Source organism: Coriobacteriia bacterium, from assembly GCA_016649875.1.
Classification (GTDB): Bacteria; Actinomycetota; Coriobacteriia; order WRKU01; family JAENWW01; genus JAENWW01.
In genome coordinates this window covers 1-57,671 of the sequence record JAENWW010000009.1, presented here as the reverse complement: position 1 = coordinate 57,671, position 57,671 = coordinate 1, and the positions used below count along the sequence as shown (strand labels likewise).

Sequence of the window (57,671 nt, the reverse complement as noted above, 5' to 3'; positions counted from 1 at the left end):
GTTCTTTCCCTTGCCGGGAGTGACGCACGAAGAACTCGCAGATGCGGCGCAGCTATCCTCGTTGGCGGACGAAACACCCGAGGGGCGCTCGATTGTCGTACTCGCGAAAGAGAAACACAACATCCGCGGTCGCGACTTAAGCGCGCTGAGCCCGGAGTTCATCGAATTTTCCGCCGCGACCCGTATGAGCGGCGTCGATTATACGGAAATCGGCGATGACGGCAAGGAAGAACGTATCGCCGTTCGCAAAGGCGCCGGAGATGCCGTCAAGCGTTATGTCGAAAATATGGGCGCCGTCTACCCGTCGGAAACGCAATCGATAATCGATGAGATTGCAAAGGCGGGAGGCACTCCTCTGACGGTGGTCAAGGGAGCGAAGGTGCTCGGGGCCATCTATCTCAAAGATATTCTCAAGGATGGAGTGAAAGCAAAGTTCGCCGACCTTCGCAAGATGGGTATCAAGACGATTATGATTACTGGGGACAACCCTTTGACCGCCGCTGCGATTGCCGCCGAGGCGGGTGTCGACGATTTTCTCGCAGAAGCCCAGCCGCAAATGAAGTTGGATCTGATAGCTCGCTATCAGAAGGAAGGCCACTTGGTGGCGATGACTGGAGACGGTACCAACGACGCTCCCGCGCTTGCGCAAGCAGACGTCGCCGTTGCGATGAATACGGGAACACAAGCTGCCAAAGAAGCGGGCAATATGGTCGATCTCGATTCAAGCCCGACGAAACTCATTGAAATCGTGCGCATTGGCAAGCAACTTCTGATGACGCGCGGAGCACTGACCACTTTCAGCGTCGCCAATGATATCGCGAAATATTTCGCCATCATTCCGATACTCTTTCTTTCCATTTATCCCAAACTCGGAGTGCTCAATATCATGCACCTGGCCACACCCACCTCCGCAATCTTATCCGCAATCATCTATAATGCGGTGATCATTTTGATTCTCATTCCGCTTGCGCTCAAGGGAGTTGCGTACAAAGAACTGCCCGCAGGTAAATTACTGCGACGTAACGCGCTGATTTACGGATTAGGCGGGGTCGTTGCACCGTTCATCGCCATCAAAGCTATCGACGTCGTGCTTGTTTTGCTCGGTGTCGCATAAGGGAGCGTATTCATGTTTCGTGTATTTTCTAAAGCTTGGCGTCCGGCAGCGGTGCTCTTGGTAGTGGTGACGTTGGTCTGCGGACTTGTCTATCCTCTCGCCTTGACCTGCGTGGGCCGTGTTTTTTTCAAGCAGAAGGCTCAAGGTCAGGTACTATATAATAAACAGGGCAAGGTCGTCGGGAGTCGTCTCATAGGACAAAGCACGACCGACCCGAAGTATTTGATCAGTAGACCTTCGGTCGGAGGTTCCGCCTCGAACCTTTCGGTGTTCGGCGGCGAACAAAAGGAATCGGTGGCGCAGCGTGTCGCTTATTTCAAGAGTATTGACCCGCAGAACAAGAAAGCCGTTCCGCAAGACCTGGTAACGGTTAGCGGCAGCGGAGTGGACCCGGATATATCCGTCGAGGCCGCTTATTATCAGGCGAGTAGAATTGCAAGACATCGCAATATATCATATGCAATGGTCAAGAAATTCATCGATGAGGCGACCACAACGCCTCTTATCGGCCCCAAGATTGTAAATGTGTTAGAGGTGAACATAAGCCTCGACAAACTGTAACGAAAGGCGATGCTGTGCTTCAAATAGTCGACTTCATTCTTCATATAGATGTTCATTTAGGTACGATGATGGCTGAATACGGCGTTTGGATTTACGCCATAATCTTCCTTTTGGTGGTCTTGGAGACCGGCTTGGTCGTTACTCCCTTTTTGCCGGGAGACTCCATGCTTTTTGCAGCGGGTTCTTTAGCGGCCATGGGGCATATGGATTTTTGGCTGCTGCTCCTTATCATGCCTCTCGCGGCTATCATCGGTGATGCGAGTAACTACATGATCGGGAAGTACTTCGGTTCAAAACTCATTGAACGCGATAATAATCGGTTCATTAAGAAGAAGCATATCGACGATACACAGAAGTTCTTTGTGAAGCATGGCGGTAAGACGATTATCATAGCGCGCTTCATGCCTTTCGTTCGAACGTTTGCACCTTTCATCGCCGGCGTAGGACACATGTCCTATAAAAGGTTCGCCAGTTTTAATATCATAGGCGGTTTTTCGTGGACGTGGTTGTTTTTGATTGTCGGGTATTATTTCGGGAATATTTCTTTCATAAAGAAAAATTTCTCTCTGACGATACTTGCTATGATACTAATTTCGCTTGTACCGATTTTTGTTATGACGGTAAGGAAGCGTTATGGAAAAAACGCAGGGCAAGCTTAAGATTTTCTTAGGATATGCGGCGGGTGTCGGTAAGACATACGCCATGCTCGATGCTGCCCATGAGCAGTATAAACGCGGTGTGGATGTGGTAATCGGATATGTCGAACCGCATGCACGCCCCGACACCGTGGCGCTTGTAAAAGATCTACCGAGTATCCCTACGAAAAAGATTCGATATCGCAATCTCAATCTCATAGAGTTCGATATAGATGCGGCGCTCAAGCTTCACCCGAGCTATATTCTGGTCGATGAGCTGGCTCATACCAATGCGCCCGGATCACGAAACATCAAGCGGTATCAAGATATTCAAGAACTGCTTGCGGCGGGAATAAACGTCTATACGACCATGAATGTGCAACATATCGAGTCCCTCAACGATATCGTGGGGCAAATCGTGGGAGTCGTCGTTTCGGAGACGGTTCCTGATAGCGTCGTCGATAAGGCTGAGGAAATCGATGTCGTCGATGTCGACCCGCAAGAATTGCTGATGCGCTTTAAAGAGGGCCGGATATATGCTCCTGAAAAGGCAAAACTTGCAAGCACCCAGTTTTTCACTTTGGAGAATCTGGCAAAGCTGCGCGAAATTGCTTTGCGAAAAGCTTCCGACCAAGTCAACGAGCAGGCGCCCGCACAAAAAAGCTGCGATGCCGTTCGATTGAAACTGCTTGTATTGGCCGGCCCCGAGAAACAGGCGGCGAAGGTCATTCGTGCGAGCTCTCGTATTGCGGATGCGTTACGTTGTAATTGGGTGGTGCTCTATGTCGAGACTCCCGATTCTGCGGATTTTCCTCCGGAACAAGAAAAAGTAATACGTGACAACCTCTCCTTGGCCGAGCGACTCGGTGCAGAGGTTGCGACGATACCGGGAGAAGACATCGCCGAGACTGCCGCCGAATATGTGCGCATCTCTGTCTTCACCGATGTGGTGGTCGGACACCGGGCCGACTCTTCGTTGCACGGTCCGTACCATCGGGGAATCGAATGTCGATTAATGGAATATCTTGATGATGTCGTCATACACATTATCCCCGAGGGCTCACACAAGGAACGATTGCCGCGAAAAAAACGTAATCTGTTGAAGCGCAAAAATATGTTCATGGCGGCTCGAACGCGACGCGCCGAACTGCTGTATGAAATCACCAAGATGCTTCTGACGACACGGGGAATGGGCAATATCATCGATTTGTCTAACGACTATCTCGTCAACATCTTCAATCGTTCTTCCATTATTTATGCCGGTGAGCCCGGTAATCCCGCATTGGGTCACCTGAAACTCGCCGCCGAGGGCACTGAAGACATGTATAGGAGTCAAGCCGAACGGGCAACCGCACGCTGGACGTATATTAATCAAAAGCGAGCCGGTGCAGGGACCGATACATTGGGCGGCGCGCACATGTTTTACACGCCGCTTCTCTCGCACGGTGAGATATTCGGAGTGGTGGGTCTGGCCGATGCGATGGCAGATCATGACGAGAGGCTGTTCGTCAAACTTGCTGCCGGTGTCATCGCTCTTGCCATCGAGCGCCAACGCCTTTCGGAGGCAGGAAGTACCAACAAGAAGCACCGCACCAAATAATTTCGGCGCGGTGCTTCATTTCAGTTTGATAGTCCTGTTCTCCGGAGCTTATCGGCCGAAGCTGCTAGTTCGCTCCCAGGGCTCCTTTTCGCACATAGTCGATAAAACTTGGGACCAAGAAGGGAATCAACTCCGGCAGATACGTCGGCATGAGCTGATCCATGGTTTTCGGCAGAAGTTCAGGTATGAGCTCATCCATGTCGTCAGGCATTATGCCGATGTAGTCTTTGACGGCCACAATCAAATCGGGCATTACTTTACCTAAAATCGACGGTGCCAACAGGGGGAACAGGGCCGGCATCATTTTCTCCATGAGGTCGAGGCCTCCGGGCACATGGCGCATTCCCATCATCATCGGCTTCATGCCGGCCGGCATGCTGTTAAGCATTTGCGGGTAGACGTCTTCCATCAACTTCGCCATATTCTCAGGTTTCATCAAGATGATGAACTTTTCGAAATAGCTCCACATATACTTTGAGTAGGCATCAGAGGTGGGAATATCGTAGCCGGCAGCTTCTGCGACCACGCGAGCGAGGTCGTCGATTACCAATCCCATATGGTTTTTGTCGTTGCTGTCGCGAAGTTGCACCTGGCAACAAGGGCAGAGCGCAATGACTTTGTCGGCCTTTTGGTCGACGGCTTCTTGGAGGCGTTGTCCGCCGAGAATCGGTGCAACCGAGATTTCTCCGATCAACGTTATGACGGAACCGCAGCACATGCCTTCTTCGCGGTTGTGCTCCATTTCCACATAGTCGATGCCGGGAATCGCCTTGAGCATATCACGAGGAGGCTCGTAGATTCCTTGTGCGCGACCTTGGTGGCATGAGTCGTGGAACGTGACGCGACCTTCGATGGGGCGCTTGAGCTCGATGGTACCGTCTGCGATGGCGGGTGCGATGAGCTCGGAATAATGCTTTACTTCGAAGTCGTATTCCTCACCGCGCTTTCGGGCGAGTTCGGCATACATTTCCTTCCATACCAATCCGCACGCCGGGCAAGAGGTCACGATTGTCTTTGCGCCTCGTTTGCGCGCTTCCGTGGTGTTGTGGACATAGATTTCTTCGAAGAGATCCCATTTTCCGGCCATCTTCATGGGGACGCCGCAGCACATTTCATCGGTGCCCATATAGCAGACATCGTGACCGGCGTCGGTGAGAAGTCTCAAAGTCGCCTCGGCGATGTCGGTTTCGACATGGCTTGCCGTGCATCCGGCGAAGTAGAGAACGTCGGCTGATTCTTTGAGTTTCGGCGCGACATCTTCAGGTACCCAATCGGCTCGATGCTCGTTTTTCGCAGCCCAGATATCTTTTTCATCGCGCAGCGAGGCGGCCATCATCTCGAAGGGAGGGAAGGTGCCGTTCTTATCTTCGTGGATGAGTTTGCCCCGCATGGTCGTCCAGTTGTGCTCGATGGGGATTTGAAGCTGGCAACGTTCATTGCACACCTCGCAGGTGGTGCACAAAAGCATGGTGTCGATCGCCTTGCGATCCCATTTCTCTTTGCCGGCCATGACCTCGCGAATATAGTGATACTTGCCTCGCGGCGATTGTGACTCCCAACCGCGACCCGAGTATTGCTCACAGGTCGGAACACAGTAGCCGCAGCTTGCGCATGAGTACGCCATAAGCGCGACATCTCCGGGAATCCCGTTGACTTCGCGTGTGATGTCGGTCATTTTCCGAGGAGGCTTCGCGGCGTTGGCGAAGGGGCGTATCACCCCTTCCAAGGCTTGGGCCGCGCCCATCATGACATTGACGAAGCCCTTATCGAGAACTTTTTCCGGATTCATCAAATGCTGCGGATCGACCTTCTCTTTATAGCGGGCGAGTTCGCGGACATGCTCTTTTCCGAGGACGCTTTCCGCCTCTCCGCGAAAATAGAGACCTGTGGAAAATGCCGAGCCGCCGTGCTGTTTGGCGATTTTGATGACGGTGAGCGCAAGGGCGAAGGCCAAGTTGAACTTGAAACTACGCTCGTCATGAGGAATGAATCCGAGCAAAATGACGCGGTCGCCTTCGAGATCCATGCCCTCGATGATGAGAGGTTGTTTAAGTTTTTTATCGATTTCGTTTATGACCGCTTCGAGCTGATCGAGCGGAACGATTACTTCGGTGGGGACGATTGAAGGTCCGAGACGCTTCAGGCGCATGGGGGAAAATCTTTGTTCCCATTCATGATCGGCGGCTTCGTTACCGAGATCGGTGCCGCCGTGAGCTTGCACGATTTTCTCAAGCGGTGCGGCCACGCTTTCCGTGCGTGATGTGGGATAGGCTACGACGGCGACATAGCTCACCGGGATGTTCGGCTCAAAGTGATGCTCATCTTGGTAGGCATGCCCATGGCGATGAGGAAGTTGCTTTTTGAGGCGAATCGAATCGGGGTTCAAGAAAGAGAAGGACCAAAGGGCGATTTTTTGATTTCGAATATCTTGCATCGTTTTTGCGAGGTCGCCGATGGTCTTGAAGGAAAAGAGGCGGTGCGTTTCTTCTTCGAGCTCGCGGACTTTGAGTTCTACCTCGGTGATGATGCCGGTGATGCCTTCGGCGTCGGCGATGTGGGCGGAAAGGCTATCGCCGGAGAACTCCTTGACCTCACCGGTCGGGAGTACGACGCGCGCGGAGATGACATTTTCTTTGAACTCACCATACTCATAACTGCCGAATCCGCATCCTCCTTGAGCGAGCCAACCCGCAACTGTGGAACTCCGGTAGGAAGAAGGATAGGTACGAAGTGTGATCCCCATCTTTTTGATGTCGCGATCCACTTGCTCCCAGATTGCGCCCGGCTGTACGCGAATACGCAAATTCGCCGCGTCGAGAGATAGGATCTTGTTCATCGAGCTCATGTCGACGACGACGCTCCCCTTCGTGGGGAGGGCTCCTCCGTAACCGCTTGTCGACATGCCGCGTGGAACGAGAGAAAGTCGTTCTTTCTTTGCAAGTTTAATGAGATCGATGACCTGTTGCTCATTTTGCGGGCGTACGACGGCGCCGGCTATGCCGTTGGGGATGAATGGAGCTACCAGACCGGGCATCGTACCGATGTCGGTGGAATACATTTTTCGTTCTCGCCGGTCGGTTCGTACGAAGTTTTCGCCGAGAAGTGCAACCAGTTTCGATGTAGTCGCAACGCCGATTTCGCTCATGATTATCCTTTCACGCAGCCGATATTTTAAACCTTAATACTTTTCTAATATTAAGGTTTTTCTAAACATTCAGATTAATAATATGGCACATGAATAGAAAATGCAAGTGGTAAAAATACACTTTGCAGCACACGAAAAATTTAATATCGCGGTCGCGGTCGCGGGACCGCGACCGGTCGATTCGATTGAGCCGCAGCGCGTCGGCTTGCCCGTGTCGACGGTCGACGAGAGCTCCTGTCGGTAAGCGTTTGATTGCTTTTGTGGTGGACCAACTTATCGATGTAGTAGGTCACCACGGTGAAAAGACTCATGAACAAACCGTACCAGAGGATGTCGATGATTCCGCTACTTTTATCCGATGCATACATGCCGGCCATTGTGCCCGAAAATATCTTTTGGGGAATGTCGAGAGTGTACGCACCGAAGGCTCCTCCGGCGACGAGTAACAAACAAAGAACAGAAGATACGGCCGTCGACAATTTAATGCGAATCGTCTTTTGAACGGTGGTCCAGCCCAGGCCGAGATGGATACCTGCGAGAATCAGCCCGATTATCGAGATCGGAACGTGCAGAGATCTCCAGATCGTCGATGAGCTGGTGATGTTTGTGAGTACCGTTATTGAGATGAAGACGCCACTCACGATGATGAAAATCATGAAGACGGCGAGTAATACGTCCACAACCCATTTGAGGACCGTCTTTTTCGGAAGACGACCCGAGGTTATTCTTTTACTGATTCCTGAGATCCAAGCTACGTTCACCATGCAGTGGATGATGAACATTCCGCCGAGCGCAAGTCCTCCGACTTCATGGAATGTCGGTGAAATGACTCGATAAGAATACAACAACGTAAGCAAGACGAGCATAATTCCATCAAGAAACACTTTTGCCGATGTTTTTGATTTCACGGGTTCTCTCCAATTTTCTTTATAATAGTTTAGACCATAAAGTATGGAGAAAACCCAGGGATGTTGCGTCATCCCATGAGACGATTGTCCTGTTGCGATGTACATCTTTGGGAGTAGTGAGATTTAGTTGTGGTGTCTATCAATCATGCGGTGGAACGCGTGAAGTATAATTGTACCGTGCGTCTATCGATGTCTTGGAGGAGTCATGGCTCAGTTTGATAAAGAAGGTTATATCGAGATTCCGCCTGTAGCAGGTGGCTTAAGCGAAACGTTGCGCGCGGCCGGCTATGAATTCGTCGATGCGATGGCAGACTTGGTCGATAACTCCATCGATGCCGGAGCAACTGAGATATATGTCAATATCGGCCTCGACTCGTATTTGGAGCCATCCATCTACATTGCCGATAACGGTTGCGGCATGAGTCGTGTCGAAATCGCTCAAGCTCTGACGTACGGGTCAATCGATTCGGCGAGTGAAGAACGCCTCGGAAAATTCGGTATCGGGCTCAAGACGGCTTCCACGGCGTTTTGCCGTAGGATTCTCATACTTACGCGTGATGAACTCCATACGTGTTGGCGCGGCGTACTCGACCTCGACGACATCAAGAACAACAGCATATGGCGCTGTCGTGTGACCGAGTTGGAAAATGCGAAAGAGCGTGCCTTTCTCGATAATTTCGTCGATAGAGAGACGGGAACACTCATCTGGTGGGATGAAATCGACCACCTCTTCGACAAAGATGCCGCACGCGAGGAATCGTCGCGTAAGCGTAAAATCAACGCCTATGCCAAAAAGTTCTCGCAACACGCCTCGATGACGTTTCATCGTTTTCTCGACAAGCATGATGAGCGCGCCCGAAACATCGACATTTACATAAACGACGAACCGCTCAAAGCGAGTAATCCTCTCTGTGAGTTCGAAAGGGCGACTGAGATTCTCAGTTCCACTTCATACAATGTATTGGATGAGCGCGACGAAACAATCGGGGGCTATAAGTTCACACTTGTTTTGTTGTCCGAGAAAGATGATTTTTCAAGTAGCGAGTCTTTCAAGCGCGCGAATATCACCATGGGTAATCAGGGTGTTTACATCTATCGCAATAATCGAATAATATCCCACCAAGGGTGGATGGGCTTGCGGGAGAAGCATCCTTCGGGGAACTACCTGCGTGCCGCGCTCGACATGGATTATCAGCTCGACGAAGTGTTGAAAATCGACTACAAGAAGGATTCGGTTACGGCGCGGGAAGGTTTCACCGACAGGTTTGCTAAAACCGTCGCGCTGGGCTTTGCCTCCGCACAGAGACGCTCTGAGATTGAGCTGAATAAAAAGAAGGAGCAAAACTTTTTCAGCAAGAGCGCTCCCGTTTCCGAAAGCCCCGAGAAGGTGCGGAAAGAGAAAGCCGAACCGAAGAAAGCATCGCGCGCGGATATCTGGGTTTCGCCGGCAAAGCCCGTCGGAGACGGTTCGTTGTGGAACGCATCGAAAGATAAAGGGAAGACCGAGCTGAGGTGCAATACCGAACATCCGTTCTATAAATTGGCGGATGATGGACGGGTGTCTGCTGCCGAGGCGATTGAGATAATGCTGTGGGAATTGGGCAAATTCGAGTCGGATTTGGTCGATGGCTCCACGGCGAAAAAGATGATGGGCGTCGCCCGTGATACTATTTCTTCGGAGTTGCGCCATATCGCCGAAACGTGGGATGAAACACCGGTCGAAGATTAGTCTCGTTTATCCACGAATGGCGAGCGTGATTATTGTATAATTATAAACCGTGCAAACAACAAGCCTCAGCTAATTGTGAGGCTCGTTGTTTGGAAGGCCGCCCATATTAATATATCAAGTCCGTGTGCCTGCGCGCAGGCACTATGAGGTTATGCATGCAGTGGAATTCCGCACCTGAATATATCGCTTGTGTTTTGTTGATGATATTGTTGTTCTATTCGCGACCCAGCGGGACGTTCCCCTCCGGGCGTATGTTTGTGTTTCGCATGAGTATCGTTCTCGGACTCGTCGCAACAGTTCTCGACATTGCCACGACATTCACCATAACGAACCCGACGCTTGCCCCGCAGTGGATGAACGCCTTGCTCAACTATGCGGGATATATGGCAATTCCTTTGGTCGGAGCGTCGATACTGCTCTATCTTTCTCTGCTCATACACGCATCGAGCGTCATTCAACAATCACAGCGGAGAATGCTCATGGCCATGGGGGCACTGTATGTTCTCTACCTCGGCCTGTTGTTTTCGACTTCGGCCACCCATCTGGTGTTTAGTTTCAACGGAAAGGGAGAATATATTCGCGGTCGGTACTACCAATCTCCCGGGATGCTTGTGGCGCTCTACTCCGGAATATTTTTCGCGTATGTGTTTCTCGAACGGAAAAGAATAAAACGGCCGGTGTTACTGGCGCTCGCCTTGATTTTCCCTATCGGCGTCGTCGGAATCGGCGTCCAGATTATTTTCCCTGAAATTCTTCTTTCGGGAACGGTCATGGCACTTGTGCTTCTCATTCTTTTCATCACATTTCAAAATCATCAAGTTTATGTCGATTCGCTCACGGGGCTGGGTGACAGAGATGCATTCCTCGATGCGCTCGTACATCACAGTGCGCATGCCGATTCTTTTCATGTGGTTATGATAGGGTTGCGAAAATTTCGTCGAATAAATCGTCGGTACGGACAGTATTTCGGTGATGAATTACTGAAAGAAATTGCACGGATAATCAGACTACTCGGTCGGGATTTGAATATGACCGCGTTTCGGACCGTGGGATCAGACTTTTCCGTCATCATTTTTGATGACGGTACCATGAAAGATTCTTATAACGAATATCTTGTGAGTATACTGGAGCGCTTCAAAGAGCCTTGGACGATTTCGGGGGTCCAATGCACCGTCATGGTGAGCCTCGCCGATATCGATTGTCCTTGTTCGGACGGTAACGGGAACGATATTTTGGCGGCACTGGAATATAAGCCTCTCATGGTCAGAGATGAAAAAACAGGAGAACCCGTCGACGCGATCGTGACGCCCGAGCTTGCGCACTTTTCCGATATCCGTGCTGCTTCCGCGCGACGGGATCACCTGATCGAACTGATGCAGAATGCGCTTGCCGAGGATTGTTTCACCGTTGTTTTTCAACCGCTGTATTCTTGCAGTGTGAATCGCTACGTTGTCGCCGAGCTCTTAATTCGCCTTAACGATACCGACGGTACGCCGGTATCTCCTGAGGAGTTCATCCCTGTCGCCGAGCAGAGTGATCTTATTGTGCAAATCGGATGGTACACGATAGAGAGGGCATGCCGCTTTTTTGCGGAAAATCCGAATTCTGTGCTTGAGTCTCTTTCCGTCAACCTTTCGATGCATCAACTCATCGAAGACAATATGACGCGCCGTGCCAAAGCACTCGTGGACGAGTACTCAATTGAACCGAGCCGTATTAAATTTGAAATTACCGAACGAACGTTTGCAAGTGAACCGGCTCGAGTTTATGAGCATATGAATGATTTGCATATGCTCGGTTTCGGATTCCATCTCGATGATTTCGGGACGGATTACTCCAATCTCACCCGCGTTATGCGTATGCCCTTCGAGACGATTAAAATCGATCGCAGCCTAATATGGGCAGCTAAAGAAAGCGAAGGCATGGGCCATCTTTTGAAATCCCTCACGAGCAGCTTTCAGCTTATCGGTATGGAAGTGGTGGCCGAAGGCGTCGAAAACGCAGGGCAGGACGAGTTGGTCAAGGAGTGCGGAGTCGACAAAATTCAGGGATTTTACTATGCACGCCCCATGAGTTCGCATGCGTTGGTCGAGTTCCTCGCAGCACAAACGGAATAAGCCGACTGCAGATCAGCTGATGAAGGCGATGGCGAGCACAACTGCGGAAAGTGCGATGACCAGCAGATATAGGCAGCAGCCGAGCGATTTTCGCGAACCGCTGATTCCTCCGAATGTTGTGCGCTTGTACCCGAAATTGTAGAGTGCTTTTTTGGGGTTACGGATAACGCCCATGCCTTTGCGACCGTAGAATGGGTTGACGGCTTCTTCCGCTCGGCACTTTTTCAAACCTGATTAATGATATTGTAGTTGAATTCAGGAGCAAAAGAGCACTATGCGTTAGAATATAGGCAAGACTTGTGGGCGGAGTGATGTTGCTTGCGCAAGGTGGACGATATGATCGGGAGGCGGCATATATGACGACGAATTATGGAGGCACCGCGGTGCGATCGACGGTAAAAGCTGGAATCTCTTTTGGAACGGCACTTGCAATGGTTATTTCCTACGCGGCATCTAATTCGATTTTTTGGACGATTTTTCACGGAATCTTCGGGTGGGTTTATGTAATCCTCTATGTTCTCAAGTACGGGTGGAGCTAAGCCGAATATGGCCAATAACGTTTTGTCCCAGTATTCGGCAGAACTTTTGGCTCGTTACATTAAAGAATTCATAACCAAGCTAATCATTATTTCTTTCTCTTTCGGCCGAGACTCAGCAATCATTATCGTGATAGCGACGAGAGTGTAGTCATCGATTAGTTTTTTGTCATTGATGAACAATATCTCGTTCTTATCCAAGAAATAGAGAAAGAGCGCGGCATTGCAGCCTTTTCTTCAACGGACGAATAGAGGTCGGCTCCCTTAAAACTCTGATAGACGGCCCCGATGCTCCCTTTGAGCGATTCATCTTTTTCGTGTCCGAACAAATCGCTTGTTTCGTGATTCTTCATTTTATTTATAAGCGTAACGCACTCTTCATATGAAAGTACATATATTGCAGGGGTGCCATCCGGCCTCGTGATTCTTTGGTGGTCATAGTCATCTAATATATTTAGGGCGCGTGAGTATTGCTCTACAACACCGAGAACTTGTTGCGCGTCGAGGCTATTGGCGGTGCGTTTCATGAGCTTGACAATTGTGCCAAGCTGCTCGAGTCGAGTGGCATTGAGCGCATAGCCTCGAGTAATATATTCCTTTAAGATTTTATTGGCCCAGCGACGGAACTCAACACCACGTTGTGATTTTACGCGGTATCCGACTGAAATGATTACGTCGAGGCTATACACATCAACAGAACGAGAGACCTTGCGTTCACCTTCAGTTTGAACTTGTGCATATTTTGCACAAGTTGTTTCTTGGTCAAGCTCGTTTTCTTTGTAGATATTGGTAATGTGACGAGAGATGACTGTTCTATCTCGGTTGAATAAATCTGCCATCTGGTCTTTCGTCAGCCAGACCGTATCATCATCAATTTTTACCGGTAGAGAGATTTGCTCATCCATCGTACTGAATATGACAAGTTCATTTGGTTTGCCCATTAGTGTAACCGTCTTTCAGAAGCGAGCAGACACTTTAGATAAGCGTACCTGAAACTGACGGGCATTGCATACTTGTCTGTCACTCGCTAACGACTATCGTTCCGCCGCCGACCACGATATCGCCGTCATAGAGCACGACGGCTTGACCGGGAGCGATTGCGCACTGCGGCTTATCGAACGTCACTTCAAGTGAGTCGGGGCCGGTCTGTATGACGGTTGCCCATTGTTCCTCTTGGCGATAGCGGGTGCGGACCTGCAAGCGCGTGGGACCGTCGAGCTTTTCCACGGCGATCATGTTGACACGATCGGCCGACAAACTCTTCGAATACAGGCCTTCTTGTTCGCACAATACGACCGTGTTCTCCAGCGCGCGGATCTCTTTGACATAGAACGGTTGCGCGGCTGCCACGCCCAGGCCTTTCCGCTGCCCGACCGTGTAGTGGATGATTCCGCGGTGCGTTCCGAGCTTGTCCCCGTGCACATCGATGAAGTCTCCGGGGGCATTGTCCAAGTCGGAATGCTGCTCGATGAATGCGCCGTAATCGCCGTCTTGCACGAAGCAGATGTCTTGACTCTCACTTTTATCCGCGTTGATGAACCCCTGCTCTTTGGCGATTTTCCTCACCTGTGTTTTGCGCAAGCCCCCGAGGGGGAGTCTGGTGTGCGCGAGCTGGTCTTGCGTCATGGTGTATAGGACGTAGCTTTGGTCCTTCGTCTCATCGACGGCTTTCTTGAGGAGGAACCTGCCGCGCGATTCGTCCCATTCGATGCGCGCATAGTGCCCCGTGACGACCGTGTCGTAGTCGAGCTCCTCGGCACGTTTGAGGAGATGCTCGAACTTGAGGTAGCGGTTGCAATCGATGCAGGGGTTGGGGGTGCGCCCGTGGCGATAGGCATCGATGAATCGCTGGATGACTTCGCTCTCGAACTTGTCGGAGAAGTTGAACACGTAGTGCGGCATGCCCAGCTTGGCGGCCACGCACTTGGCGTCTTTGGCGTCTTCGAACGAACAGCAGGAGTCCTCGCGGCAGAGACCGATGTCTTCGTTGTTGAAAAGCTTCATGGTCGCGCCGACGCACTCGTATCCTTGCGAGATGGTCAGATACGCGGCGACCGAGCTATCCACACCGCCGCTCATGGCGATTATGGCGCGATTGTTCATGGATGGTGTCCTTGTCCTGATAGCCAAAAACAAGCGGCTATGAGATATCGATGGTAGATGGTGCTTATTTTAGCATGGCACATCGGGTCAAACTATCCTCTAACAGGCTGCGGGTATTATTCAGCCTGTTAAATTTTGAAGCGATATGTTATGCAAATAGTGTTTTTGAAAATGTTTCGATGAGAAACTTCACGAGCGATTTGGAGATGAGTGCGGCTTGCCTCGATTAACTTATGGCTGTTTTAATGTTCAAGCTACTTACTCAGCGCTTATATTGTAATGAACAAATGGACAATCTGTGAGGCACAGCGGCATGTTGCACCAATTAACGCAGGATTGCTAGTATATTAGTGGAATGGCGCTGCGTTAACGCCCATAATTTCGTAAATAGGCTTTTACTAACTTATTATGAATATGCTGCATAAGATTTGATGGGGTATTTATTGTGGAGTGTTAGCTCCAGCGTTGTTCCTATATCGATTTTTGATTAATTTAGAGGTGCACATTGGATAGCAAAAAGATAGAAATGTGTACCTAGAGATTTTATCGTTCTTGGGAGACATCGTTAACTGCGTGTGAATTATTCGCCTCGAAACGTGGAGGGGTGGTAGATGTGTTGCAACACAAATTTTGGAGCTTTTTAGACAATAAAAGATTTCGCAAGTTGAATCGTTATGAGGTGTGGAAGAGAATATTTTTCATAAAAGACTGTATTGATACAAAGTTTGAAATTGAATACAACCTGAGCAGTCATCGTGAGCATCGATGGATTTCTGATGAAAATGCAAAAAAGGACAATGATAAGAATCGTCTGCCTCAGGGCGAACGTCTTGACATTCCATATGTCTGGGCTATTGAGTATTATTCATCGTCAACAATAATTCAGTTTGTAGAGAAAATTCAATTGCTTGGGATTTCCAGTGCAGGTTTCGGCTCTTCATTGGCAGATACGGTTGCGAACTATCGGCATCACGCTGTTATAGATGAACTTTGCCTCTTTAGCATTGACAGGAAAAGACACGAGAATAAGAGACTTGAAATTCCAAATGGCGTAGATAGAATTGAGGCCACGCTTGTCTCGCTAACGTCAAGTCTTACTGCAGTGGTATTTGGATTTGAAATCAATCCTTCCTTAGCTGGGAAGTTGCAAGCGCCGCTTTCCGCAGACTATAAAGAGACAGTAATTATGGGCTTAGATACGCCTGCGAAAATGGTCAAATATCTGTTCGGTATAAAAAAATATCAGAATGCATGCCTTCAAATTGGTGGCCCAACCCTTGGATTCAATTTAGCGGGAAATAAAGTTCTTGAGGATATGGAACATACGTGCACTGATTGGATTGCGAAATATCTTCCCGGAGAGCATAAATTTGGCGAGACTAGATTGCCGCCAACGGCATTGTTATGCGTTACGGAAAATGATGATCCATATTCGCCATTGTTAAGTAAGATTGGAGCTTTTAAGCTTTTAGGATTTGGGGATAGTTCTTCGATATGGAGGTTTCGAGGATGTGCGGCGGCAAGAGTTGTGGCTCCGATAGGAAATAACCAGCACAGAATGATAATTGGCTGTCGATATGGCGCGATTATCGAATTTTTAGGATTAAAACGTAGTTCTACTCGACAAAGCATAGGTGCTGTTTGCAATCGCAAACTCGTAGTCCTCATGGCAAAATGGGGCTTATCTTGTCTTTTGGATGATTATTATTGCGAATTGTCTTCCGTTAGGGATGCAATTGCAGCAAATAACAATAAAGGCGCCAACAAAGCGATGAAAGAGGCTGAACGAACATTATTGGCTCAAATCTTTGGCATGTTGTCCGTGTGCAAAGATGTTGATGCATTGCCAGATTCATATATGGAAGATGAAAAGAAAGAAATCCATTTATTTCAGGATAACCCCCACTATCCTAGAAGCTTTAACCAAGAAATCTTTTCATATCAACGCTTACGCTCCCGAGAAGTAGAGATGGTCTCAAATCACATTGAGAACATGTTTATAGCGTCAACTAATTTTTCTAATGTAATTTCAAATAGAAGAACTCAAAAAATTGCCATCATTGTTGCATTAATATCGGTGTTACTTTCGTTTGCTTCATTGACCATGGGATATTTTATGAAATAGCAAGCGAGATTTACTTTAAATAATATCTCAAACTTTTCGATAACAAGTGTTTTCGCAGGAGATGCGGATACAATTATGCTTGGAAGTAAGGTGCCCTGATTTTTGGCTATGTCTATTAGCTGTCCTTTGATTTGCGACATTGTCGTCTCGGTTGAATCAACCAAGAAGCAACAGACGCAAATCAAAATCATGAGCGCGCCAACCGTTCAGCACGTGAAATTGCGTCTGGTTCTAGCTCCTTCGTTAAGGCATAAGTCGTTGTCTTGCCCGAAAATGTGTTGTAGAACACGTTTTATGCGGGCCAGACGACACCGCCGAGCAGGATTGTAGTTCATTTTTGGACAAGGTCATAGCCCATTCTGTTAAGGAACACCTGCATTGTGTTGCGTTTGATAGCCGTGCTAAACAATGTAGTCGCGGTACTCTCCGTAGCCCTCTTTTTCGAGGTCATCGTAGGGGATAAACCGCAGCGCCGCGCCGTTGATGCAGTAGCGCGTGCCGTTGGGGGATTCGGCGTCGCCGGTAAAGACATGGCCGAGATGCGCGTCGCCCTGTGAGCTGCGGACCTCGGTGCGCACCCTGTTGTGGGAGGTATCCACTTTTTCGACCGCGGCGTTCTCATCGACGGTTCTGGTGAACGCCGGCCAGCCGCATGAACTGAGATATTTGTCGTCGCTTGTGAAGAGCGGCTCGCCTGTGGTGATGTCGACGTAGAGGCCGCGCTCCATCGAACCGGCGTATTTATGGGCGAACGGCTCCTCGGTCGCGCCGAGTTGCGTGACGCGATACTCCTCGGGAGCAAACGCCTCGATAATGGCTTGATCGGTGGGGAGGCCAAGGCGGTTCGCCTCATGGACGATTTCGTCGATCGTGCGGAATGCCGAGAGGGGCACGTGGCAGTAGCCGCCCTGATTTTTTGCGAGATAGTCTTGATGGTATTCCTCAGCAGGATAGAAGTGCGTGAGTTTTTCGGCTTCGACTCTGATGCCGCCGTGGATGGCGTCCTCGATGTGCATGATCTTGTCGATTGCCGCGAAATCTTGCTCGTCGGTGTAATAGATGCCGGTCTGATATTGCGAACCGATGTCGGCGCCTTGACGGTTTTTGACGGTGGGGTCGATGATGTGGAAGAACGCGAGTACTAGCGCGTCGAGGCTTATGACGCTCGGGTCGTAAACGACCTTGACGGTCTCTGTGCATCCAGTTTGACCCGTGCAAACCGATTCGTAGGAGGGCGCCTCGCTCACGCCGCCTTGCGCGTAGCCGCTCACGACTTCGCCGACTCCCGGGATCGCCTTGAAGAATTTCTCCGTGCCCCAAAAACATCCACCGGCAAAGTAGATTTCTTTCGTTTTCCCGGTTGTGCTTGATGTCGTTTGTCTCATGATGCCTCCTCTCTGAATACTACTCGAAATATCGGTCGAACTACCATAGAAACAGCAGATACTGACCAGCATTGAGCTAAGTGTCTTCGGGCAGTTTAAAACGATTGGAAACGTACAGCGCCACACCAGTGAAGATCAACGGGCGGATCAGGTGTTGTTTGTGATCACCACCGATGGCAGGGGAAACGCCAGTCGTGAATACACCCATGAAAAAATCAAAGAAAAGATTGAAGATAACCTTGATAATCCAAGATTAATAATCCTGTTGGAAAGGAGATAGTGTTATGTATAAAGGCGGTTACATGGGCAAGGTTCTCAGGGTGAATCTGACAACCGAGGAAATAACAGTCGAGGAATTACCGGAGAAAATTGCAAAAGACTATATCGGAGGAGCGGGATTTGGAATAAAGTATCTTTTTGATGAGGTACCCGGAGATACAGATCCACTTGGCCCTGACAATAAGTTGATTTTTGCACCTGGACCGCTCAGCGGTACTTCAGCACCCTGCGCAAGTAGAATGGCGCTGACAACAAAATCACCGTTGACCGGCGCTGTAGGTATGGCGCTTTCAGGCGGCTATTTACCGGTGGAACTTAAGTTTGCCGGCTATGATGTTCTCATCATCGAAGGGAAATCGGAAACACCCGTTTACCTTTGGATAAACGATGATAAGGTCTCTATCAAGAAGGCAGAAAAGGTTTGGGGAATGGATACAATGGACACCCAGACCATCATCAAGCAAGAGCTTAACGACCAGAATATCAGGATAGCATGCATCGGCCAGGCAGGAGAAAACCTTTCAAAGATGGCAGCTATAATTAATGAGCGAAGGGCATTTGGAAGAAAAGGTGTCGGAGCCGTTATGGGTTCCAAAAACCTAAAAGCCATTGCTGTCAGAGGAACAAAAAAGGTTCCCATTGCAAATGAGGCGGAGTTTAAAAAGGCCAGACAATTTATGCTCGACGCCATGAAAAGTAGCCCGGTACTTTACCCTGAATTTTCAAAGCTTGGCACGCCGATGGTAGTGGAGGCTACATCGGCTTTGGGGATATTTCCTTCAGAAAATTATCAAAAAACCGGAGAGAAGGATTATTCAAAAATTATCGGAGTGGCTGTAAGTTTAAGCAGACATAAAGGAAGTGAGCACTGCTACGGATGCCCTGTAGGATGCACCCAGCTCAAGCTTGCAAGAGGCGGTAAATATGAAGGCGGGATGTCTCATCCTGAATATGAGACCTATTATAGCCTTGGCAGTGTAGTGGGAGTCGATGATATCGACAGCATCATATATAACGACCACCTGTGTGACAAGTTTGGATTGGACACTATGTCAACGGGGGTTACCATAGCTTTTGCCATGGAACTTTTTGAAAAAGGTATTTTGACATTGGAGGATACACAGGGCCTCGATTTGAGATTCGGAAACCATGAAGCAGTGTCATATTTAATCACTGAGATTGCCTTTAGAAGGGACGGTCTTGGGGAAATGCTTTGTGACGGGTCAAAAGCCATGGCTGAAAGACTTGGCGCTGATACAGGGAAATACGCCATGCATGTGAAAGGGCTTGAGCTTCCGGCCTACGACCCAAGAGGCGCAAAGGCCCACGGTCTCAACTTTGCAACAAGCTATACAGGAGCAGACCACAATCGGGGATATGCATTTCAGGAAATTTTTGGGATCCCTGTACCAAGTCCATATGACCGGTTTACTCCGGAGGGAAAGGGCTGGCTGACGAAATGGAACCAGGATATCAGATGCGCAACCACTGATTGTCCGACGATGTGTGGCTTCCTTATGGACATGGCGCTTGCGCCCATAGCTGAGCAGAATACCGCTGACATGGTGAATGGAGCCACCGGCATTGGTCTCACAAAGGAAGATGTCGGCAGAGTTGGTGAAAGAGTGAATAACCTTGCAAGAGTTTTTAATATCACAGCTGGATTCACACGAGCCGAGGATACCTTCCCAGAAAGAATCATGACCGAAGCGATTAAGGAAGGCGAATCCAAAGGTCAGATAATCACTAAAGACGAGCTTGATTTTATGCTCAATGATTATTATGATGCGCGGAATTGGACACGTGAGGGTATACCGACCAGCGAGAAACTTGAAGAGCTTGGGCTTGAGGAAGCGGTGATGGTTCTCGAGAAACGGAACCAGGCATAGTGTAGCTGATGGTCAAGATGCATGACCGCCCCGACCGGAAACGCCGCCCACTTTTTGCGTGAGGGCACAAAAGATTAGCAGACCTCCGTAAAAAGCGGCGGTGACGGCGCAAAGCATAGATATATCTTTTAATAACCTTTAGTAAATAATTGTTATAACTATGTATAGTTAACGCATAAGCGGAATGAGCATATTTCAAGACAAAGGAAGTGCTCGCATGGAGGAAGTACTCGATTTTCTCAAGAAGTGCCAAACGTATTATCTCGCCACGGTCGAGGGTGACCAGCCGCGGGTGCGTCCGTTTGGAGCGGTGGGTTTGTTCGAGGGCAAACTCTACATCCAAACCGGCAAGGTGAAGCAGGTTTCCAAACAAATCGCCGAAAATCCCAAGATTGAAATCTGTGCGTTCGACGGGGAGTCATGGATTCGCGTGCAGGCTGTCGCCGTGACAGATGACAGGCGAGAAGTTAAGCAGCATATGTTGGACGAATATCCCTCCTTGCAAAGTCGCTACTCGGTCGATGATGACAATACGCAGGCTCTCTATCTCGAGAATGCTGTGGCGACATTCTCATCTCGTGGCGTTGAGCCGAAAGTAATTCGGTTTTAAATGTTTGAAAACGGGTTCTGTGTCTAGAAAACTCAATACGCTGGTCCGCTTTATAGATCGCGTGAATAATCAAACAAAAAAGGTGGGAAGCGATTAAGCTTCCCACCTGCACTTTTGTTGGTCGCGGGGACAGGATTTGAACCTATGACCTTCGGGTTATGAGTTGGTTCGAGTAGTTTCTTGCTAGTTCCATTTCAGTCCATATTGTTGCCTTTGAGCTGGGGTTTTAATGATACTTTAGTCCTTCTTGGTATCGCCCGTTATAGGTAGTTTTGGCTAATTTCGCTTACAAAATGCTTACAAAAATTTAAAGTGGCATTTGAACAGAAGCTTGGATTACATTTTCTGTAAAATTTGGGTTATAATACGCGTAATATCGTTTATTTAGGGAGGGCATTATGTCAGAGCAAAGTGTTGGGAAAAATGAACAGTCAATAGAACAGAAACAGCTTACCATTATTGCCGAGGGGTCAGTCCAAAAGGGTGAATACGCAAACTATACTATGATAGCGAGCGGCCCTTATGAGACGACAATTGATTTTGTGTCACTGGATATTATGAGCCAAGCTATGGGGAACGAGCCAATCGGAAGGTTGACATCGCGAGTAATTGTGGCGAATAGTTTTTTTCCAAAACTCAAAGAGGCAATTTTAAATCATAAACTTTCAGATGCTGAAAAGCAGGAGTAGCCTTATGGAAGGAAACACTGATAAAGACGAAATAATATTTAGTGCCACAGACCCACTTGGACGAGATGCAATATTGTTGAATTCTACCGTAGAAGCGAAGCGTTTTGCCCATATGGACGCTTCCGGGTTGAGCATAGCGGAGACTGAGGAGTGCATAACGCATCCGAGCCAAATTCATGTAACTGCGAAAGTTGAAGAATATCCAAATAGAAAGATTTATTACAAAATTGATAAACCTATGCTCGGAAGGCCTCCAATAAGACGAGTTGTTGTTGATCATACACAGAATCCGGGAATAGTTGTTTCATGGATGCGTGGGTCGAAGTTATCGAAATATGATAGCATTGAGTACCGCGAGGCTGGAGCATGAGCAAATGAAAATCTTAAAAGCAGATAAGAGCCACACGGCATATGATAAAGGTGCCGATGTCTTATATATCGGCCTTGGAGAATCAAGTTGTACAGATGCAGTTGAAGTTAATGTTGGATTGACAGTTTATTATGACCTCGAAACAAAAAATCCAGTAGGAATTTCGGTGGAAAACTTTTCAAAAGTAGAAAAAATTATGCCAATTACTATAAAGATTCATGAACCGGAGCCATTCGAAGTTCAAATTTCAGGTTTCCAAGAATTTGGGAATGAATAAATCTTTGTTGTTTACCAACTAGCCCATAAGACTTCCGGGCCCAACCATTCATCGTTTTCATTCGAATCAAACGTATAGGCATCGTCAATTTGCCATATGAGATTTCTTACTTCATCAAGGCTGAACGCATTGCCGTGTTTCACCTCTACATGTATCTTGCGCGAGCACAGATAGCGTTTACGGTTCTTGAGGCGTTCATCGCTATCAAAGGTCTTACCGATGTACTTGCTGGCGTAGGCGGCTCCTGAACGGGCGTTCTTGAAGTCTTTAAGGTTGATGCGTACAAATTTCGCGCCACCGCTGACCTTCATGCCTTTTCTCTCTAGGAACAGCGTCCATTGCCAGTCAAGCCATTCTTTTTCTTCTAAGGTAAAACGTCTATGTACCAGTACATGCCAGTGCCAGCCGTGACCTTTCGGGTGGAGCTCAGGGACGGCCACATAGACACCGTCTAGATAAAGCGCACTCCCGTGATCGTTAATAAACTTCTGCACATAATGCAGTGCTTCATCGTAATCATGCACACCTTTACCGGGAAACGTGAGCGTTACCATGACGCTAAGTCCATAGTAGCGACATATCCGCCGTACTTTGGTTTTAGCGCGCCGACAGGCCATCTGCGTAGAGCGTGCCTTGTTTACTTCGGTTCGCTCCTCTGCCCGTCGTTCCGCCTCTTTGTTTCCATAGCTCTTTTCTTCTGCTTCATGGCGGAGCTCTTCAGTATCGAGATAGGCAGAAGTTGATTTGTTTGTTATTCTGCGTACCCCGAAAAGCTCACATCCGCCATCAGGATATTCGATAAATCCAATGGAGACAGGTGGAATAGTAGGCAAGGGCAAGATTTCACCAGTAATAGGATTGACTCTTGTGGAAGAACTCGTGAAAAATGTTGTATTTACAAGGTTAATACGCTCGCGCTGCGCGCTTGCGACCGCAGCCGCCTTGAGCCGTCGCGAGGCTCCGGCGGCTGCGGTGGTTTTACCTACCATTTTTCTTGAGCCATTCGAGTATGACTGCTAAATCAAAGCGAAGGTAGCGGCCCACGCGCACGCAGGGGATAAACCCCATAGCGTGTTGCGCGTAGATCCAACTAGGCTTTACATTAAGATATGCAGCCAACTCGGTTACGTTCAGCAGACCTCCTGCTGTTTCTATTGCTTCATACATTGCTTTTCACCTCCTTACGGTACTATACTTGTGCTACTTTCTAGTAACACAATACATCGGTTCAAGTTGTGTTACCAAAAAATAGTTGGTAACCACTTTTTAGGAGGAGCAATGAATCCACAAGAATTAGGCGAAGTGTTTGCGGTAAAGCGTGAGAAATTACACATGACGCAGAAACAAGTTGCCGATCTCATTGGGGTGAGCAGGGGGTATATCGGGCGTATCGAACGGGGAAAAATGCCCAGTGATGATGTGTTCTTAAAGCTTGTATTCGTGCTTCAGCTTGCCCTCGAAGAAATACTCCCTATGTCAGAGATACGAGCGGCCGAACCCGGGCTTGCCGAAATGTTTGATGCGGTGTCACCACAAATGAAGATCATCGGGGAAAACTTGGCCCCGGAGCAGATGCTCGAACTTTTGAACGCACAAGCAAAGCATGAAGTAATGATAGACAGCATTATTGGAGCTGCGGCCCATGTCAATATCGAGACAGGCCCAAATGGGTGGGGCAAGCTTACTAAAGGCGATCGCAAGTTGGTACAAGAGATTGTCAACCGACTATTAAAAACAAAAAGATATGAGGAGGTGTAAACATGTCGAGGGGTTTTGTAAAGAAACGTGGTGATATTTGGTATGCCTACTGGCGCGATCCGTCGGGTAAGCAGAGGGCGAAGGCAATCGGAACACGAAAAAAAGATGCAGAGGCTTATGTGACCACCAAACAGTCAGAAGTTTGGGATGGAACGTATAGAGATATACAGACCATTACATTTCCAAAGTTTTCTGAACAGTGGGTGCGAGATTATGCGACGGTACAGGTTAAGCCATCGACACTCTTGAATTACAAAAACATGATATTTCATTCACTGGTGCCATATTTTGGCGATGTGCCGTTAAGCTTCATCACAACAGCTGACATTCAGCGGTATGTGGCAGAAAGGCTTGCATCGGGTCGAAGTCCGGCAACTGTCCAAAAGGCACTGGTATTGCTGAAAGGTATGCTGAAACAAGCGGGGGAATGGAACTATCTCAAAGTCAATCCAGCACTGGCAGTCAAGGCTCCTCGAAGACAGTTTATTGAGATGCAGGCCTTAACACCGGTGGAAATCCCAATATTTCTTGATGCATTTAGCCCGGAGTGGAGGTCGCTGTTTTTTACTGCGATATTTACCGGTATGCGTTTGGGAGAGCTGCTGGCTTTGCAATGGAGCGATATAGACTGGAAAAGCGGCACAATACGAGTGAAGCGCAGCGTTTGGAATGGAACTTTTCAGGAGCCGAAAACAAGGAATGCGATAAGAGTAATAGGAATGTCTCCAATGCTTACTGAAGTATTAAGGGAACATTTGGCTGTTGTACCAAAAAGTGAAGCTGGGCTAGTTTTTTGTACAGAGGCAGGAAAGATAATAGACGGCGCAAATCTTCGCCACCGAATTTTTGAGCCTGCCTTAAAAGCTGCTGGACTTCGCAAAATAAGAATCCACGACCTCAGGCACACGTTTGCTTCACTGTTGATCAATCAAGGCGAGAATTTGAAGTATGTTCAGAATCAGTTGGGGCACGCTTCGATTACAACTACTGTAGATCGCTATGGGCACTTAATGCCGGATGCGCACGTGGATGTTGGGCAAAGGTTGGACGCGACTGTTTTTCCTAGTGTCCCAAATTTTTACCATTAGAGAAAGTTGTATCTTTTACTTTTTGAGAAGATATAGCAGTGCCATTAAATTTGTTAAGGAAATCTTGGAGGTTTTGTGCGGGTCTGGTTTGGGCCATAAAACTGCTTAAACATTGTTGGTCAGTTCTCATTTCTGACATGAGAGTGTCAAGACTCGGCTTGGAAAATTCATCCATAAGTTGCTTTTGGCTTATCGTAAATTTATCTAACAGTGCGAGATTAAGAAGACGTTTTTCTTCGGAAGTGCGCTCAAGTAGTGTCTCAGTCTTTTCAAAATACTCTTCGGTTGGCTTGATGGCGTATCGATTTTCGAAATTGCGTAGACATTCCGTTGAAGAGCAGGCGAATAAATGTTGCTTAGTCTCTGTGTGAAATTCCATTCTAAGGTATGGATGGGTACTCTGTAAGCTTTCTTTTTTCCCTGATTCTGCCCATACCCAGTCGTCCTTTCGGTCATTACTCACAAATATAATTGACCTGTTATTCTCACGTCCGTATCGCAATAGTTCTTTCCAGATAACGAAATCTCCGTAAAGACTGGGGCTGTCAAAGTCGCAGTTATTCGGGCTAATTTTTTTAGAAGAGTCTTCAAAGCCTGGTGGGATGAAACGAGGGTACCTGTCGGCGCCCTCATCATATATCTCAGATAGCTGGGCCTTAGAATATTTTTCCCCAATAAGTTCTGCGGAGAATATGGCGTCAAGCGCATCGCGGATCCTATCATTTTCGTACGTAATTTTTTTACCTGGTTTCTTCCAGTATCTTTCTTTCTCCTTTATACCATCTAATAAACTCGTATATTCAGCAGAGCAACTGTCTAGATTCATGTCGAGAAAGGGCGCTTTGTCGGCGGCCATTCTGATAGATTTATATGCCTTTTTGATAGTATTTTCGATATTCGAGAGAGAGGCTTCGCGATTATTAATAATTCTGCCGCGATTTTTTTGGTATTCAAGAGCCACCTGGTAGGGCATCCATAGCCTGTCATCTTTTTTTAATGCCTCAAATAGCTTGTACCACATTTTTGTCATATCTGTGGCTGTAACATAGAGGTCTAGAAGAACATTAGTGTCAAAGACAACAAGGGCATTATCCCAAAGATCATCAATGAGCTGCTGCGGATAATCATAGAATTCTGGCAAAGCATCCTTCATTTTTTGTCTCTCCAATAATTAATTGAATAATTAATTATTATAGGTGAGGTGGACGGCATTTGCTGGCAGTAAGGGGAAAATTGTATAGGTGGGAAAGAATACAAAAGTGCTTCGCTTACAAATTGCTTACAAATGAATAATCAAACAAAAAAGGTGGGAAGCGATTAAGCTTCCCACCTGCACTTTTGTTGGTCGCGGGGACAGGATTTGAACCTATGACCTTCGGGTTATGAGCCCGACGAGCTACCAGACTGCTCCACCCCGCACTGTGTGAGCGAATTGTTAGTATAGCAAGGACGGGCTCCCCGCGCAAGGTCGATTTGGTATACTCAAACTCATGAAACGTTTGCTCATACTTTGTGTGCTCATATTCAGCTTGCCGGTGCCGGCGTATGCTTCGCCGTCCACAACACCCGAGATCATCGACAACGGCGGCACAAGCACGTCGCCTGCTGCCAGCGATGCCGCGCAAAACGCGCTCAAAAATGCATCCCCGGCCGACAAGACGGCTCTCGAGTCGCTTGTCAAACAGCTTGACGCCATCGATCAAGAAACCGAAATCGCCTCTGAAAATTACAACGAGTCCCTCGTGCGGCTCAGCCGGATTCAAAGTGACATAAAAAAAGCCGAGGAGCAGTACGCGATAGTGGCTGAGGCGTACAAGCTCCAGTCCGCACGCCTCAACGATCGCGCGGTCAGTCTTTATCGTCAGGGCGACGACTCGGTGTGGCAAATCGTTTTCGAGGCGAAATCGTTTCGCGATCTTGTCACGAGTATTCAATATCTCAGCGAGTTGAGCACGAACGATGCGAAACTCCTCGCCCAGATTAGCGACCAGAAAGCTACGCTCGAAGACACCATCGCGCAGCTGGCAGACGATGAAAAAGAAGCGCAAAGTCTCCAGTTCGAACTCAAAGCGCGCAAAATCGAGGTGGCTCAAAGAAACACTGATCGTGAGGATATACTCAAGAGTAAAAATCCGCGTCTTCTCACATTGCTCGAGGCGACTCAGGCAAACGAGGCGGCCGCTGAACAGCAGATTGCAACGAAGATCGAGTACGGCCAATATCAAAACATCACCGTGACGCCGGGCTCGCCGGTGGAGACGGCGCTTGCCTATCGCGGCATCAAATATGTGTGGGGCGGTTCGACCAAGAGCGGGCTCGATTGTTCGGGGCTGCTCGTGTACGTATTTCGCCAGCATGGAGTGACCCTTCCGCATTATTCGGGCTCCCAGTTGAAAATGGGCACGGCGGTCACCGGTGCGCTCGAACCCGGCGATGCGGTGTTTTTCGGCTCACCGGTGCATCACGTCGGTATCTATATCGGCGGGGGATATTTCGTCCATGCGCCGCACACCGGCGACGTGGTCAAGATTTCGAAACTGAGTATCATGTCGGATTATGTCGGTGCGCGCAGGTATAATTGGCAAACACGTACGGGCTCGATCAGATAGAGCCGAACCGATGGAATACTACAAGGAAAACGCATGAAGAACGGGAAGCTATCAGCGATATAGTGATGGCGGCCGGGTTCTCGGTGGCAATCGCGAGCAAAACGCTACACCGTTCGGGCTGAATAATCCTCCTTTGAACAGCGCGTGGCTTTATGTAACAATCTCTTAATTGTTTGATACTTTTCGCTGTGTTAATCTTATGAGGAGTTCGGTTGGGAAGCCGGGCTTGAAAGAACTTTCGACATTCGTCGAGAAGAAACGGGATCATAGGAGGAAGTATGAAGGCACGCAAATTGCGTTTCTTCCTTGCAGTGGTAGCTCTAGTGGCGATTTCGCTACTCGCAGTGGGCTGTGGCAGCAAGGGAGCAACAACAAGTGGTTCTAGTAAGTCGACGACTTTGACTATCGGCGTAGGCGCGCCGCTCACTCAAGGATCCGTTGCAATCGGAGAAGGTATTGTTCGCGGTGTTAAGCTTGCCGTTTCAAAAATGAATGCAAGCGCGGATGCAAAATCTCTCGATATCACATTCAAAGCTGCCGAGGGCGACGACCAAGGTGACCCGAAGACCGGTGTCACCGCGGCCAACACATTCGCTTCGGATCGTAGCATCATCGGTGTTGTGGGTCACTACAACTCAGGCGTTACCATTCCGTCTTCAAAAGTTTACAACGACAATCGTATCGTAATGGTTTCACCGGGCGCAACCAGCCCGACGGTAACCGCACAAGGTTATGACGTTGTATTCCGTACCTGCGCAACCGACGCCCTCCAAGGTCCTGCCGGTGCCGATCGTCTCTATGCACTCGGTAAGCGCAAGGTTGTCGTAGTCGACGACTCGACCACCTACGGTGAAGGCCTCTCAGCGGCATTCGCAGCGGAGTGGAAGAAGATCGGCGGAACCATTCTCTTGACAGCGAAGACTCAGGATAAGGACACCGACTTCAACGCATTGGTCACCAAGGCGAAGGCGCTCAATCCCGACTTGGTCTACTATGCGGGTCTTTACAACGCCGGCGCACTCCTCACCAAGCAGATGAAAGATGCCGGCCTCAACGTTCCCGTTCTCGGCGGCGACGGACTCTACGACCCCGAGTACATCAATCTCGGTGGCAAGGGTACCGAGGGTGACTACACCACATGCGTAGGTCTTCCTGCAGCCATGCTTCCTTCTGCAGATGTATTCAAGAAGGATTATATCGCGATGTTCCCAGGTCAGACAATCGGCGCATTCGATGCTTATGCATACGACGCTGCGACCGCAATCATGACCGCTGCAATCAATGTCGCCAAGACAGACGGAGCTTCGACGATTACTACGCCTGCCGGACGTGAAAAGCTTATCAAGGGCGTTGCAGCCGTACAGTTCGAGGGCGTAACCGGTCCTATCGCATTCGACGCAAAGGGCGACACCAAGAACAAAGTCGTTACTCTTTACAAAGTCGTCGGTGGCAAGTGGGCTCCTCAGGAGAAAAAGTAACACATGCTCAGGGGATCTCTTGATCTAAACCGTTAATGAATAGGTATGGTGGATGTCTCATTGCAGGCATCCACCATTAACGGTTTGTTCGGTTCTTCTTACCACAGTTAGGAAAAAGCAAAATATGAATATCCTTATTCAACAGCTTGTGAACGGAGTGACGCTCGGCGGAATGTACGCCTTGATTGCTCTTGGTTACACGCTCGTCTATGGTATCTTGCTCATGATCAACTTCGCGCACTCGGAGATGTTCATGGCGGGCGCATATTTCGGACTTTTCACGCTATTGTTTTTTACGGATGGAACAATTATCGGGAAAGTGACCTCAGCCGCGCCTTGGATGTCGTGGTTGAAACCGGCGAGCACATTTTTCACCGGGTCCACGCTCGGACTCATACTCTTATTTGTGATCGTGTTCGCGGTCGCGTTTATATTAACGGGACTGCTCGGTATGCTTACCGAGCGCATTGCCTACCGACCGCTCAGAAATGCCTCACGCCTTGCTCCTCTGATTTCTGCAATCGGCGTCTCGATTTTTTTGCAAAACGCGGTTCTGCTTTGGATCGATTCGAAGCCGATCGCATTTCCGTCCCTCTTCCCGATTAAGAACTTCGGTTACGGGATTAACTCGCTTAAAATCTTCATAGTTGTAACTTCGATTGTGCTCCTTGCAATTCTCGATACATTCGTTTCAAAGACTCGTATCGGTAAAGCGATGCGGGCGACTTCTCAAGACCAGGAAGCAGCCGGGCTCATGGGAGTCGACAGCAACTTCATTATTTCGCTGGCATTCTTCATCGGACCTGCGCTCGGTGGTATCGCCGGTGTGTTCAGCGGTATGTATTATGGCCAGATCATATTCAGCATGGGATTCTTTCCGGGCATCAAGGCGTTCACCGCTGCGGTTCTCGGAGGTATCGGAAACTTGCGAGGCGCCATGCTCGGCGGTTTCGTTCTCGGAATCGTCGAATCACTCGGTGCGGGATTCATCTCGAACGGATACAAAGACGTCATCGCTTTCGCCATTCTCATTATCGTTCTCGTATTCAGGCCCGGTGGCTTGCTCGGCGAGTCAGTAGTGGAGAAGGTGTAGCATATGTTTTCTAAAAACCAGAATCAAAATACAGAAAAAGCAGGCGGTTCGGTAATGGAAAATTTCGCAAAACCGCAAAAACCGATGTTCCAAAAAAGCGACAAAAAGTCGAGAACGAAAAGTCTCTTGACGCTTGTGCTTATCGCGTTGGTGTTCATCGCTCCGTTCGTCTTCCAGGGGTTCGGACAGATTTTCATGGTTCGCGTTCTGGCCGTCGTCGGCCTCTATATCATCTTGGCTCTCGGGCTTAACATTGTCGTCGGCTATGCGGGATTGCTCGATTTCGGGCACATAGCGTTTTACGCAGTCGGCGCGTATGTTGCCATGATCGTCGGCACACCGGTCGCCAAACTCTTGGGAAGCACCTTCGGAGGGCTCTCGTATTTCATAGCGCTTCCCGCCGGCGGGTTGGTGGCCGCATGCGTCGGTCTCTTGCTGGGCTTGCCTGTTCTGCGACTTCGCGGTGACTACTTGGCCATCGTCACATTGGCGTTCGGCGAAATCGTTCGCATCTGTCTGACGAACAATATCTTCGGCATCACCAACGGAGCTTCCGGTCTTCCGGCGGCTGGCCAGGCGCTTCCCGATCCTTTCGGGTTGGCATGGCTCAAACTGCATACGTACTTCACCATCGGTGACAATTTTGTGTTCACGTTCACATCGAACGTGTACTGGTACATCATCATCGCCGTGCTGATTCTCGTGGCAATCGTCGTCGTCCGTCGTCAAGACGACTCTCGTCTCGGTCGCAGCTGGGCTGCGCTGAGAGAAGATGACGTCGCGGCGAGTGCGATGGGCGTCGATTTGACCAAGGCAAAACTTTACGCATTCGCACTCGGTGCGTTCTGGGGCGGTATCGCCGGCGTGACATTCAGCTATTTCCAGGCATTCGTCAGTCCGGAATCGTTTACCTTTCTCGAGTCCTCTTTGGTTCTCGCCATCGTCATCATTGGCGGAATGGGCTCGATTCCCGGAGTATTGGTCGGAGCATTCGTCATCCAAGGAATTCCGGAGTTCATCCGAGGAATCGCTTCTTCGGGACTCTTGGATAGCATCGGCATTCATCTGAGCGCGGAAAAGATTTCCGATATTTCCAGTTACCGTATGCTGATACTTGGTGCTCTCATGGTCTTCATGATGGCGGTGCGTCCCGAAGGAATATTTCCTTCGAAGCGTCTTGCACGCGAGCTGCATCATATCGAGGCGGTGCCGGTAGTTGAAAGTCCGACCGAAAACGCCGTCGATGAAACGCTCGAGAATTAGTAGATGGGAGCTGACACAATGACACAACACTTGGTAGAAGCAAACGATGCAACCATCCAATTCGGCGGACTTCGAGCTGTCGATGGCGTCAATATGGTTATCGAAAAGGGCGAGATAGTGGCGCTCATCGGACCGAACGGTGCCGGTAAAACGACATTCTTCAACCTGCTCTCGGGAATTTATTCTCCGACCGATGGAGAGATCTTGTTCGACGGAAAGAGTGTATCCGGCGTCAAGCCGCACATTATCGCTGAGCGGGGGATTTCTCGTACGTTTCAAAACATCCGTCTTTTTTCATCGATGACGGCACTTGAAAATGTTATGATCGGGCGTCACGTCCGTACGAAATCCGGCGCGTTCGGTGCTACGTTCCGTACGCCGGCTTTCAAGAAAGAGGAAGCCGAAATTCAAGCTTCCGCGGAGTACTGGCTTGAGTTCTGCAATCTTTCGCAATACGCCAACGAGGTGGCTTCGAGTCTTCCTTACGGTGTGCAGCGACGCCTCGAGATCGCACGTGCTCTCGCCACCGAACCCAAACTCATCTGTCTCGATGAACCTGCGGCGGGCATGAACCCTCAGGAGTCGGCAAAACTCAACATGCTCATCTTCAAGGTGCGCGATGCGAATGTCACCGTGCTGCTCATCGAGCATGACATGAAAGTCGTCATGAATCTGGCCGACCGTATATACGTACTCGACTTCGGAAAGCTCATCGCGCAGGGAAGCCCTGCGGATATTCAAGCAAACCCGGCGGTCATCGAGGCGTATCTCGGAAAAGGCGCGGAAGCGATGATGAAGAAAAATATGGACGCAAAAGCTGCGAAAGCGGGTCATGAGAATGCTTAAAGTATCCGATCTCAACACAAGCTACGGCAAAATACACGCAGTTCGGGGTATTTCTTTCGAAGTTCATACCGGAGAAATCGTCACGCTCATCGGTGCAAACGGTGCCGGCAAGTCGACGACCCTGAAAACCATCTCCGGTATGCTTTCACCGACTTCGGGCTCCATCGACTTCGAGGGTGAGGATATCGCCGGTATGCCGTCCCACAAGGTGACTGCGAAGCATATCATCCATGTCCCCGAAGGGCGTCGAATTTTCGCTCAGATGAGCGTCAAGGAGAACCTGGAAATGGGCGCGTATTTGCGCAATGACAAAGTCGAAATCGAAGAGGACCTCACCAAAGTTCTCGACCTTTTCCCTCGGTTGAAAGAGCGCCTCACTCAAAAGGGCGGTACGCTTTCAGGCGGTGAGCAGCAAATGCTCGCAATGGGACGCGCCATGATGTCCAAGCCGAAGCTGCTCATGCTCGACGAGCCGTCGATGGGACTTGCCCCCGTCATCGTCGAGACGATTTTCGAGACTATCGAATCTCTCAACGAGCAAGGTATAACTATTTTGCTGGTTGAGCAGAACGCCAACATCGCGCTTTCAATCGCCGATCGCGGCTATGTTCTCGAAACCGGTGAGATCAAGTTGACCGGTACTGGTTCTGAACTTTTGGTCAACGAGCAAGTCCGTAAGGCGTATCTCGGCGAAGATTAGTTTTTCGCCATCTGTCGTTTGGTTCAGGGAGGCTCCGAGTTCTTCGGGGTCTCCCTTATTTATGGCACAATGGTATTCATGCTCAATCTAGAGAATATAACCATACAATTTCATGCCCAATCATGCCCTGTGCTCGCAGGCGTTTCGCTGCGCGTGAACCGGGGGAAGCGCACGGTTTTGCTCGGAGCGAACGGTTCCGGCAAGTCTTCACTCATGTTGTGCGCGCTCGGTTTTCTCAATCCCGTTTCGGGGACTGTGACAATCGACGCACTCAACCCGTTCGAGCCCGATCAGACGCGGGACGCGCGACGACTCATCGGCTTCGTGGGTCAACATCCCGATGACGGCATCGTTGCGACTTCGGTCGAAGACGAGGTCGCGTTCGGACTCGAGAATCTCGGACTTCCCCGTGAGGAGATCCGCGTGCGCGTCGATGCCGCGCTTGCTTCGGTCGGACTTCAAGATTGTGTTCGACGCGAACCGCATACGCTTTCGGGTGGGCAGAAGCAACGCCTCGTCATGGCCGGTGCACTCGCGCTTAATCCGCACTATCTGCTTCTCGACGAACCGTGTTCGATGCTCGATGCCACTGCTCGCGATCATATGCTCGGTCTCATCGAGGAGGCGACGAAATCAGACATCGGTGTCTTGCACATCACCCACGACATGTCCGAAGCGGTTCATGCCGATGAAATCGTTGTGCTTCACGCGGGGTCGGTTGTGTATTGCGGTGACTATGAGGGTCTTCTTGCGTATGGTGCCGAGTTTTCCACGTGGGGGATCGAACTCGATATGCCTTCGGTGCAGCGTATTCCCGCAGTCGATGAGACGCGGGAAGTGTTCAAACTCGATGGTGTGAGTGTCACGTTCGAAGCGGACTCGAATAATACGGTCGCCGCACTGACCGAAGTGAGTGCGACGGTGAAAAAGGGAGAATTCATCGTAATCGAGGGTGCGACCGGTGCCGGAAAATCGACGCTGCTCATGGTGCTCGCCGGACTGTTGGGCGTGGATACCGGTGAGATTCTATTTTCCGGTAAGCTCTTGACGGCGAAACAGGCTCGCGGGCGCATCGGACTCGTGTTCCAAAATCCCGAAATGTCGTTATTCGGAGAAACGGTCGAGCGCGACATCGCTTTCGGACCCGAGAATTTCGGAGCGACTCAGGCTCAGGCGCTCATCAAGGCGCGAGACACCTTGACCGAAGTCGGGCTCGATCCCGACGTGTTCGCGCAACGTTCCCCCTTTACGCTGTCGGGAGGCGAGGCGCGCAAAGTCGCGTTGGCCGGCGTGTTGTCCTTTGGCCCTCAAGTCATTTTGGCCGATGAGCCGACTGCCGAACTCGACGCACCCGGAAGACTGCAGATACGCGAACTGTTCGCTCGCGAGTCTGCGCACGCGACCATTATCGTGGTGACGCACAACCTGCCGGAGTTCTCCTCTCTCGCCGACCGTATTTTCAGAATTGAAAACGGATGTCTTCGCGAAGTGGAGGCGACGGCGTGAGAGTTGCGATAGGGACATACATTCCCGGCGATTCGGTGTTGCACCGAGCCGACCCGCGCACGAAAATACTCATCGCCTTTGCAATGGCGATTGCTCTTTTCGCCGTAAGCTCGTGGGCGCCGCTTGTGATTTTGATGGCAGCGACATTCGTGTTCCTCGGAATCGCGCGTATTCCTCTGCGCTACATCCTGTCGATACTGACGCCCGTTGCATGGATCGCATTGTTTACCATGGCGGTCAACAGCTTGACGTGGTCGGGGGGGCTTGTGTTTTCTGCGCACGGTTTCATGCACGGCCTTTTTTTCGTGATGCGTTTCGTGACGGTCATGGTCGGTACGTCGTTGGTCACGCTCACCACTTCTCCGATTGACTTGACCGACGGTATCGCGCTTTTGATGCGGCCGTTGGCGCGCATCAAAGTTCCCGTCGAAGACATCGCCATGATGGTCTCAATCGGATTGCGCTTCATTCCGACCATCGCCGACGAAGTCGATCGCATCGTGATGGCGCAAACGGCGCGCGGAGCGGTGTTTGACGAGGGCGGTCTTTACAAACGCATCAAGGCGTGGGTGCCGGTGCTCATTCCGTTGTTCGTCGGTCTTTTCCGGCGTGCTGATTCGCTCGCGCTCGCCATGGAAGTGCGCGGTTATACCGGCCAAGGGCGCACTCACCTGCGCGAACTTTCATTGAAATTCAGTGATATCTCTGCAATTATCGTTACGTTTGCAGCGCTTACGGCGCTTATCGTGGGAGGCATCAGGTGACACATAATACCGTCGCGTTGTTCATCGCCTATAACGGCGCTCCTTTCGCCGGGTTTGCGCGTCAGCCGGACCGAAAGACGGTGCAGGGCCAAATAGAATCGGCACTTTCGACCGTGTTGCGCCGCGAGGTGCGAACCGTGGGGGCCGGCCGTACCGATTCGGGGGTACACGCGCTCGGACAGGTCATGAGTTTCGACCTTGAGGAAGGCGAGGAGCCCGATTTATTCGCCCTGCGCCGATCGGCGGATGTTCTTTCCGGAGACGGAATCAGCGTTTACGAGGCACGACTTGTCCATCCGGGGTTTTCCTCACGTTTCGATGCGGTTCGCCGAACCTATCGTTACCGTATCTTCCAAGGAAGTGCAGCTCCCATTTTCTGCGCTCCCTACGTATGGCATATTCCCGGAGAACTCGACTTCGCGTCCATGGAAAAAGCTGCGGGTTATTTCATCGGCGAGCATGACTTCCGGTCGTTTTGCGTGAAGAACACCGCCGATGAACTCGAGAAGAAAGGCTTGTCGACCGCGCGCGAGGTCCTTGCCCTTTCACTGTTTTTCGAGGAGCATTTCGGCGAGCACTGCTTGACTGTTGAAGTCGTCGGCAACGCGTTCCTCCATTCGATGGTCCGTACACTCGTAGGAACGCTTGTCGAAGTCGGCATCGGGCATCATGATCCCGCGTGGGTGAAAGAAGTTCTGAGCGCGAGAAACCGTGCGGTGGCCGGACCCACGGCGCCGGCGCAGGGGCTTACGTTTTGCAAAGTCGAGTATCCTCCGCATTTTCTTGACTCTGAACGCGCCCGCGGGTAGAATAGGCAAGTTCACTTTCACTGCCCCGTGAGGAGAACAAGTACGTATTTTTTTATATTTGGAGGATTTTGTGAAGACTTATTATGCCAAAGCAGGCGATGTCGAGCGCGAATGGCTGCTCGTAGACGCTGAAAATATGGTTCTTGGTCGTCTCGCCACTCAAGTGGGTCAAATCTTGAAGGGCAAGACCAAACCGACCTACACACCGCACATCGATGTGGGAGATTTCGTCATCGTCATCAATGCCGAGAAGATTCGTCTCACCGGCAACAAAGCCGACCAGAAGAACTACTACTCACACAGTGGTTACCAGGGCGGTTTGAAAGAGATTCCTTTTAAGGCTATGTTGGAGAAGCATCCCGAGCGTATCATCGAGAAGGCCGTTTACGGTATGCTTCCCAAGAACACACTCGGTCGTGCAATGGGCAGAAAGCTTAAAGTCTATGCGGGTCCAGAGCACCGACACGCTGCACAGAACCCACGTAAAATTGAGTTGGAGGGTTAAACGATGGCCACTAAGAAAAGTGAAGCGGTAGTTTATCTTGGCACCGGTCGTCGTAAAAATGCGATTGCTCGCGTACGCCTTGTTCCGGGTACCGGTAAGTTCACCGTCAATAAAAAAGAGGCTATGGCGCACTTCGGCCGCGAGGCTCTCATCAACTATGCACTCGTTCCGCTGAAAGTCACCGATAACGTCGACAGTTTCGACATCATCGTGTTGGCTAACGGCGGCGGCATTTCAGGTCAAGCCGGAGCCGTTCGTCTCGGAATCGCCCGTGCGCTTCTTCAAGCCAGCGAGGATTACCGTGCCGATCTCAAGCGCGCCGGTCTCCTCCGCCGTGACCCCCGTATGGTCGAGCGTAAGAAGTACGGTCTGAAGAAGGCTCGTAAGCGTCCTCAGTTCTCGAAGCGCTAATCGAACTTTTACGGATTTTGCACAGTTTATCATTGAGAGGGGAGCCTGCCGTTTGCGCAGGCTCCCCTTATCGTTAAACTGAATGAGCCGATACGGCACAGAGGTAAGAGAGGAATACGCGATGGCGGTAAAGTTGTTCGGCACCGATGGCATCAGGGGCGTGGCAAACAAAGAGCTTACTCCCGAAGTGGCATATCGTCTGGGTCAAGCCGTCGTGAAGTTTCTCGCCGGCAAGAAACGCGCGCGTTTTCTCGTGGGGAGGGACACGCGCATAAGCGGTACCATGCTCGAGTCCGCCCTCGTGGCAGGGATTACGAGTGCGGGCGCCTCGGCGTACGTATGCGGCGTGATTCCGACTCCGGCGGTGGCGCTGCTCGTCCGGGAACTCGAGATGGACGGAGGCATCGTGATTTCTGCGAGCCACAATCCCCCCGAGTTCAACGGTCTCAAGGTATTTTCTCGCGAGGGGTTCAAACTCCCCGATGATCTTGAAGAGGATATTGAAGAATTCTTGCATTCCGAGGAACCGGCTCCGGCTCCGATGGGTCGAGACATCGGCACGGTCAGTTCCCTGCCCGATGCCTTGCGGCGCTATATCGATGCAGGTGTGTCTTTTATCGAGCCCGGTCTGTTCTCGAACTTGAGGGTTGCTGTTGACGCCGGACACGGTGCCGCGGGCCAATCGACCCCCCACGCCTTCGAGCGACTCGGTGCGTCGGTGACGGCGATGAACACGAACTTCAACGGCAACGACATCAATGTCGGCTGCGGTTCGACGAATATGAAAAAGCTTTCGAATCTGATGAAGTCGGGCAACTACGACCTCGGAATCGCACACGACGGCGATGCCGATCGCATGCTGGCGGTCGATGAACTCGGAAATGAAATCGACGGCGATCAAATCATGGCGATTTGCGCCGTGTATCTTAAGAGCCAAGGTAGACTCAAAAACGATACGGTCGTGTCGACTGTGATGTGCAATCTCGGATTCGAGGTCGCCATGAAAGAACAAGGCATACAAGTCGTCAGAGCTCAGGTGGGCGATCGCTATGTGCTTGAGCAGATGCAGGCGATGGACGCGACTCTCGGTGGCGAACAGTCCGGGCATATAATTTTCCTCGAACATAACTCGACCGGCGACGGGCTGGTCACCGCGCTCAGTCTCGCCGAGGTGATCGTACGCTCCGGCAAACCGCTTTCCGAACTGGCGGGCGTGATGACCGAATATCCCCAAGTTCTTCTCAACGTGCCGGTTGCCGATAAGACACATTTGACGGCGAGCGCACGCATAACCGAGGCCGTCAAGACTGCCGAGGTCGAACTGGGGGACACGGGCCGAGTGCTCGTTCGTGCTTCCGGAACAGAGCCTTTGGTGCGCGTCATGGTCGAGGCCAAAGACATACAGGTTGCCCGACGCGTCGCCGATGAGCTCGGTGCGCTGGTCGCGCGAGAGCTCGGGTAGAGATATAATTGACGGGTTATTTTTTCGACATCGTAGCCTGCCGAAATCACCGTATGAGGAGAACTGAAGAATGGTAGCTCTGTTTAATAGGATTTACGACATGATTCTCGCGATGGTGAGCGGGATACTGTCTGCATTCTATGAGCTCTATGACATGATTTCGATAAATATCCGTGAGCGAAAGATAACGTTTTCGCTTGCTGAAATGAAGTTGAAGAGCGAATACAGCGGCTCACTTCTCGGCGCCGTGTGGGCAATCGTCAAGCCGATTACCTATATAGGAGTTTTTTGGTTTGCGATTCAAGTCGGGTTGAGAGGCACGGGCCAAGTGGCCGGTGTGCCGAGAATCTTGTGGATGGCGCCGGGAAACTTCGTATGGTTTTTTCTTTCTGAAACATTGTTGGGCTGCGGGAAGTCGTTAATCACCAATCGTCACCTCGTGACGAAAATGGTTTTCCCGAAGGAGACCATTCCGGTATTCGAGGTGCTTTCGGAGTTTATCGTCCATTTCGCGCTCGTCATAATCACCCTAGTGCTGTTTGTTTTTTCGAGCACCGGTCTTTCAATCTATTTGATTCAGTTGCCGTATTACATGTTTTGTGCATTCGTTTTCGGGTGTGTCGTTGCAACGCTCATCTCGGCCCTCTCGGCAATCTCGCGCGACGTCACCTATCTCATGCGCTCGGTCAATCAGGGACTTTTTTGGTTGAGCCCTATTTTGTGGCCGCTTTCCAACGTCACGGGAATCGTGCATAGCATCATCATGCTCAACCCGATAACCTACCTCACCGAGGGTTACCGAAATGCTTTCGTCTATAAGATTTGGTTCTTTTCCGAGTGGCAGTATATGCTTTATTTTTGGGGATTCCTCCTCATTCTCGCCCTCTTCACCGCGCATATCTGGACGCGGCTCAAAGATGATTTCGCCGATGTTTTGTAAGGGATAGTATGAAAAACGCCATTGAAGTAAAAAATGTGACGAAGGTGTATAAGATATTCCCGAGCTCGTATTCGCGCGCCATCGACGCTGTCGGCATTCCGATAAAACACAAGGAATTCGTTGCACTCGATGACGTGAGCCTCGATTTCGAGGTGGGGGAGTGCCACGCGATTTTGGGCAAAAACGGTTCGGGCAAGTCGACGTTGCTTAAAATCATCACCGGAGTCGTCGCGCCGACTTCGGGCACGGTCATGGTGGACGGCCGAATCTCGGCGATGCTCGAATTGACGTCGGGCTTCAACGGAGATCTCACCGGTATCGAAAACGTCTACATGAAGGCGCTCACGATGGGCATCGGCACACAAGAAATCGAAAGTCGTATGCAAGAGATAATCGACTTCGCCGACATCGGAGACCACATCAACCAGCCGTTTCGAACCTATTCGAGTGGAATGAAAGCCCGAATCGGGTTCGCAGTCGCGGTCAACGTGGATCCCGATATCCTCATCGTGGACGAAGTGCTCGCGGTGGGCGACGATGTTTTTAAAATGAAGTGCGTCGATAAGATGAGCGAATTCCGCCGAGAAGGAAAGACGATTCTTTTCGTGAGCCATTCACTCCACACGGTGAAGGCGTTTTGTACGCGCGGCGCGTGGATCAACAAAGGAAAAGTTCAAATCAAAGGAGTTCTCGGCGATGTCGTAGTCGCTTATGAGGATTTCTTAAAATCGGAACGGTCTCACATTCGGAACGAAGCCCAAAAAACCGGTGAGAACGGAACGCCCAAACAAAGGGGGGCATCCAAGCGTGATCTCGTCTCGACGGAAGGGTTTGTTTTTTTGCATACCGATGAGGAGAAAGGTCCCGAGTTCGTGTACGGTCAAGATATCGCCTGGGAATTCACCTATGAAGTGAAGAATAAAGATGTCGGCGGATTGACGGCCTGCTTCACCGTGCGGGATAGCGAAGCCGCACCGATTCTCATACTCGATAAACGGCGCTACCATATCGACAATTCCATAGGTGTTCATACCGTTCGTTTCGTTTTGAACGATCCGAAACTGCTCGCCGGAAAGTACCTGCTCTCGGGCGAAATCTGGGAGTTCGATTCCGGGTGTTCTTTCGGGTACTCGGACAAGCGCGCTTTTACGGTGAAACAGACGGAGTATTTCGGGACGGGCACCGTTCATCTCGACCATACGTTGTACGTCGACGGCGAGTCGATTGCGCCGGCCTCTTAAAACGAGCCTGACCCGTCGCTGTCGCATGAGCTGAGTAAGGCGCTTATCTCGGCTGTCTCGAGGTGGTCACGTACCGCGATCAGTGCTTAGGATCGGTGTTTGCCGAAACGGTGATTGATGTTCTGAGATTTTGTCCGTCTGCTATAATGGTGGGCATTACGTAGCTTATTGATGCGCTTGGAAAAGTGCTTATTTTTGTTTGTTTGGGAGAAATCTATGTGCGGAATCGTTGGTTATGTCGGTTATCGACAGGCAAGTGATGTATTGTTGGCCGGCCTTGCCAGGCTTGAATACCGCGGTTATGATTCGGCGGGTCTTGCAATCATCGACAACGGTGTACTCGACGTGAGGCGCCGCGACGGAAAACTCATCAATCTCATCGAGGATATCGAGGCGGTTCCTCTCATCGGAACGGTCGGTATCGGACACACGCGCTGGGCGACGCACGGACGCCCCTGTGTTAAAAACGCGCACCCGCATTGTGATTGTACGGGGGACATCGCCGTCGTGCACAACGGCATCGTTGAAAACTATCAAGAGCTCCGCGATGAGCTGAAGTCGAGGGGGCACGAGTTCCTCTCTGAGACCGATACCGAGACCATCGCGCACCTCATCGAAGAATACTACGAGGGCGACCTCGTTTCGGCCGTCGCCAAAACACTGAAGCGCCTCGAAGGTGCTTTCGCAATAACCGTCGTCGACAACAACGAGCCCGACCGTATCGTCGCCGCCCGTAAGGACTCGCCTCTGATCATCGGAGCGGGTGTGGATGAGAACATCGTCGCCTCCGACATTCCGGCCGTGCTCGAATACACCCGTGAAGTGGTCGTCTTGCATGACTACGAGTTGGCGCTGGTGACGGCTGAGGATATAACCGTCTACGACCTCGACCTCAACGTGCTCGAAGCCGAAATGATACATGTGGAGTGGGATTTGGCGGCTGCGGAAAAAGGCGGATTCGCCGACTTCATGCTCAAGGAAATCAACGAGCAACCCCATGCGATTCGCGAGACGCTTCGCGGGCGTTACATGAACGGTCAGATCCAACTGTCCGAACTCGATATGTCCGCTGAAGAAATAAAGGCAATCGAGCGTGTCTTCATCATCGCGTGCGGCACGAGTTATAATGCCGGGCTCGTCGCCAAGACGCTCATCGAGCGGTGGACGCACATTCCCGTCCAAATCGAGTTTTCAAGCGAGTTTCGCTACGGTGAGGCGATTGTCGATGAACGCACGTTGGTGGTTGCCATCACGCAATCCGGCGAAACCGCCGATACGCTTGCCGGCCTGCGTGAGGCACGCTCCAAGGGAGCAAAGGGCATTTCGATCACCAATGTGGTCGGTTCCCGTGTCACGCGCGAATCTGACGGCGTCATCTATACGCATGCCGGACCTGAAATCGGCGTAGCGGCGACAAAGACGTTCACCGCGCAAATCGTCGCGCTCACCGTTCTCGGTCTCAAGCTCGCCCAGACGAAAGAGACGCTCTCCTCCGCAGAAATCGCAGGGGTGATCGCCGAACTCAACACCATGCCCGATGTCGTTCAAGAAATTCTCGACGGGCAAAGTGACATTCAAGAATGCGCTTCGGAGTTCGTCGGCGTGTCGAGTTCCCTTTTCTTGGGCCGCGGAGTCGGTGTCGCAATCGCCATGGAGGGCGCGCTCAAATTAAAAGAAATCAGCTATATCCATGCCGAAGCATACGCTTCCGGTGAGATGAAGCACGGTCCCATAGCTTTGATAACGAACGAAGTTCCCGTCGTGGCGGTCGCCGTCGATAGTCCGACCTATGAAAAAGTCATCAGCAACATCGAAGAAGTCCGTGCGCGCGATGCACGCGTCATCCTTGTTGCGACGCAGGGAAATACCGAGGCGCAACGACATGCGGACCATGTTCTCTATGTGCCGGAGACCAGCGAGTTCATGTCTGCAATCGCCTCGACCATTCCACTACAGTTGCTCGCCTATTACATTGCAAAGATGCGCGGATGCAACGTCGATCAGCCGCGCAACCTCGCAAAATCAGTGACGGTGGAATAGACGGTGCCGGAATTCATCGCCGGGTTGGGCGTCGATATAGTAGAGATTGATCGCATGGCGGCTGCGCTTAAACGGACACCGCGCATCAAGATGCGTGTATTCACCGAAGATGAGCGATGGTACTGTGAGCATAAGGCGAAACCCGAGATTCATTATGCTCTCAGGTTTGCGGCCAAAGAAGCGGTTTGGAAGGCGCTTGGTACGGGTTTCAGTGGCATGAAATTTTGCGACGTCGAAATCGCCCGCGATGAAAAAGGGCGACCGATACCGGTGCTTACGGGGCGTGCGCGAGAGCTCGCCTGCGCAGTCGGTGTCATAGAGATGCATCTTTCGCTGTCATTCACCCATTCGACTGCAATTGCCAGCGCGGTGGCTCTCACGGAGGCGTCGCGTCCCAAGAAGGAAGAAAAGTTCGATCCTCGGCGAGAAATCGCCCGGAGCTTCAAGGAGCTTCGTTCGATGCTCGACGATGAACTCAACGAGCAGGCTTCTGATTCCGAGTCCTGCCAAGAGGAACTATAAGTTAAGAGGTACCGCACATGTATCGGTTACTGACAATACCGCAAGTAAGAGAGCTTGAACGCCGAGCGGTGGAAGAGCAGGGGTTTACCGAGAAACGGCTTATGAAAGCCGCCGGATCGGCATTGGCGAACCTGTGCCAGGCGGAAATCGCATCGCGCATCGAAGAGGGTTGGGACGGTGCGCGCCCCATGGTCGCGGTATTCGTCGGGCCGGGCAACAACGGGGGCGACGGTTGGGTTGCGGCCCGTTTCCTCATGCAGGCCGGGCTCGGAGTTCTCGTCCTTTCCACCGTCGATCCCAACGAGTTGCACGGTGTCGCCGGAGAAGTCGCATTCGAAGCAACGTCCAACGGCGTCCACTGGGAGCTCATTCCGGAAAATCCGGTTGTGGAAAATATCCTTTACTCGGTTAAGGGATGTATTTATTTAGTCGATTGTCTTCTCGGAATCGGTGCGAAATTGCCGCTGCGCGAAGACATGGCGATTATCACCTCGGCGCTTAACGCGGCTCCGATTCCCGTTATTTCGGCCGATGTACCGACCGGCGTCGACGCCGATACCGGCGAGGCGGATGAACATGCCGTTTTCGCTGCGAAAACCATCACGTTTCTGAGTGCCAAACGCGGCCTTGCGGCCTTTCCGGGATATCTTCACACAGGAGACGTATCGGTCGCCTCGCTCGGTCTCGACATGAGCGCCGGACTCGATTTCATCGGTGCGCCGGAATTGATTCCCGACGAGGAGATCGCGGCTTTCATACCGTTTCCCTCGGTTGACGCAAACAAGTTTACGCGGGGCCGCCTGCTGATCGTCGCCGGGAGTAGGCGATATGTCGGTGCCGCGGTGTTGGCGGCGACGACCGCCACACGTGCGGGTGCAGGCTACGTCACGCTCGCCGTTCCCGAATCGATCGTTGCGATACTTCAGACGCATCTCATCACCGTGCCCATCGTCGGTCTTCCCGAAACGCGCGAAGGTACGGTGGCCGGTCGAGCCGTTTCGCTTTTGTACGACCTGATGCAGAAGGCGGACGCGATGCTTGTCGGCCCCGGTCTGGGAAGGCATGAGAAAACCGATGAGGTCATACGTGCTCTGGTGGACACGGCACCGTGCGCCGTCGTCATCGATGCCGACGGTCTGGGCGCATTCGTCGGTCATACCGAACTCATTACTTCGAGCGAGGGTTCTTTGGTGCTCACGCCGCATGCCGGTGAGCTTGCGCGACTGCTCGAAGAGGATGCCGATGACATCACCGCCAATCCCCTCGACTATGTGAAACGGCTTGTCGGAGAGCGGCGCACGGTCGTTCTCAAAGGACCGAACACGACTATTTCGTGTGCGCGTCGCACCTCGATAGACATGTTCGCACCACCGGTTTTGGCAACGGCAGGCACCGGCGACGTGCTGGCCGGCTTGATCGCCGCGCTCATCGCTCAGAGAGTCGACCCCTATTCGGCCGCATGCCTCGCGGTTCGCATTCACGGGCGCTCCGGAGTGATCGCCATGGAAGAACTCACGCCGATGTGCGTCGCTGCTTACGACATCATCGACTTCATACCGCTTGCAGTGAAGAGCTTGTTATCATCACAGGAAAGGCAGCAAAATGACTGACAGAAGAGGGGCATGGGCAGAAATCGATCTCGGGGCGCTCGACTACAACGTGCGTGAGTTCAAGAAGCTGCTTTCGCCGAGAACGAGGATGATGGCGGTCGTCAAAGCCGATGCCTACGGACACGGCGCGGTCGAGTGCGCTTTCGCGGCGTTCGTCGCAGGTGTCGATCGTTTCGGTGTGGCAACCGTCGATGAGGCGATCGCCCTTCGCGAAGGAGGCATCGAGGCTCCCATACAACTTCTCTCCGAACCTCCTGCGACCGCAATCTCCGATTTGCTGCATTACAACATCATCCCCGCCGTCACAAGCGAGGTGTTCCTCGGCGAGCTTTCAAGCGCGGCGACACTGCGCGGAGGCGAAGTGCTCTATCACCTCGTGGTGGACACGGGAATGAACCGCATCGGTTTTCGCCCCGACGACGTGGCGCGCGTGGCGAACACCGCTCACGTGTTGCCTCACATCAAGCTCGAAGGTGTATTCACCCACTTTGCGACCGCCGATGTCGAGGGCGACTGGGATGTCCAAAAACAACTCACGGCATTTACCCGTGCCATCGATTCGATCCGCAGCAACGACATCGACCCCGGTATTGTGCACTGCGCGAATACGCCGGCAACGATTCTTCTTCCCGAGACGCACTTCGATATGGTGCGTATCGGCATCGGCCTCTACGGATTGCATCCTTGCGAGGCGACCAAAGGCAAAATCGATCTCGAGCCCGTCATGACCGTTAAGGCACGTGCTTCTCTCGTCAAGTCGATTGCGCTGGGCGAAGGCGTGAGCTATGGTTTGACGTGGCATGCGTTCGAACGTGCCGACATCGCCACATTGCCACTCGGCTACGCAGACGGTGTTCCCCGCATCGCCTCGAACAGTCTCGAATGCCTCGTGCGCGGTAAGCGGGTACCTCAGGTGGGGCGTGTGTGCATGGATCAGTTCATGTGTGAAGTCGATCCCGACGAGCACATAGCAGCCGGCGAGGAGTTCGTTTTCATCGGTCGACAGGGCGACGAGCGCATTTTGATGGATGAGGTCGCGCAAAAATCAGATACCATCAATTATGAAATCGCCTGTGCGCTCGGTAATATGCGACTTGAACGCATATACGTTTAAAATAGTGAAAAAGTAGAGAAAAGCTCTTGTCGAAAAGTTCGTTTGAGGAGTTTGCATGCAGTTCGAAGATGTGCTCGATGCTCGTAAAAGCGTTCGCAACTTCAGCGCTCGTCCCGTGGAAGACAGCGAGATAAAAAAGATATTGCGCGCCGGAATTTCTGCACCGAGCGCCGGTAACATCCAACCTTGGCGCTTCACGGTAGTGAAGTCGAAAGTTGCCCGTGAGCGCCTCATCGATTCGCTCGGACAGCGCTGGGCGGCCGCCGCGCCCGTTGTTATCGTGGTTTCGCTCGATCCGCGTCCGAGTGCCGCACGTTACGGCGATCGCGGCTTGGCGCTCTATGCGGTCCAGGATTGCGCTGCCGCCGCGGAAAATATGTTGTTGACCGCCATCAACCTCGGCCTTGCCGGGTGCTGGATCGGCGCTTTCGACGAGAGCGCGGTTGCCACCGCCATCGGACTCAAGAAACCCATCACCCCGGTGACCATCATACCGATCGGATACAGCGCGCAGGGCTCAGGCAAGCAGGCGAGGCGACCTCTCGAAGATGTTTCCTCATGGATTTAGCGTGCACACGCTGCGATCTGTGCGCCACGCGCACGCAAGTGGTGGTCGGTAAAGGCGATGCACACGCCCGTGTGATGTTGATCGGCGAGGCACCCGGCAAAAACGAAGACCTCGGCGGTGCCCCTTTCATCGGTGCGGCCGGGCATGTGCTCGACGAGTTCCTCGAGGCGGCCGGCCTTGTGCGTGATGAAATCTACATCACGAACGTCGTCAAGTGCAGGCCTCCGAAAAATCGTAATCCTCTGCCGGAGGAAATCGATGCGTGCCACGATAATTTGATGGAACAGATCGCATCGATTCGCCCCGACATCATCGTTGCGCTCGGCACGTTTGCCTCACGACAGATGGTGGGCATCGACGCGCCCATCACCGCCATGCAAGAACAGATATACAAACGCTCGAATGCCGGTGTCGCCTGTGTGGTGTTACCGGTGTACCATCCGGCGGCGACGATTTACAATCGAAGTTTGAAGGGCGTGTTCATGCAAAGCGCACTGACGCTGAAAGAACTCATGAAAGACCCGTTGCAAGAGTGAACACCGGCAAGCTCGTTAAAAAAGGATGGACATGACCGCCTCGTTTAGCATACGAACCACCTCGCAAGAAAACACCGCCCTCGTAGGCGGTGCGCTCGCTCGTGTCTGCGAGCCGGGTGATTGCATCGTTTTGACGGGAGACCTCGGCGCCGGCAAAACTCATTTCGCACAAGGATTCGCACGCGAACTCGGAATCACCGGTGCGGTATCGAGCCCGACGTTCAATCTCGTCCTCGAGTACGAACAGGGGAGAATCCCTTTCTATCATTTCGACTTGTATCGTCTCGAAACGGGCGATCAGCTCGAGGATATCGATTTTTATCAGTTGGTCGAAAGCGACGGTGTCTCTCTCGTGGAGTGGGGCGATAAATTCGAGGAGGCCATCGAGGCCGCAGATGCAGTCATTGCCCTCGAAGTCATCGGTGAGAGCGATCGCATGCTGAGCATACGCTCCCTGACTGCTCGCGGTGACACCCTCGTCGCGGCGTTTGAATCCGAGGTGTCCCGTGGGTAAAGTTCTCCTTTCATTCGATACGGCCGGCGATTTTTTGTCCGTCGGAATCGCGCGCTACACCGGTGAACCGCTGAACGCGCATCCGTTTGATATTTTGTCGTCGGAATCGTTTCCCGCTCCTCGGCGCGCGAACATCATGCTCCTTTCGAAAATCGATGAGGCACTTGCGGAGCTCGATCTCGATCGCGGGGACATCGCGGCGGTTGTGGTCGGGCGCGGACCGGGCTCGTTTACCGGCGTGCGAATCGGTGTCGCTACGGCGAAAGGCATCGCCCGTGGGCTGGGCGTTCCTCTTTACGGAGTGTCGACCACAGATGCCATCGCGCAGCGTATTGCCGCCTCGGGCCATGAAGGTTGGGCGTTTATCGCCGCCGATGCCATGCGTAAAGAAATCTATCCCGCGCTCGCCTACATCGAGGCGGGTGCGGTGTCGCGCGTGCGTAGAGATTATGTGGGAAAGCCGGAGGCTGTCCTTCCCGATGCCATTGATGAATACCGGCGCTCGAGCGCAGGCGGTACGTTGCTTGTCGCCGGCAACGGCCTTTTGAAACACCGGGATTCAATCACCTCCGCTTTTGAGACGGCCGGGATCGATTACGAAATGGCGGATGAATCACTCGGTATGGTCGACGGGGCGGGGTTGATTGCCGCCTATGTCGCCGCGGCAAACGGTAGATCGCCCGAACCGTTCGTGGATACGGGTCGTCCCGGCGATGTGTTTCCCATCTACACGCGCATGTCCGATGCCGAAGAAATCGAACGTGTGAAAAAAATCGCCGCTGGAGACAGCGTTCCGGCCTATGAGAAAGCCAGCGACCGCTCCGGTGTGGGAATACTTGTCGGAGGCGATTCGCTCGACGCGCCCGCAGGCGACCGAGCTCTCGATTCCGCGTTTCCGGTCGCGCTCCGCTCATTGGTCCCCTCAGATATCGAGGCCATGGTCGCCATCGAGGAGGCGCTCGAGCATCCCGAATGGACACGCGGTTTGATCGAAGCCGAATTCGAGCTCATCAATCGTATCTGGGTCGGCGCTTTCCTCCAAGGCGAGCTCGTGGGATTTGCCGGGTTTGCCGACTTGGCAGGAGACGTCCACGTGCTCGATGTCGTGACGGCACCGACCGCCCGCCGTAAGGGAGTCGCGCGAAAGCTCATTCTCACCGGTATGCAGCGCGCGCTCGAATGGCGTACGAACAAAATCACACTTGAAGTTCGTGTTTCAAACGATTCTGCCATAAAACTCTATGAATCGCTCGGTTTCGTGCAGGCCGGAGTGAGACCTTCGTATTATTCCGATAATCATGAAGATGCCCTTATCATGTGGGGCGAGATGGTCACAGACGAAATCGCGCAAACATGGTGGAGTTCCGTATCGAGGCAGGAGCGTGCGGAAAGCGGTGCGCGAATTTTGGCGCTCGAGTCTTCGTGCGATGAAACGGCCGCCGCCGTCGTCGAAGAGAATACGGTCATGTCCAACGTCATTGCAAGCCAAATCGATTTTCATGCCCGTTTCGGAGGCGTGGTCCCCGAAATTGCGAGCCGTAAGCATATCGAGGCCGTGACAGGCGTCATCGACGAGGCTCTCGCCGCGACGAGCGCATCGGCATTCAGCATGCCTCTTTCGGCGCTCGACGCGCTTGCCGTCACCGATTCTCCCGGTCTCGTGGGGGCGCTCGTGGTGGGGCTGGCGTTCATGAAGGGCTTGAGCTTCGGATGCGCGAAACCGCTCTACGGCATCAATCACCTCGAGGGTCATATCTATGCGAACATACTCGCTCATCCCGAGATAGAGACTCCTTTCGTGGCGCTCCTCGTCAGCGGGGGGCATACCTCGTTGATTCACAGTTCGGAGCCCGGTTTTTATCGCACACTCGGAGAAACACTCGACGATGCGACCGGTGAGGCGTTCGATAAAGTCGCCAAGGCGCTCGGATTGTCCTATCCCGGAGGACCGATTATTTCCGCCCTCGCCGAAACCGGTAATCCTCGTGCGATTGCATTTCCGCGCGCGATGATGAAAAGTGGCGACTACGCCTTCTCACTTTCGGGACTCAAAACCGCCGTCATAACCCATATCCACAAAGCGCAGGAAACCGGCGAGGAGCTCGCCGCGAACGACATCGCCGCGTCGTTCCAGCAGGCAGTTATCGACGTGCAGGTGTCGAAATCGGTGAGAGCCGTCCAAGAAACCGGCGCGAAGTGGTTTTTGCTCGCCGGCGGAGTGGCGGCCAATAAGGCGCTGCGCGAGGGATTAGCACAGGCTATGGAGCGTCTCGACGTGAAGGTGAGCGTTCCTCCCTTCGTGTACTGCACGGACAACGCGGCGATGATCGCCCGTGCCGCAGCCGCGCGTGTTTTTCACGACGCGCCTCTGGACTTTACGGCCGATGCCTCCGCCCGGGCATCGCTCGACTTTCCGAAAATCTAAGTGTCCTCCACTCACATGTGTGAAAAAAATATGGTGTATTTCAAATTATATATTGCTTTGCTCCGGCACTGTACTATCATTGCTTTTAGCACTCATGCTGTGTGAGTGCTAAAAAGTTTTCATCGTGCGTGAAGTGGGGAGAAAATCCGGTGAGCGTGCGATGAGAATGTCGAGTTTGTAAAAGTCAAAAAGGAGGAAACGATACTATGAATCTCAAGCCACTCGGCGATCGTTTGATCGTGAAGCAAGCAGAGGCGGAGGCGCAGACCAAGTCGGGTATCATCTTGGCTGAAACTGCAAAAGAGAAGCCGCAAAAGGCAACGGTGTTAGCTGTCGGCGAGGGTCGCTTCAACGATGCCGGCGAGCGCGTTCCCATGGGAATCGAAGTCGGTGATGTCGTTTTGTACAGTAAGTACGGCGGAACTGAAATCAAGCATGAGGATGAAACATATCTCATCCTTTCCGCAAATGATGTTCTTGCAATAATCGAAGGCTAAACGAAAGGTCGCGTTCACCATGGCTAAAGAAATCAAGTTCAATGAAGATGCGCGCAAGGGTCTTGCCGCCGGTGTCTCCAAATTGGCTGCCGCCGTCAAAGTGACGCTCGGACCGAAAGGTCGCTACGTCGTTCTCGAGAAGAAGTTCGGCGCTCCCACCATCACTAACGACGGTGTCACCATCGCCAAAGAAATCGATCTCGAAGATCCTCTTGAGAATATGGGCGCTCAGCTCGTCAAAGAAGTCGCAATCAAGACTAACGACGTTGCCGGAGACGGTACCACCACGGCGACTCTTCTGGCCGATGTCATCGTCCACGAGGGTCTGCGCAACGTTACCGCAGGCACCAATCCGCTTGCGATTCGTCGCGGAATCGAAGCTGCTGTCGAGCATGTCGTCGAGACCGTCAAGAAGAACTCCAAAAAAGTCGGCGGCAAAGATGATATTGCACACGTCGGTACCATTTCTGCCGGGGACTCAAGCATCGGTGAAAAAATCGCCGAGGCGATGGATATCGTCGGTAAAGACGGCGTCATCACCGTCGAGGAGTCTCAGACATTCGGTATCGACATCGAGACCGTCGAAGGTATGCAGTTCGACAAAGGATACCTCTCACCGTATTTCGCAACCGATACCGAGCGCATGGAAGCGGTGCTCCACGATCCTCTCGTGCTGATCGCCAACCAAAAGATCGCCTCGATTCAAGAGGTTTTGCCTCTTCTCGAGAAGGTTATGCAAGCCGGTAAGCAACTCCTCATCATCGCTGAAGATGTCGAGGGCGAGGCTCTCGCGACGTTGATCGTCAACCGCCTCCGCGGAACGTTTACCGTCGTAGCCGTCAAGGCTCCCGGTTTCGGCGATCGTCGTAAGCAACAGCTCGAGGATATCGCAATCGTCACCGGCGGTCAGGTCATTTCCGAGGAAATCGGCCTCACGCTCGAGACGGCGGAGCTTTCGATGCTCGGTCGCGCAAAAACCATCAAGGTCACCAAGGAAAACACCACGATCATCGACGGTGCCGGTAAGAAAGCTGCCATCGAAGGTCGTGTGAAGCAGATTCATCAGAACATTGAGAACTCGGATTCCGATTTCGATCGCGAAAAGCTCCAAGAGCGTCTCGCAAAGCTCTCAGGCGGTGTCGCCGTCATCAAGGTCGGCGCGGCTACCGAAACCGAACTCAAAGAGAAGAAGCTTCGCGTCGAGGATGCGTTGATGGCCACGCGTGCGGCCGTCGAAGAGGGTATCATCGCCGGCGGTGGCGTCGCGCTCGTCGATGCGCTCGACGGACTCGATAAAATCACCGGACTCAGTGCAGACGAACTCGTCGGTGTCGATATCATCCGTCGCGCTTTGGCTGCTCCGATGAAGGCGATTGCTGACAACGCCGGCTTCGAAGGGTCTGTCGTCGTCGAGAAGGTTCGTTCGATGAAAGTCGGCGAAGGTCTCAACGCTGCAGACGGTAAATACGGCGATATGCTCAAGATGGGCGTCATCGATCCGGTTAAAGTGACTCGTACCGCGCTTCAAAACGCGGCATCGATTGCAAGCCTCATCCTTACCACCGAGGCGACTGTCTCAGACATCCCCGTTGCGAACGCAGGCGGCGGCATGCCCGACATGGGCGGCATGGGTGGCATGGGCGGTATGATGTAAGGAAAACCGCCGAGCCCTTTTTCGGGCTTTGCAGGTATAGTCTCGAAAAGAACCCCGGACAATGCGTTCGGGGTTCTTCTTTGTCTACCGTTGTGATATTCGTGCGGCTTCAGCCGATGAGCTGTTTGTAGTAGGAGAGGATCACATCTGCTGTGTTTGCAAACGAATAGTTTTTAATGCGCTCGCTCGCTCCGGCCGCAAGGCGGTCGCGGAGCCCCACGGTGTTTATGATGGTGTCCATTTCGATTGCGAGAAGCGATGGCGTCGGTGTTTTTGCAAGCAATCCCGAACGGCCCTGTTCCACGGTATCGGAGATACCCGGCGAGCTGACCGCGACTATCGGGAGGCCGGCCGCCATCGCTTCAAGCACGACAAGGGGATGGACCTCTGAAACCGAGCCGGTGACGAAAGCATCGGCCAGATGGGCGTAAGACGGTAAGAGATCGTAAGGTTGCATGCCGGTGAAAATCAAACGGTCGCCGAGCTCGTGTCGGGCGGCCATCGCTTTCGCTTTTTCAAGCTCCGGCCCGGCGCCGACCACTACCATTCTTGCGTTGTCGTTGTTCGCCGCCGTCTCGAAGAACTCGGAAAACAGGTAATCGGTATTTTTTTCGGGTGCGACACGGCCGAGATAGATGAAAACGAAATCATCCTCACTCAAGCCGAGATCCTTTCGCGTGAGAACTGTGGCGGGGTCGGCGAATTTTGCGATGTCGATTCCGTTGGGAACGGTCACGACGTGATCGCAACCGATGAAAGTTCTCAGCCACCCTTCGATGGACTTGGAAGGTGCCACGACACATCCGCAATCGTCCAGGAATTTTTTCAAGAACAGTTTGAGCGTGCCGTAGCGCGGACCTTGCGGTACCAGCGAAGCATAGGCATCCGAATACAGGTCGTAGCGGGTATGGTTGGTGAACACGAGGGGAATGTCGGCTTTTTTCGCGATGGAGGCGGCGAGGCGTCCCGACTGGAACGGATGATGTGCATGGATGACGTCCATGGTTTTCAGAAGTTCTTTGGATTCAAGCGAATAATAGGGAGCGAAATTCCATCCGGTGTCTCCCCATGAGACGGCGGGGGTGCGGTAGACGTTCGGCTCCGAGTCGACGTGGTCTCGGTCCCCGAACGTGAACACGAATACCTCATGGCCAAGGTCTTCGAAGTGTTTTTTGTAAAGACGTATGTGGTTTGTCACTCCGCTTACATGGGGAGTGTACATATCGGAGCACATGCCGATGCGCATTCGAACCTCTTTGTCGGTAGATGAATCCTTTGTGTATACTATACTGTTTAAGCATACGTTTCTTATGCGAAGCGTGTTGTTTTCGTAATCAATACATAACACTTAAGGAGTTTTGCTGTGGCATTATCTATCGGTATCGTCGGATTGCCCAACGTGGGAAAGTCCACGCTGTTCACCGCGTTGACTAAAAATCAGGTGGAGGCCGCGAACTATCCGTTCGCTACCATCGAGCCCAACGTCGGGGTGGTTCCCGTGCCCGATGCGCGTATCGCAAAACTCGCCGAAATGGTAAACCCCAAGCGCATCATGCCTGCCGCCGTCGAGTTCGTCGATATCGCAGGGCTCGTCAAGGGCGCGAGCGAAGGCGCCGGACTCGGCAACCAGTTCCTCGCAAATATTCGCGAGACCGATGCAATCGTGGAAGTCGTGCGCTATTTCACCGATGAAAACGTCATCCATGTCGACGGCAAGGTCAACCCCGCTTCCGATGTTGAGACCATCAAGATCGAGTTGATCCTCGCCGATATCGGCACCATGGAAAAGACGGTTTCGCGCCTCGAAAAAGAAGCGAAAAAGGATAAGACATCGGGACCCAAGGCGGAGCTCGCCCGTCGTGTGCTCACTCATCTCGAGGAGGGGCACCGCGCCTGCAGTCTCGAACTGACGGAGGATGAGCGAGAAATCATTCGCGAATTCCACCTCCTCACCAGTAAGCCGATGCTCTATGTGGCCAATGTCGACGAAGATCAGGTCAATGTCGATCTCGGACTCGTCGACGGAATCAAGCCGATTCCCATTTGCGCGAAAGTCGAATACGACCTTTCCGAGCTCGATGAAGCCGAGGCGGCCGAATATCTCTCCGAACTCGGTCTCAAGGAGCCGGGGCTCCATGCCCTCAGCCGTGAGGCGTACCGTCTACTGGGACTTCAAAGCTATTTCACCGCCGGTGAAATCGAGGTGCGCGCGTGGACGGTTCCCGTCGGCGCCAAGGCTCCGCAAGCCGCCGGTGTCATCCACACCGACTTCGAGCGCGGGTTCATCAAGGCCGAAATCATTTCGTACGCAGACTATGTGGAGTACGGTGGAGAAAAAGGCGCACGCGATGTCGGTAGGTTGCGTCTCGAGGGAAAAGACTACGTCATGCAAGACGGCGATGTCGTTCACTTCAAATTCAACGTCTGATATGTGACAGTATGCGCAATTGACACGACACATATCCATTTGCACGGTATAATCGAGGCGTGGTGTTTCACCGCGACGGTTATAAGGGATTAATGCCACGATGTCGGATGATTCGAATTGGGGGAAGATGAAGATGGGACTGGATGAGACTGAGAATGAGACTATCGAAGTAGCTTCTGGCGGGGATATTTCGGAAGAAGAATTGCGCGAACTGGCGCAACCGAAACTCAGAGAAAACAAGATACTTTTCGCGCTCGTGACTGCTCTTGCGGTAGTCGCATTGCTCTGCCTGTTGGGGTTCATCTATTACCTGACTCATCACGTCACTGCGCCGCAGGAGACGACCCCGGGCGTTTCATCGACAAAGCGCATCGATGTGGTCAAAGTGACTGATGGCGTCTATGAAAACGGTTATCTCGAAGTCGCGGGTTCAAACGGAAATTTCGCCGATTCGGCTTCCTCGAAAGCGGGAAGTTCCGCGAGTATCGGAAGCTCGGGCACTTCTGTTGAATCCGAGGCGGACGTGGCGGCTCGACTCGCGACCTATTCATCGGGATCGACGTCGTCTTCCTCCGGAGGTATCGTGGGCATCGATGAGGATATCGCGAAGGCGAGCCTGAAGAAAAAAGGCTATGTGGTTTCATCTGTCTATGTGTGTGATTCCGCCGCGCTTCAAGGGACATCGGCCAAGCCGAAGTCCGGCCTCGTTTTGTCCGATCAAACCTATCTCGGACGCACGGAGGGCGAAAAATTCGCATTCCCCAACATCGCAACCAGTGCTTCGTACAGTTCCGCTCAAACCGTGCCGAATCTCATCGGCAAACAGTGGAGAAGCGCACGTTCGACGCTTAATGGTCGGGGGCTCAATATCAAGTATCTGTACGAGCAGAATTCGCCGAGTGCCTACGGCACGGTCGTATTCCAAGCACCTGCCGCCGGAACGTCGATTCCACGCGGATGCTCGGTTATCTTAGTGCTGGCCGACTAAATAAACGGGCTCCATCGGCTTTCGAGAAGAACGGTAAGCAACTTGACGAACACCATTGATTATCATGGAGACCAGCCCACCGTACTCGTGCTCGATTTCGGGGCCCAATACGCCCAGCTTATCGCACGTCGCGTGCGTGAGGCGCGTGTCTACTCGGAAATCGTCGCGAGCGATATAACCGCCGCCGAGGTTGCCGCGCGCAAACCCGCGGCGCTCATTTTGTCGGGCGGCCCGGCCAGCGTATACGCCGAGGGCGCTCCCCACATGGATGAGAAGATTTTCGAGCTCGGGATTCCCGTGCTCGGTTTTTGTTACGGCATTCAAGAGATGGCGCGCGGTCTGGGTGGAACGATTCCGCATACCGACATCGGTGAGTACGGGTTCGCCGAGCTTGAGCTGGCACCTGCGGCAAGCGGTAGCCGGCTTTTGGCCGGAGTGCCTGCCACAAGTCAGGTGTGGATGAGCCACCGCGACTCGGTGGGTACCGTGCCGCAAGGTTTCACCATCACCGGTTCGACCGACACGACGCACGTGGCCGTCATGGAGTGCGCGCAGCGCGGGCTGTTCGCAACGCAGTTCCATCCCGAGGTGGCGCATACCGCGTTCGGGCAGCGCATCATCGAGAATTTCCTCCACGATATCGCGCAGATTCCGCCGACGTGGACTATGGTTAGTGTCATCGACGAAACCATCGCGCGCGTTCGCGAGCAGGTGGGCGATGCGCGCGTCATCTGTGGTCTTTCCGGCGGCGTGGACAGCTCGGTGGTTGCGGCGCTGCTCCATCGCGCCATCGGCGACCAGCTGACCTGCGTGTTCGTGGATCATGGCATGCTGCGTAAAAACGAGGCGGCCGATGTCGTCGAGGTGTTCGAGAAGCAGTTCAAAGTCGATCTCGTGCATGTCGATGCCAAGGATCGCTATCTTTCGCTGCTGGCCGGCGTGACCGAGCCCGAGCTCAAGCGCCGCATAATCGGCGAGGAGTTCTGGAAAGTCTTTTTCGACGAGGCGACCAAACTCGATGGCGTGAAGTGGCTCGCCCAAGGAACGCTCTATCCCGATGTCATCGAGTCCGGCTCGAAGACCGCGGCTAAAATCAAGAGCCACCATAACCTGATCCCGTTTCCCGACGGCGTCCATTTCGATTTGATCGAGCCGCTCAAAGCGCTCTTCAAAGACGAGGTCCGCGCCGTGGGTAGCGAGCTCGGTCTGCCCGACCATATCGTGCACCGCCAGCCGTTCCCCGGACCGGGATTGGCCGTGCGTATCATCGGCGACATCACCGAAGAAAAACTTGAGATTTTGCGCAACGCCGATGCTATCGTGCGCGAGGAAATCGGCGCATGGGATACCGAGCGTAGCGTGTGGCAATACTTCGCGGTGCTGCCCGACATCCGGTCGGTCGGAGTCATGGGCGACGAGCGCACATATGCGCGCCCCATCATCATCCGCGCCGTGTCATCGGCAGATGCCATGACGGCGGACTGGGCGAGGCTGCCCCACGAGCTGCTCGCCAAGATGAGCAACCGTCTGATCAACGAGGTCGCCGGTGTTAACCGCGTGGCCTACGACATCACCAGCAAGCCTCCCGGAACGATTGAGTGGGAGTGACGTCCACCTCCTATATGGTTTTAGTATCCGTTTGCACCTCTTAGCATCCAGTAGCACGGAGTCCCTGCAAGCCATCTGGAACAAGAAGAATAATCGCAGTAACTCATAAGAAGATCAGTACAATCCGATATTCGCCAGTCGGTCATCGGGAAGATTTTGCAGCAGCCGTATTGCCAGCGAGCGGTCTCGTTCGTTGGATTCAGCAAGCGTTTGCTCATCGCTATCCATATCGGCAAGAAACGCGAAGCCAAAACGGACGGTATCGCAAAGCTCGCTTGTAGATGGCGCCGGAACCGTCAGCGCACCGATGTCTTCAAGGTCGAATTCGTTCTTGTCTCGAACGCGCAACCAATGTTCTGCGTCAAACGTTGATCCTTCGTGACCTGGGCTCCAAGCCATCGAACCTGCGTGCATACCATTCGTATCCACCCATATCTTGAGCACGGCAAGGCGACGAATCAGAGCAAGGTCGAGTGATTTCGAAATTGCGGGCGTATTCGCAATCCATGCCAGGTCATACATGTCACGGGCGGTGGTGGTACGGTTAAGGCGAGCGATTTTTTCGGCAATGTTCTCTTCAAGACGAACGGTTTTTATCTGGGGAAGCACGCTGCCGTATTGG

The 57,671-nt window shown here is 52.1% G+C and carries 52 protein-coding genes, 1 tRNA gene and 1 pseudogene (1 of these 54 running past the window's edge); 42 read left to right on the top strand and 12 right to left on the bottom strand.

The features are described from left to right. The 4 genes in view from kdpB to JJE36_04825 are tightly spaced (at most 14 nt apart) and all read left to right on the top strand, a layout consistent with a single transcriptional unit that may run on beyond the window. Nucleotides 1-1,114, top strand: the 3' portion of a protein-coding gene (gene kdpB, locus JJE36_04840; protein MBK5211622.1) for a potassium-transporting ATPase subunit KdpB. Its footprint begins 992 nt before the window's first position; 1,114 of the gene's 2,106 nt are visible here — the last part of the coding sequence; the start codon falls outside the window, past its left edge; it ends in the stop codon at nt 1,112-1,114. Nucleotides 1,115-1,126: 12 nt separating this feature from the next. Next, nucleotides 1,127-1,675: a potassium-transporting ATPase subunit C gene (locus JJE36_04835; GenBank protein ID MBK5211621.1), complete on the top strand. Its 549-nt coding sequence runs from the start codon at nt 1,127-1,129 to the stop codon at nt 1,673-1,675. A 14-nt stretch (nt 1,676-1,689) separates the two neighbouring features. Further along, nucleotides 1,690-2,334: a DedA family protein gene (locus tag JJE36_04830; GenBank protein MBK5211620.1), complete on the top strand. Its 645-nt coding sequence runs from the start codon at nt 1,690-1,692 to the stop codon at nt 2,332-2,334. After that, nucleotides 2,309-3,910 carry a hypothetical protein gene (locus JJE36_04825; GenBank protein ID MBK5211619.1) on the top strand — a complete coding sequence of 534 codons (1,602 nt, stop codon included), beginning with the start codon at nt 2,309-2,311 and terminating at the stop codon, nt 3,908-3,910. The genes JJE36_04830 and JJE36_04825 overlap by 26 nt, the downstream gene beginning before the upstream one ends. A 64-nt stretch (nt 3,911-3,974) precedes the next feature. Here JJE36_04825 and JJE36_04820 read toward each other — a convergent pair whose 3' ends face one another. Beyond that, a complete protein-coding gene (locus JJE36_04820; protein MBK5211618.1) occupies nt 3,975-7,055 on the bottom strand; it encodes an FAD-binding oxidoreductase in 3,081 nt (1,026 codons plus the stop codon). A 140-nt stretch (nt 7,056-7,195) separates the two neighbouring features. Further along, complete coding sequence (locus tag JJE36_04815; GenBank protein MBK5211617.1) at nt 7,196-7,963, bottom strand: DUF4405 domain-containing protein; 768 nt, start codon at nt 7,961-7,963, stop codon at nt 7,196-7,198. A gap of 205 nt (nt 7,964-8,168) precedes the next feature. On the opposite strand from JJE36_04815, the gene JJE36_04810 reads away from it, so the two are divergent. Next, nucleotides 8,169-9,692 carry an ATP-binding protein gene (locus JJE36_04810; protein MBK5211616.1) on the top strand — a complete coding sequence of 508 codons (1,524 nt, stop codon included), beginning with the start codon at nt 8,169-8,171 and terminating at the stop codon, nt 9,690-9,692. 155 nt (nt 9,693-9,847) lie between these two features. Next, entirely contained in the window at nt 9,848-11,809 is a 1,962-nt protein-coding gene (locus JJE36_04805) for an EAL domain-containing protein (protein MBK5211615.1), read from the top strand. Nucleotides 11,810-11,821: 12 nt separating this feature from the next. Here JJE36_04805 and JJE36_04800 read toward each other — a convergent pair whose 3' ends face one another. Further along, nucleotides 11,822-12,037 carry a hypothetical protein gene (locus JJE36_04800; GenBank protein ID MBK5211614.1) on the bottom strand — a complete coding sequence of 72 codons (216 nt, stop codon included), beginning with the start codon at nt 12,035-12,037 and terminating at the stop codon, nt 11,822-11,824. A 128-nt stretch (nt 12,038-12,165) separates the two neighbouring features. Between JJE36_04800 and JJE36_04795 the strand changes: the two genes are divergently transcribed. Then, a complete protein-coding gene (locus tag JJE36_04795) occupies nt 12,166-12,348 on the top strand; it encodes a hypothetical protein (GenBank protein ID MBK5211613.1) in 183 nt (60 codons plus the stop codon). A 54-nt stretch (nt 12,349-12,402) separates the two neighbouring features. On the opposite strand, the pseudogene JJE36_04790 reads toward JJE36_04795, so the two are convergent. Continuing rightward, nucleotides 12,403-13,286, bottom strand: a pseudogene (locus tag JJE36_04790) (virulence RhuM family protein). Nucleotides 13,287-13,365: 79 nt separating this feature from the next. Then, nucleotides 13,366-14,448, bottom strand: coding sequence for a tRNA 2-thiouridine(34) synthase MnmA (gene mnmA, locus JJE36_04785; GenBank protein MBK5211612.1), 1,083 nt, complete (start codon nt 14,446-14,448; stop codon nt 13,366-13,368). A gap of 613 nt (nt 14,449-15,061) precedes the next feature. On the opposite strand from mnmA, the gene JJE36_04780 reads away from it, so the two are divergent. Beyond that, nucleotides 15,062-16,573: a hypothetical protein gene (locus JJE36_04780; GenBank protein ID MBK5211611.1), complete on the top strand. Its 1,512-nt coding sequence runs from the start codon at nt 15,062-15,064 to the stop codon at nt 16,571-16,573. A gap of 401 nt (nt 16,574-16,974) precedes the next feature. On the opposite strand, the gene msrA is transcribed toward JJE36_04780, so the two are convergent. After that, nucleotides 16,975-18,030, bottom strand: a complete 1,056-nt coding sequence (gene msrA / locus JJE36_04775) for a peptide-methionine (S)-S-oxide reductase MsrA (GenBank protein MBK5211610.1) — start codon at nt 18,028-18,030, stop codon at nt 16,975-16,977. Nucleotides 18,031-18,242: 212 nt separating this feature from the next. On the opposite strand from msrA, the gene JJE36_04770 reads away from it, so the two are divergent. The 5 genes from JJE36_04770 to JJE36_04750 all read left to right on the top strand — a co-directional run bounded on the left by JJE36_04770 (nt 18,243) and on the right by JJE36_04750 (nt 22,072). Then, on the top strand, nt 18,243-20,126 hold the full coding sequence (locus tag JJE36_04770; GenBank protein ID MBK5211609.1) for an aldehyde ferredoxin oxidoreductase family protein: 1,884 nt from the start codon (nt 18,243-18,245) through the stop codon (nt 20,124-20,126). Nucleotides 20,127-20,343: 217 nt separating this feature from the next. Beyond that, the gene (locus JJE36_04765) at nt 20,344-20,736 is read left to right on the top strand and encodes a pyridoxamine 5'-phosphate oxidase family protein (GenBank protein MBK5211608.1); all 393 of its coding nucleotides are present in this window, start codon (nt 20,344-20,346) and stop codon (nt 20,734-20,736) included. Between the two features lie 398 nt (nt 20,737-21,134). Next, nucleotides 21,135-21,425, top strand: coding sequence for a DUF3467 domain-containing protein (locus JJE36_04760; protein ID MBK5211607.1), 291 nt, complete (start codon nt 21,135-21,137; stop codon nt 21,423-21,425). A 4-nt stretch (nt 21,426-21,429) separates the two neighbouring features. After that, nucleotides 21,430-21,795, top strand: coding sequence for a hypothetical protein (locus JJE36_04755; GenBank protein MBK5211606.1), 366 nt, complete (start codon nt 21,430-21,432; stop codon nt 21,793-21,795). Between the two features lie 4 nt (nt 21,796-21,799). Next, entirely contained in the window at nt 21,800-22,072 is a 273-nt protein-coding gene (locus JJE36_04750; GenBank protein ID MBK5211605.1) for a DUF2283 domain-containing protein, read from the top strand. 11 nt (nt 22,073-22,083) lie between these two features. Here the strand turns inward: JJE36_04750 and JJE36_04745 are convergent, their stop codons facing one another. After that, on the bottom strand, nt 22,084-23,061 hold the full coding sequence (locus JJE36_04745) for a hypothetical protein (protein MBK5211604.1): 978 nt from the start codon (nt 23,059-23,061) through the stop codon (nt 22,084-22,086). Then, nucleotides 23,051-23,239 carry a helix-turn-helix domain-containing protein gene (locus JJE36_04740; GenBank protein ID MBK5211603.1) on the bottom strand — a complete coding sequence of 63 codons (189 nt, stop codon included), beginning with the start codon at nt 23,237-23,239 and terminating at the stop codon, nt 23,051-23,053. Before JJE36_04740 ends, JJE36_04745 begins: the two co-directional genes overlap by 11 nt. Nucleotides 23,240-23,350: 111 nt before the next feature. On the opposite strand from JJE36_04740, the gene JJE36_04735 reads away from it, so the two are divergent. Beyond that, nucleotides 23,351-23,830, top strand: a complete 480-nt coding sequence (locus JJE36_04735) for a helix-turn-helix transcriptional regulator (GenBank protein MBK5211602.1) — start codon at nt 23,351-23,353, stop codon at nt 23,828-23,830. 2 nt (nt 23,831-23,832) lie between these two features. Next, on the top strand, nt 23,833-24,918 hold the full coding sequence (locus tag JJE36_04730) for a site-specific integrase (GenBank protein MBK5211601.1): 1,086 nt from the start codon (nt 23,833-23,835) through the stop codon (nt 24,916-24,918). Here the strand turns inward: JJE36_04730 and JJE36_04725 are convergent. After that, nucleotides 24,893-26,071 carry a DUF4935 domain-containing protein gene (locus tag JJE36_04725; GenBank protein ID MBK5211600.1) on the bottom strand — a complete coding sequence of 393 codons (1,179 nt, stop codon included), beginning with the start codon at nt 26,069-26,071 and terminating at the stop codon, nt 24,893-24,895. The two genes, JJE36_04730 and JJE36_04725, sit on opposite strands and share 26 nt — an antisense overlap. A 189-nt stretch (nt 26,072-26,260) precedes the next feature. Beyond that, nucleotides 26,261-26,337 (bottom strand) — tRNA-Met (locus JJE36_04720). A gap of 71 nt (nt 26,338-26,408) precedes the next feature. Between JJE36_04720 and JJE36_04715 the strand changes: the two genes are divergently transcribed. The 24 genes from JJE36_04715 (at nt 26,409) to groL (ending at nt 52,025) form a co-directional block, all read left to right on the top strand. Next, entirely contained in the window at nt 26,409-27,527 is a 1,119-nt protein-coding gene (locus JJE36_04715) for a C40 family peptidase (protein MBK5211599.1), read from the top strand. Nucleotides 27,528-27,805: 278 nt separating this feature from the next. After that, nucleotides 27,806-29,005 carry a branched-chain amino acid ABC transporter substrate-binding protein gene (locus JJE36_04710; protein MBK5211598.1) on the top strand — a complete coding sequence of 400 codons (1,200 nt, stop codon included), beginning with the start codon at nt 27,806-27,808 and terminating at the stop codon, nt 29,003-29,005. A 124-nt stretch (nt 29,006-29,129) separates the two neighbouring features. Then, nucleotides 29,130-30,098 (top strand): branched-chain amino acid ABC transporter permease, encoded by a 969-nt coding sequence (locus tag JJE36_04705; protein MBK5211597.1) that lies wholly within the window; start codon nt 29,130-29,132, stop codon nt 30,096-30,098. Nucleotides 30,099-30,101: 3 nt separating this feature from the next. Beyond that, complete coding sequence (locus JJE36_04700) at nt 30,102-31,361, top strand: ABC transporter ATP-binding protein (GenBank protein MBK5211596.1); 1,260 nt, start codon at nt 30,102-30,104, stop codon at nt 31,359-31,361. 18 nt (nt 31,362-31,379) lie between these two features. Beyond that, the gene (locus JJE36_04695; protein ID MBK5211595.1) at nt 31,380-32,207 is read left to right on the top strand and encodes an ABC transporter ATP-binding protein; all 828 of its coding nucleotides are present in this window, start codon (nt 31,380-31,382) and stop codon (nt 32,205-32,207) included. Continuing rightward, complete coding sequence (locus tag JJE36_04690) at nt 32,200-32,907, top strand: ABC transporter ATP-binding protein (GenBank protein ID MBK5211594.1); 708 nt, start codon at nt 32,200-32,202, stop codon at nt 32,905-32,907. The genes JJE36_04695 and JJE36_04690 overlap by 8 nt, the downstream gene beginning before the upstream one ends. A gap of 78 nt (nt 32,908-32,985) precedes the next feature. Continuing rightward, nucleotides 32,986-34,413, top strand: coding sequence for an ATP-binding cassette domain-containing protein (locus JJE36_04685; GenBank protein MBK5211593.1), 1,428 nt, complete (start codon nt 32,986-32,988; stop codon nt 34,411-34,413). Continuing rightward, nucleotides 34,383-35,177: an energy-coupling factor transporter transmembrane protein EcfT gene (locus JJE36_04680; protein ID MBK5211592.1), complete on the top strand. Its 795-nt coding sequence runs from the start codon at nt 34,383-34,385 to the stop codon at nt 35,175-35,177. The genes JJE36_04685 and JJE36_04680 overlap by 31 nt, the downstream gene beginning before the upstream one ends. Next, a complete protein-coding gene (gene truA / locus JJE36_04675) occupies nt 35,174-35,986 on the top strand; it encodes a tRNA pseudouridine(38-40) synthase TruA (GenBank protein ID MBK5211591.1) in 813 nt (270 codons plus the stop codon). Before JJE36_04680 ends, truA begins: the two co-directional genes overlap by 4 nt. A 70-nt stretch (nt 35,987-36,056) precedes the next feature. Continuing rightward, nucleotides 36,057-36,491 (top strand): 50S ribosomal protein L13, encoded by a 435-nt coding sequence (gene rplM / locus JJE36_04670; GenBank protein ID MBK5211590.1) that lies wholly within the window; start codon nt 36,057-36,059, stop codon nt 36,489-36,491. A 3-nt stretch (nt 36,492-36,494) separates the two neighbouring features. Next, nucleotides 36,495-36,902: a 30S ribosomal protein S9 gene (gene rpsI, locus JJE36_04665; GenBank protein ID MBK5211589.1), complete on the top strand. Its 408-nt coding sequence runs from the start codon at nt 36,495-36,497 to the stop codon at nt 36,900-36,902. A 121-nt stretch (nt 36,903-37,023) separates the two neighbouring features. Beyond that, nucleotides 37,024-38,364, top strand: coding sequence for a phosphoglucosamine mutase (locus JJE36_04660; protein ID MBK5211588.1), 1,341 nt, complete (start codon nt 37,024-37,026; stop codon nt 38,362-38,364). 70 nt (nt 38,365-38,434) lie between these two features. Next, the gene (locus tag JJE36_04655; protein ID MBK5211587.1) at nt 38,435-39,304 is read left to right on the top strand and encodes an ABC transporter permease; all 870 of its coding nucleotides are present in this window, start codon (nt 38,435-38,437) and stop codon (nt 39,302-39,304) included. Nucleotides 39,305-39,312: 8 nt separating this feature from the next. After that, nucleotides 39,313-40,545 carry an ATP-binding cassette domain-containing protein gene (locus JJE36_04650; protein MBK5211586.1) on the top strand — a complete coding sequence of 411 codons (1,233 nt, stop codon included), beginning with the start codon at nt 39,313-39,315 and terminating at the stop codon, nt 40,543-40,545. A 216-nt stretch (nt 40,546-40,761) separates the two neighbouring features. After that, complete coding sequence (gene glmS / locus JJE36_04645; protein ID MBK5211585.1) at nt 40,762-42,585, top strand: glutamine--fructose-6-phosphate transaminase (isomerizing); 1,824 nt, start codon at nt 40,762-40,764, stop codon at nt 42,583-42,585. A 54-nt stretch (nt 42,586-42,639) separates the two neighbouring features. After that, nucleotides 42,640-43,107 carry a holo-ACP synthase gene (locus JJE36_04640; protein ID MBK5211584.1) on the top strand — a complete coding sequence of 156 codons (468 nt, stop codon included), beginning with the start codon at nt 42,640-42,642 and terminating at the stop codon, nt 43,105-43,107. Nucleotides 43,108-43,124: 17 nt separating this feature from the next. Beyond that, a complete protein-coding gene (locus JJE36_04635) occupies nt 43,125-44,717 on the top strand; it encodes an NAD(P)H-hydrate dehydratase (GenBank protein MBK5211583.1) in 1,593 nt (530 codons plus the stop codon). Then, nucleotides 44,710-45,831, top strand: coding sequence for an alanine racemase (gene alr / locus JJE36_04630; protein MBK5211582.1), 1,122 nt, complete (start codon nt 44,710-44,712; stop codon nt 45,829-45,831). The genes JJE36_04635 and alr overlap by 8 nt, the downstream gene beginning before the upstream one ends. Nucleotides 45,832-45,886: 55 nt before the next feature. Continuing rightward, nucleotides 45,887-46,399 (top strand): nitroreductase family protein, encoded by a 513-nt coding sequence (locus tag JJE36_04625; GenBank protein MBK5211581.1) that lies wholly within the window; start codon nt 45,887-45,889, stop codon nt 46,397-46,399. Continuing rightward, complete coding sequence (locus tag JJE36_04620; protein MBK5211580.1) at nt 46,390-46,935, top strand: uracil-DNA glycosylase; 546 nt, start codon at nt 46,390-46,392, stop codon at nt 46,933-46,935. Before JJE36_04625 ends, JJE36_04620 begins: the two co-directional genes overlap by 10 nt. 31 nt (nt 46,936-46,966) lie before the next feature. Continuing rightward, nucleotides 46,967-47,449: a tRNA (adenosine(37)-N6)-threonylcarbamoyltransferase complex ATPase subunit type 1 TsaE gene (tsaE, locus tag JJE36_04615; GenBank protein MBK5211579.1), complete on the top strand. Its 483-nt coding sequence runs from the start codon at nt 46,967-46,969 to the stop codon at nt 47,447-47,449. Beyond that, complete coding sequence (tsaD, locus tag JJE36_04610; GenBank protein MBK5211578.1) at nt 47,442-49,874, top strand: tRNA (adenosine(37)-N6)-threonylcarbamoyltransferase complex transferase subunit TsaD; 2,433 nt, start codon at nt 47,442-47,444, stop codon at nt 49,872-49,874. Before tsaE ends, tsaD begins: the two co-directional genes overlap by 8 nt. 206 nt (nt 49,875-50,080) lie before the next feature. Then, entirely contained in the window at nt 50,081-50,371 is a 291-nt protein-coding gene (gene groES / locus JJE36_04605) for a co-chaperone GroES (protein ID MBK5211577.1), read from the top strand. Nucleotides 50,372-50,390: 19 nt separating this feature from the next. Continuing rightward, nucleotides 50,391-52,025, top strand: a complete 1,635-nt coding sequence (gene groL, locus JJE36_04600; GenBank protein MBK5211576.1) for a chaperonin GroEL — start codon at nt 50,391-50,393, stop codon at nt 52,023-52,025. A gap of 109 nt (nt 52,026-52,134) precedes the next feature. On the opposite strand, the gene JJE36_04595 is transcribed toward groL, so the two are convergent. Then, on the bottom strand, nt 52,135-53,271 hold the full coding sequence (locus tag JJE36_04595) for a glycosyltransferase (GenBank protein ID MBK5211575.1): 1,137 nt from the start codon (nt 53,269-53,271) through the stop codon (nt 52,135-52,137). A 117-nt stretch (nt 53,272-53,388) separates the two neighbouring features. Between JJE36_04595 and ychF the strand changes: the two genes are divergently transcribed. The 3 genes from ychF (at nt 53,389) to guaA (ending at nt 57,049) form a co-directional block, all read left to right on the top strand. After that, nucleotides 53,389-54,453: a redox-regulated ATPase YchF gene (ychF, locus tag JJE36_04590; GenBank protein MBK5211574.1), complete on the top strand. Its 1,065-nt coding sequence runs from the start codon at nt 53,389-53,391 to the stop codon at nt 54,451-54,453. 100 nt (nt 54,454-54,553) lie between these two features. Further along, on the top strand, nt 54,554-55,441 hold the full coding sequence (locus JJE36_04585) for a PASTA domain-containing protein (GenBank protein ID MBK5211573.1): 888 nt from the start codon (nt 54,554-54,556) through the stop codon (nt 55,439-55,441). A 54-nt stretch (nt 55,442-55,495) separates the two neighbouring features. Continuing rightward, nucleotides 55,496-57,049: a glutamine-hydrolyzing GMP synthase gene (gene guaA, locus JJE36_04580; protein ID MBK5211572.1), complete on the top strand. Its 1,554-nt coding sequence runs from the start codon at nt 55,496-55,498 to the stop codon at nt 57,047-57,049. Nucleotides 57,050-57,163: 114 nt separating this feature from the next. Here the strand turns inward: guaA and JJE36_04575 are convergent. Next, the coding region (locus JJE36_04575) for a nucleotidyl transferase AbiEii/AbiGii toxin family protein (protein MBK5211571.1) at nt 57,164-57,671 on the bottom strand (508 nt) is incomplete at its 5' end.

Excerpts from the sequence above, each read along its gene's own strand:
- JJE36_04730 (MBK5211601.1), top strand. The coding sequence starts at position 23,833 with ATGTCGAGGGGTTTTGTAAAGAAACGTGGTGATATTTGGTATGCCTAC.
- JJE36_04585 (MBK5211573.1), top strand. The coding sequence starts at position 54,554 with ATGTCGGATGATTCGAATTGGGGGAAGATGAAGATGGGACTGGATGAG.
- JJE36_04740 (MBK5211603.1), bottom strand. The coding sequence starts at position 23,239 with ATGTATGAAGCAATAGAAACAGCAGGAGGTCTGCTGAACGTAACCGAG.
- JJE36_04755 (MBK5211606.1), top strand. The coding sequence starts at position 21,430 with ATGGAAGGAAACACTGATAAAGACGAAATAATATTTAGTGCCACAGAC.
- JJE36_04625 (MBK5211581.1), top strand. The coding sequence starts at position 45,887 with ATGCAGTTCGAAGATGTGCTCGATGCTCGTAAAAGCGTTCGCAACTTC.
- JJE36_04750 (MBK5211605.1), top strand. The coding sequence starts at position 21,800 with ATGAAAATCTTAAAAGCAGATAAGAGCCACACGGCATATGATAAAGGT.
- JJE36_04635 (MBK5211583.1), top strand. The coding sequence starts at position 43,125 with ATGTATCGGTTACTGACAATACCGCAAGTAAGAGAGCTTGAACGCCGA.
- JJE36_04710 (MBK5211598.1), top strand. The coding sequence starts at position 27,806 with ATGAAGGCACGCAAATTGCGTTTCTTCCTTGCAGTGGTAGCTCTAGTG.
- JJE36_04765 (MBK5211608.1), top strand. The coding sequence starts at position 20,344 with ATGGAGGAAGTACTCGATTTTCTCAAGAAGTGCCAAACGTATTATCTC.
- JJE36_04655 (MBK5211587.1), top strand. The coding sequence starts at position 38,435 with ATGGTAGCTCTGTTTAATAGGATTTACGACATGATTCTCGCGATGGTG.
- JJE36_04835 (MBK5211621.1), top strand. The coding sequence starts at position 1,127 with ATGTTTCGTGTATTTTCTAAAGCTTGGCGTCCGGCAGCGGTGCTCTTG.
- JJE36_04805 (MBK5211615.1), top strand. The coding sequence starts at position 9,848 with ATGCAGTGGAATTCCGCACCTGAATATATCGCTTGTGTTTTGTTGATG.
- JJE36_04825 (MBK5211619.1), top strand. The coding sequence starts at position 2,309 with ATGGAAAAAACGCAGGGCAAGCTTAAGATTTTCTTAGGATATGCGGCG.
- JJE36_04700 (MBK5211596.1), top strand. The coding sequence starts at position 30,102 with ATGTTTTCTAAAAACCAGAATCAAAATACAGAAAAAGCAGGCGGTTCG.
- JJE36_04760 (MBK5211607.1), top strand. The coding sequence starts at position 21,135 with ATGTCAGAGCAAAGTGTTGGGAAAAATGAACAGTCAATAGAACAGAAA.
- JJE36_04690 (MBK5211594.1), top strand. The coding sequence starts at position 32,200 with ATGCTTAAAGTATCCGATCTCAACACAAGCTACGGCAAAATACACGCA.
- tsaE (MBK5211579.1), top strand. The coding sequence starts at position 46,967 with ATGACCGCCTCGTTTAGCATACGAACCACCTCGCAAGAAAACACCGCC.
- JJE36_04725 (MBK5211600.1), bottom strand. The coding sequence starts at position 26,071 with ATGAAGGATGCTTTGCCAGAATTCTATGATTATCCGCAGCAGCTCATT.
- mnmA (MBK5211612.1), bottom strand. The coding sequence starts at position 14,448 with ATGAACAATCGCGCCATAATCGCCATGAGCGGCGGTGTGGATAGCTCG.
- JJE36_04650 (MBK5211586.1), top strand. The coding sequence starts at position 39,313 with ATGAAAAACGCCATTGAAGTAAAAAATGTGACGAAGGTGTATAAGATA.
- JJE36_04695 (MBK5211595.1), top strand. The coding sequence starts at position 31,380 with ATGACACAACACTTGGTAGAAGCAAACGATGCAACCATCCAATTCGGC.
- msrA (MBK5211610.1), bottom strand. The coding sequence starts at position 18,030 with ATGCTGGTCAGTATCTGCTGTTTCTATGGTAGTTCGACCGATATTTCG.
- groES (MBK5211577.1), top strand. The coding sequence starts at position 50,081 with ATGAATCTCAAGCCACTCGGCGATCGTTTGATCGTGAAGCAAGCAGAG.
- JJE36_04660 (MBK5211588.1), top strand. The coding sequence starts at position 37,024 with ATGGCGGTAAAGTTGTTCGGCACCGATGGCATCAGGGGCGTGGCAAAC.
- JJE36_04715 (MBK5211599.1), top strand. The coding sequence starts at position 26,409 with ATGAAACGTTTGCTCATACTTTGTGTGCTCATATTCAGCTTGCCGGTG.
- JJE36_04820 (MBK5211618.1), bottom strand. The coding sequence starts at position 7,055 with ATGAGCGAAATCGGCGTTGCGACTACATCGAAACTGGTTGCACTTCTC.
- JJE36_04620 (MBK5211580.1), top strand. The coding sequence starts at position 46,390 with ATGGATTTAGCGTGCACACGCTGCGATCTGTGCGCCACGCGCACGCAA.
- JJE36_04705 (MBK5211597.1), top strand. The coding sequence starts at position 29,130 with ATGAATATCCTTATTCAACAGCTTGTGAACGGAGTGACGCTCGGCGGA.
- JJE36_04810 (MBK5211616.1), top strand. The coding sequence starts at position 8,169 with ATGGCTCAGTTTGATAAAGAAGGTTATATCGAGATTCCGCCTGTAGCA.
- alr (MBK5211582.1), top strand. The coding sequence starts at position 44,710 with ATGACTGACAGAAGAGGGGCATGGGCAGAAATCGATCTCGGGGCGCTC.
- glmS (MBK5211585.1), top strand. The coding sequence starts at position 40,762 with ATGTGCGGAATCGTTGGTTATGTCGGTTATCGACAGGCAAGTGATGTA.
- JJE36_04595 (MBK5211575.1), bottom strand. The coding sequence starts at position 53,271 with ATGCGCATCGGCATGTGCTCCGATATGTACACTCCCCATGTAAGCGGA.
- rpsI (MBK5211589.1), top strand. The coding sequence starts at position 36,495 with ATGGCCACTAAGAAAAGTGAAGCGGTAGTTTATCTTGGCACCGGTCGT.
- groL (MBK5211576.1), top strand. The coding sequence starts at position 50,391 with ATGGCTAAAGAAATCAAGTTCAATGAAGATGCGCGCAAGGGTCTTGCC.
- JJE36_04685 (MBK5211593.1), top strand. The coding sequence starts at position 32,986 with ATGCTCAATCTAGAGAATATAACCATACAATTTCATGCCCAATCATGC.
- JJE36_04640 (MBK5211584.1), top strand. The coding sequence starts at position 42,640 with ATGGCGGCTGCGCTTAAACGGACACCGCGCATCAAGATGCGTGTATTC.
- JJE36_04745 (MBK5211604.1), bottom strand. The coding sequence starts at position 23,061 with ATGGTAGGTAAAACCACCGCAGCCGCCGGAGCCTCGCGACGGCTCAAG.
- JJE36_04735 (MBK5211602.1), top strand. The coding sequence starts at position 23,351 with ATGAATCCACAAGAATTAGGCGAAGTGTTTGCGGTAAAGCGTGAGAAA.
- JJE36_04795 (MBK5211613.1), top strand. The coding sequence starts at position 12,166 with ATGACGACGAATTATGGAGGCACCGCGGTGCGATCGACGGTAAAAGCT.
- JJE36_04770 (MBK5211609.1), top strand. The coding sequence starts at position 18,243 with ATGTATAAAGGCGGTTACATGGGCAAGGTTCTCAGGGTGAATCTGACA.
- JJE36_04680 (MBK5211592.1), top strand. The coding sequence starts at position 34,383 with ATGTCTTCGCGAAGTGGAGGCGACGGCGTGAGAGTTGCGATAGGGACA.